Annotated in this window: 61 protein-coding genes, 1 tRNA gene, 2 rRNA genes and 1 pseudogene (2 of these 65 cut by a window edge); 39 read left to right on the top strand and 26 right to left on the bottom strand. The window is 61.6% G+C overall.

Annotated elements, in window-relative coordinates; genetic code table 11:
- The 3 genes from fmt to def (AQUI_RS0109295) form a co-directional block, all read right to left on the bottom strand.
- Positions 1 to 476: the 5' portion of a methionyl-tRNA formyltransferase gene (gene fmt, locus AQUI_RS0109305; protein ID WP_027257278.1), read on the bottom strand. 430 nt of this gene lie to the left of the window's left edge; 476 of the gene's 906 nt are visible here — the first part of the coding sequence; the start codon lies at positions 474 to 476; its stop codon lies beyond the left edge, outside the window.
- 112 nt (positions 477 to 588) lie between these two features.
- A complete protein-coding gene (gene def / locus AQUI_RS0109300) occupies positions 589 to 1086 on the bottom strand; it encodes a peptide deformylase (protein WP_027257277.1) in 498 nt (165 codons plus the stop codon).
- 14 nt (positions 1087 to 1100) lie between these two features.
- Positions 1101 to 1619 carry a peptide deformylase gene (gene def / locus AQUI_RS0109295; RefSeq protein ID WP_027257276.1) on the bottom strand — a complete coding sequence of 173 codons (519 nt, stop codon included), beginning with the start codon at positions 1617 to 1619 and terminating at the stop codon, positions 1101 to 1103.
- 110 nt (positions 1620 to 1729) lie between these two features.
- On the opposite strand from def (AQUI_RS0109295), the gene AQUI_RS0109290 reads away from it, so the two are divergent.
- Both AQUI_RS0109290 and AQUI_RS0109285 read left to right on the top strand, forming a co-directional pair.
- The gene (locus AQUI_RS0109290) at positions 1730 to 2902 is read left to right on the top strand and encodes a MalY/PatB family protein (RefSeq protein ID WP_027257275.1); all 1173 of its coding nucleotides are present in this window, start codon (positions 1730 to 1732) and stop codon (positions 2900 to 2902) included.
- A 2-nt stretch (positions 2903 to 2904) separates the two neighbouring features.
- Entirely contained in the window at positions 2905 to 3435 is a 531-nt protein-coding gene (locus tag AQUI_RS0109285) for a L,D-transpeptidase family protein (protein ID WP_027257274.1), read from the top strand.
- Between the two features lie 9 nt (positions 3436 to 3444).
- Here AQUI_RS0109285 and AQUI_RS0109280 read toward each other — a convergent pair whose 3' ends face one another.
- Complete coding sequence (locus AQUI_RS0109280) at positions 3445 to 3813, bottom strand: hypothetical protein (RefSeq protein WP_027257273.1); 369 nt, start codon at positions 3811 to 3813, stop codon at positions 3445 to 3447.
- Between the two features lie 214 nt (positions 3814 to 4027).
- Between AQUI_RS0109280 and AQUI_RS0109275 the strand changes: the two genes are divergently transcribed.
- The 4 genes from AQUI_RS0109275 (at position 4028) to AQUI_RS0109260 (ending at position 8238) form a co-directional block, all read left to right on the top strand.
- A complete protein-coding gene (locus AQUI_RS0109275) occupies positions 4028 to 5002 on the top strand; it encodes a glutathione S-transferase family protein (RefSeq protein WP_027257272.1) in 975 nt (324 codons plus the stop codon).
- A gap of 149 nt (positions 5003 to 5151) precedes the next feature.
- On the top strand, positions 5152 to 6114 hold the full coding sequence (locus tag AQUI_RS0109270) for a threonine-phosphate decarboxylase (protein ID WP_027257271.1): 963 nt from the start codon (positions 5152 to 5154) through the stop codon (positions 6112 to 6114).
- Positions 6111 to 7022: an adenosylcobinamide-phosphate synthase CbiB gene (gene cbiB / locus AQUI_RS0109265; RefSeq protein ID WP_027257270.1), complete on the top strand. Its 912-nt coding sequence runs from the start codon at positions 6111 to 6113 to the stop codon at positions 7020 to 7022. The genes AQUI_RS0109270 and cbiB overlap by 4 nt, the downstream gene beginning before the upstream one ends.
- Positions 7023 to 7068: 46 nt before the next feature.
- A complete protein-coding gene (locus AQUI_RS0109260) occupies positions 7069 to 8238 on the top strand; it encodes a lytic murein transglycosylase (protein WP_027257269.1) in 1170 nt (389 codons plus the stop codon).
- Here AQUI_RS0109260 and AQUI_RS0109255 read toward each other — a convergent pair.
- The 4 genes from AQUI_RS0109255 to AQUI_RS0109240 all read right to left on the bottom strand — a co-directional run bounded on the left by AQUI_RS0109255 (position 8235) and on the right by AQUI_RS0109240 (position 14009).
- Positions 8235 to 8579, bottom strand: coding sequence for a hypothetical protein (locus AQUI_RS0109255; RefSeq protein ID WP_245596896.1), 345 nt, complete (start codon positions 8577 to 8579; stop codon positions 8235 to 8237). The two genes, AQUI_RS0109260 and AQUI_RS0109255, sit on opposite strands and share 4 nt — an antisense overlap.
- 70 nt (positions 8580 to 8649) lie before the next feature.
- Positions 8650 to 9117, bottom strand: a complete 468-nt coding sequence (locus AQUI_RS0109250; protein WP_027257267.1) for a YbjN domain-containing protein — start codon at positions 9115 to 9117, stop codon at positions 8650 to 8652.
- 62 nt (positions 9118 to 9179) lie between these two features.
- On the bottom strand, positions 9180 to 12635 hold the full coding sequence (locus AQUI_RS0109245; protein ID WP_027257266.1) for a chromosome segregation SMC family protein: 3456 nt from the start codon (positions 12633 to 12635) through the stop codon (positions 9180 to 9182).
- 165 nt (positions 12636 to 12800) lie between these two features.
- The gene (locus AQUI_RS0109240; RefSeq protein WP_027257265.1) at positions 12801 to 14009 is read right to left on the bottom strand and encodes an aminotransferase-like domain-containing protein; all 1209 of its coding nucleotides are present in this window, start codon (positions 14007 to 14009) and stop codon (positions 12801 to 12803) included.
- A gap of 157 nt (positions 14010 to 14166) precedes the next feature.
- Between AQUI_RS0109240 and AQUI_RS0109235 the strand changes: the two genes are divergently transcribed.
- The gene (locus AQUI_RS0109235; RefSeq protein WP_027257264.1) at positions 14167 to 14937 is read left to right on the top strand and encodes a FadR/GntR family transcriptional regulator; all 771 of its coding nucleotides are present in this window, start codon (positions 14167 to 14169) and stop codon (positions 14935 to 14937) included.
- Positions 14934 to 15350, top strand: a complete 417-nt coding sequence (locus AQUI_RS0109230) for a VOC family protein (RefSeq protein ID WP_027257263.1) — start codon at positions 14934 to 14936, stop codon at positions 15348 to 15350. Before AQUI_RS0109235 ends, AQUI_RS0109230 begins: the two co-directional genes overlap by 4 nt.
- Before the next feature lie 114 nt (positions 15351 to 15464).
- Here the strand turns inward: AQUI_RS0109230 and AQUI_RS0109225 are convergent, their stop codons facing one another.
- The 6 genes from AQUI_RS0109225 to AQUI_RS0109200 all read right to left on the bottom strand — a co-directional run bounded on the left by AQUI_RS0109225 (position 15465) and on the right by AQUI_RS0109200 (position 19263).
- Positions 15465 to 16022 (bottom strand): F0F1 ATP synthase subunit B, encoded by a 558-nt coding sequence (locus AQUI_RS0109225; protein WP_027257262.1) that lies wholly within the window; start codon positions 16020 to 16022, stop codon positions 15465 to 15467.
- Positions 16023 to 16026: 4 nt separating this feature from the next.
- Positions 16027 to 16575, bottom strand: coding sequence for a F0F1 ATP synthase subunit B' (locus AQUI_RS0109220; RefSeq protein ID WP_027257261.1), 549 nt, complete (start codon positions 16573 to 16575; stop codon positions 16027 to 16029).
- A gap of 88 nt (positions 16576 to 16663) precedes the next feature.
- Positions 16664 to 16900 (bottom strand): F0F1 ATP synthase subunit C, encoded by a 237-nt coding sequence (locus AQUI_RS0109215; RefSeq protein ID WP_008553903.1) that lies wholly within the window; start codon positions 16898 to 16900, stop codon positions 16664 to 16666.
- 85 nt (positions 16901 to 16985) lie between these two features.
- Positions 16986 to 17786 (bottom strand): F0F1 ATP synthase subunit A, encoded by an 801-nt coding sequence (locus tag AQUI_RS0109210; RefSeq protein ID WP_027257260.1) that lies wholly within the window; start codon positions 17784 to 17786, stop codon positions 16986 to 16988.
- Positions 17787 to 17826: 40 nt separating this feature from the next.
- Positions 17827 to 18171 (bottom strand): AtpZ/AtpI family protein, encoded by a 345-nt coding sequence (locus tag AQUI_RS0109205; RefSeq protein ID WP_425411836.1) that lies wholly within the window; start codon positions 18169 to 18171, stop codon positions 17827 to 17829.
- Between the two features lie 195 nt (positions 18172 to 18366).
- On the bottom strand, positions 18367 to 19263 hold the full coding sequence (locus AQUI_RS0109200; protein ID WP_027257258.1) for a DMT family transporter: 897 nt from the start codon (positions 19261 to 19263) through the stop codon (positions 18367 to 18369).
- A gap of 88 nt (positions 19264 to 19351) precedes the next feature.
- Between AQUI_RS0109200 and AQUI_RS0109195 the strand changes: the two genes are divergently transcribed.
- Positions 19352 to 19696: an ArsR/SmtB family transcription factor gene (locus AQUI_RS0109195; RefSeq protein ID WP_027257257.1), complete on the top strand. Its 345-nt coding sequence runs from the start codon at positions 19352 to 19354 to the stop codon at positions 19694 to 19696.
- On the opposite strand, the gene AQUI_RS0109190 is transcribed toward AQUI_RS0109195, so the two are convergent.
- From AQUI_RS0109190 to AQUI_RS0109180, 3 genes are all read right to left on the bottom strand, one after another.
- Positions 19693 to 20103: a universal stress protein gene (locus AQUI_RS0109190; RefSeq protein ID WP_027257256.1), complete on the bottom strand. Its 411-nt coding sequence runs from the start codon at positions 20101 to 20103 to the stop codon at positions 19693 to 19695. The genes AQUI_RS0109195 and AQUI_RS0109190 overlap by 4 nt on opposite strands.
- A 115-nt stretch (positions 20104 to 20218) precedes the next feature.
- Positions 20219 to 21115: a DMT family transporter gene (locus AQUI_RS0109185; RefSeq protein WP_027257255.1), complete on the bottom strand. Its 897-nt coding sequence runs from the start codon at positions 21113 to 21115 to the stop codon at positions 20219 to 20221.
- Positions 21112 to 21990 (bottom strand): LysR family transcriptional regulator, encoded by an 879-nt coding sequence (locus tag AQUI_RS0109180; RefSeq protein ID WP_027257254.1) that lies wholly within the window; start codon positions 21988 to 21990, stop codon positions 21112 to 21114. Before AQUI_RS0109180 ends, AQUI_RS0109185 begins: the two co-directional genes overlap by 4 nt.
- Before the next feature lie 125 nt (positions 21991 to 22115).
- Here AQUI_RS0109180 and AQUI_RS0109175 point away from each other — a divergent pair, with 125 nt between their 5' ends.
- Together AQUI_RS0109175 and AQUI_RS0109170 are read left to right on the top strand one after the other, a co-directional pair.
- Positions 22116 to 22697, top strand: a complete 582-nt coding sequence (locus tag AQUI_RS0109175; protein WP_027257253.1) for an FMN-dependent NADH-azoreductase — start codon at positions 22116 to 22118, stop codon at positions 22695 to 22697.
- Between the two features lie 124 nt (positions 22698 to 22821).
- Positions 22822 to 23574 (top strand): aspartate/glutamate racemase family protein, encoded by a 753-nt coding sequence (locus AQUI_RS0109170; protein ID WP_027257252.1) that lies wholly within the window; start codon positions 22822 to 22824, stop codon positions 23572 to 23574.
- On the opposite strand, the gene AQUI_RS0109165 is transcribed toward AQUI_RS0109170, so the two are convergent.
- Complete coding sequence (locus AQUI_RS0109165; protein ID WP_027257251.1) at positions 23571 to 24098, bottom strand: prolyl-tRNA synthetase associated domain-containing protein; 528 nt, start codon at positions 24096 to 24098, stop codon at positions 23571 to 23573. The two genes, AQUI_RS0109170 and AQUI_RS0109165, sit on opposite strands and share 4 nt — an antisense overlap.
- A 107-nt stretch (positions 24099 to 24205) precedes the next feature.
- The gene (locus AQUI_RS0109160; RefSeq protein WP_027257250.1) at positions 24206 to 26113 is read right to left on the bottom strand and encodes an elongation factor G; all 1908 of its coding nucleotides are present in this window, start codon (positions 26111 to 26113) and stop codon (positions 24206 to 24208) included.
- Between the two features lie 274 nt (positions 26114 to 26387).
- Between AQUI_RS0109160 and AQUI_RS0109155 the strand changes: the two genes are divergently transcribed.
- The 9 genes from AQUI_RS0109155 (at position 26388) to rimM (ending at position 32733) form a co-directional block, all read left to right on the top strand.
- Positions 26388 to 26912: a hypothetical protein gene (locus AQUI_RS0109155; protein ID WP_027257249.1), complete on the top strand. Its 525-nt coding sequence runs from the start codon at positions 26388 to 26390 to the stop codon at positions 26910 to 26912.
- 212 nt (positions 26913 to 27124) lie between these two features.
- Complete coding sequence (gene ffh / locus AQUI_RS0109150) at positions 27125 to 28645, top strand: signal recognition particle protein (RefSeq protein ID WP_027257248.1); 1521 nt, start codon at positions 27125 to 27127, stop codon at positions 28643 to 28645.
- A 3-nt stretch (positions 28646 to 28648) separates the two neighbouring features.
- On the top strand, positions 28649 to 29200 hold the full coding sequence (locus tag AQUI_RS0109145) for a GNAT family N-acetyltransferase (protein ID WP_027257247.1): 552 nt from the start codon (positions 28649 to 28651) through the stop codon (positions 29198 to 29200).
- Between the two features lie 149 nt (positions 29201 to 29349).
- Positions 29350 to 29916, top strand: a complete 567-nt coding sequence (locus tag AQUI_RS0109140; RefSeq protein WP_051372002.1) for a GNAT family N-acetyltransferase — start codon at positions 29350 to 29352, stop codon at positions 29914 to 29916.
- A 61-nt stretch (positions 29917 to 29977) separates the two neighbouring features.
- Complete coding sequence (locus tag AQUI_RS0109135) at positions 29978 to 30580, top strand: GNAT family N-acetyltransferase (RefSeq protein WP_027257245.1); 603 nt, start codon at positions 29978 to 29980, stop codon at positions 30578 to 30580.
- 114 nt (positions 30581 to 30694) lie between these two features.
- The gene (locus AQUI_RS0109130) at positions 30695 to 31003 is read left to right on the top strand and encodes a chorismate mutase (RefSeq protein ID WP_027257244.1); all 309 of its coding nucleotides are present in this window, start codon (positions 30695 to 30697) and stop codon (positions 31001 to 31003) included.
- Positions 31004 to 31064: 61 nt separating this feature from the next.
- Positions 31065 to 31433, top strand: coding sequence for a 30S ribosomal protein S16 (gene rpsP / locus AQUI_RS0109125; RefSeq protein ID WP_027257243.1), 369 nt, complete (start codon positions 31065 to 31067; stop codon positions 31431 to 31433).
- A 4-nt stretch (positions 31434 to 31437) separates the two neighbouring features.
- Entirely contained in the window at positions 31438 to 32076 is a 639-nt protein-coding gene (gene bluB / locus AQUI_RS0109120) for a 5,6-dimethylbenzimidazole synthase (RefSeq protein WP_027257242.1), read from the top strand.
- A 153-nt stretch (positions 32077 to 32229) separates the two neighbouring features.
- Positions 32230 to 32733, top strand: coding sequence for a ribosome maturation factor RimM (gene rimM, locus AQUI_RS0109110; protein WP_027257241.1), 504 nt, complete (start codon positions 32230 to 32232; stop codon positions 32731 to 32733).
- Here the strand turns inward: rimM and AQUI_RS29215 are convergent.
- Positions 32725 to 33300 carry a BUD32 family EKC/KEOPS complex subunit gene (locus tag AQUI_RS29215; protein ID WP_156916799.1) on the bottom strand — a complete coding sequence of 192 codons (576 nt, stop codon included), beginning with the start codon at positions 33298 to 33300 and terminating at the stop codon, positions 32725 to 32727. The two genes, rimM and AQUI_RS29215, sit on opposite strands and share 9 nt — an antisense overlap.
- Positions 33301 to 33830: 530 nt before the next feature.
- Between AQUI_RS29215 and trmD the strand changes: the two genes are divergently transcribed.
- From trmD to AQUI_RS0109075, 6 genes are all read left to right on the top strand, one after another.
- Entirely contained in the window at positions 33831 to 34634 is an 804-nt protein-coding gene (trmD, locus tag AQUI_RS0109100) for a tRNA (guanosine(37)-N1)-methyltransferase TrmD (RefSeq protein ID WP_027257240.1), read from the top strand.
- 123 nt (positions 34635 to 34757) lie between these two features.
- On the top strand, positions 34758 to 35093 hold the full coding sequence (locus AQUI_RS0109095; RefSeq protein ID WP_027257239.1) for a YegP family protein: 336 nt from the start codon (positions 34758 to 34760) through the stop codon (positions 35091 to 35093).
- Positions 35094 to 35440: 347 nt separating this feature from the next.
- Positions 35441 to 35815, top strand: a complete 375-nt coding sequence (rplS, locus tag AQUI_RS0109090; RefSeq protein ID WP_027257238.1) for a 50S ribosomal protein L19 — start codon at positions 35441 to 35443, stop codon at positions 35813 to 35815.
- An 11-nt stretch (positions 35816 to 35826) separates the two neighbouring features.
- The gene (rpmE, locus tag AQUI_RS0109085) at positions 35827 to 36048 is read left to right on the top strand and encodes a 50S ribosomal protein L31 (protein WP_027257237.1); all 222 of its coding nucleotides are present in this window, start codon (positions 35827 to 35829) and stop codon (positions 36046 to 36048) included.
- 112 nt (positions 36049 to 36160) lie between these two features.
- Positions 36161 to 38212, top strand: coding sequence for a DEAD/DEAH box helicase (locus AQUI_RS0109080; protein ID WP_027257236.1), 2052 nt, complete (start codon positions 36161 to 36163; stop codon positions 38210 to 38212).
- A gap of 110 nt (positions 38213 to 38322) precedes the next feature.
- Complete coding sequence (locus AQUI_RS0109075) at positions 38323 to 39132, top strand: division plane positioning ATPase MipZ (RefSeq protein ID WP_027257235.1); 810 nt, start codon at positions 38323 to 38325, stop codon at positions 39130 to 39132.
- Between the two features lie 18 nt (positions 39133 to 39150).
- Here the strand turns inward: AQUI_RS0109075 and AQUI_RS0109070 are convergent, their stop codons facing one another.
- Entirely contained in the window at positions 39151 to 40383 is a 1233-nt protein-coding gene (locus AQUI_RS0109070) for an adenylate/guanylate cyclase domain-containing protein (protein ID WP_027257234.1), read from the bottom strand.
- A gap of 51 nt (positions 40384 to 40434) precedes the next feature.
- Positions 40435 to 40875 (bottom strand): MarR family winged helix-turn-helix transcriptional regulator, encoded by a 441-nt coding sequence (locus AQUI_RS0109065; RefSeq protein WP_027257233.1) that lies wholly within the window; start codon positions 40873 to 40875, stop codon positions 40435 to 40437.
- Positions 40876 to 40946: 71 nt separating this feature from the next.
- On the opposite strand from AQUI_RS0109065, the gene hmgA reads away from it, so the two are divergent.
- The 13 genes and pseudogenes from hmgA (at position 40947) to AQUI_RS32220 (ending at position 50222) form a co-directional block, all read left to right on the top strand.
- Complete coding sequence (gene hmgA, locus AQUI_RS0109060) at positions 40947 to 42302, top strand: homogentisate 1,2-dioxygenase (protein ID WP_027257232.1); 1356 nt, start codon at positions 40947 to 40949, stop codon at positions 42300 to 42302.
- Between the two features lie 81 nt (positions 42303 to 42383).
- Positions 42384 to 43640 (top strand): fumarylacetoacetase, encoded by a 1257-nt coding sequence (gene fahA, locus AQUI_RS0109055; protein WP_027257231.1) that lies wholly within the window; start codon positions 42384 to 42386, stop codon positions 43638 to 43640.
- Between the two features lie 82 nt (positions 43641 to 43722).
- Positions 43723 to 44673 carry an MBL fold metallo-hydrolase gene (locus tag AQUI_RS0109050; protein ID WP_027257230.1) on the top strand — a complete coding sequence of 317 codons (951 nt, stop codon included), beginning with the start codon at positions 43723 to 43725 and terminating at the stop codon, positions 44671 to 44673.
- Between the two features lie 151 nt (positions 44674 to 44824).
- Positions 44825 to 46435 (top strand): FAD-dependent oxidoreductase, encoded by a 1611-nt coding sequence (locus AQUI_RS0109045; protein WP_027257229.1) that lies wholly within the window; start codon positions 44825 to 44827, stop codon positions 46433 to 46435.
- A 5-nt stretch (positions 46436 to 46440) separates the two neighbouring features.
- Positions 46441 to 46656: a DUF2783 domain-containing protein gene (locus tag AQUI_RS0109040; RefSeq protein ID WP_035920267.1), complete on the top strand. Its 216-nt coding sequence runs from the start codon at positions 46441 to 46443 to the stop codon at positions 46654 to 46656.
- Positions 46653 to 47195 (top strand): VOC family protein, encoded by a 543-nt coding sequence (locus AQUI_RS0109035; protein ID WP_027257227.1) that lies wholly within the window; start codon positions 46653 to 46655, stop codon positions 47193 to 47195. The genes AQUI_RS0109040 and AQUI_RS0109035 overlap by 4 nt, the downstream gene beginning before the upstream one ends.
- A 58-nt stretch (positions 47196 to 47253) precedes the next feature.
- A complete protein-coding gene (gene maiA, locus AQUI_RS0109030; RefSeq protein WP_027257226.1) occupies positions 47254 to 47880 on the top strand; it encodes a maleylacetoacetate isomerase in 627 nt (208 codons plus the stop codon).
- 146 nt (positions 47881 to 48026) lie between these two features.
- Positions 48027 to 48630: pseudogene (locus AQUI_RS29860) on the top strand (transposase); the annotation flags it as partial.
- Positions 48631 to 48658: 28 nt separating this feature from the next.
- Positions 48659 to 49057 carry an IS6 family transposase gene (locus tag AQUI_RS32230; RefSeq protein ID WP_051371857.1) on the top strand — a complete coding sequence of 133 codons (399 nt, stop codon included), beginning with the start codon at positions 48659 to 48661 and terminating at the stop codon, positions 49055 to 49057.
- A 50-nt stretch (positions 49058 to 49107) separates the two neighbouring features.
- Positions 49108 to 49326 carry a hypothetical protein gene (locus tag AQUI_RS32225; protein WP_281171999.1) on the top strand — a complete coding sequence of 73 codons (219 nt, stop codon included), beginning with the start codon at positions 49108 to 49110 and terminating at the stop codon, positions 49324 to 49326.
- The gene (locus tag AQUI_RS0109015; RefSeq protein ID WP_245596895.1) at positions 49277 to 49438 is read left to right on the top strand and encodes a DUF2933 domain-containing protein; all 162 of its coding nucleotides are present in this window, start codon (positions 49277 to 49279) and stop codon (positions 49436 to 49438) included. Before AQUI_RS32225 ends, AQUI_RS0109015 begins: the two co-directional genes overlap by 50 nt.
- Entirely contained in the window at positions 49435 to 50094 is a 660-nt protein-coding gene (locus tag AQUI_RS0109010; protein ID WP_027257224.1) for a methyltransferase family protein, read from the top strand. The genes AQUI_RS0109015 and AQUI_RS0109010 overlap by 4 nt, the downstream gene beginning before the upstream one ends.
- Complete coding sequence (locus AQUI_RS32220; protein ID WP_281171998.1) at positions 50091 to 50222, top strand: hypothetical protein; 132 nt, start codon at positions 50091 to 50093, stop codon at positions 50220 to 50222. The genes AQUI_RS0109010 and AQUI_RS32220 overlap by 4 nt, the downstream gene beginning before the upstream one ends.
- 119 nt (positions 50223 to 50341) lie before the next feature.
- Here the strand turns inward: AQUI_RS32220 and AQUI_RS27520 are convergent, their stop codons facing one another.
- From AQUI_RS27520 to AQUI_RS0108975, 4 genes are all read right to left on the bottom strand, one after another.
- Positions 50342 to 51076, bottom strand: a complete 735-nt coding sequence (locus AQUI_RS27520; RefSeq protein ID WP_051371856.1) for a ferric reductase-like transmembrane domain-containing protein — start codon at positions 51074 to 51076, stop codon at positions 50342 to 50344.
- Between the two features lie 838 nt (positions 51077 to 51914).
- Positions 51915 to 51991: transfer RNA gene (locus AQUI_RS0108985), tRNA-Met, on the bottom strand.
- Between the two features lie 46 nt (positions 51992 to 52037).
- Positions 52038 to 52152, bottom strand: a 5S ribosomal RNA gene (rrf, locus tag AQUI_RS0108980).
- 127 nt (positions 52153 to 52279) lie between these two features.
- Positions 52280 to 53776, bottom strand: a 23S ribosomal RNA gene (locus AQUI_RS0108975); it runs 1334 nt beyond the window's last position.

Here is a 53776-nt window from a genome sequence, read left to right as displayed (position 1 = left end):
TCTTCTGCTCCGATTTCAGTAGCCTCCCGCAGCAAAACCGGGCCCGTGTCCAACCCTGCCTCCATCTGCATAATGCAGATGCCGGTTTCCGCATCACCCGCCATGATCGCGCGGTGGATCGGCGCTGCCCCGCGCCAGCGCGGCAAAAGACTGGCGTGGATGTTCAGGCAGCCATGCGCAGGCGCATCCAGAATGGCCTGCGGCAGGATCAGACCATAGGCCACAACCACCGCCACATCCGCATTCACAGCCGCAAAGGCATCCTGTTCTTCTGCCCCTTTGAGGGAGACTGGATGACGCACTTCCAGTCCCAAGGCCGCGGCGCGGGCGTGGACGGGTGCGGGTCGGTCCTTCTTGCCGCGGCCTGCAGGCCGGGGAGGCTGGCAATAAACGGCCGCAATTTCGTGTCCTGCATCGACCAGCGCGTCCAGCACCGGCACCGAGAAATCAGGCGTTCCCATAAAGATGATGCGCATCAAAGCCTCCGTAGGATAGGCAATCTGCCCACCTTCCCCTTCCCCGGACGCCTAACAGCCTGCCGCCGGGCGCGAACCGGGCTCCAAGCGGCCCGGCAAATGAAATCCGGCCTCAGCCGTTCAGCTTCTTCGCCTTACGGATCAGCATGTCGCGCTTCACCTTGCTCAGGCGGTCGAAATACATCCTGCCGTTCAGATGATCGATCTGATGCTGCACCGAGGTCGCCTCAATCCCGATGAAATCCTTCCGGTCGACCATTCCTTGCTCGTTGATGAACCGGACGGTCACAGCACGCGGGCGTTTAATCTTGGCCGAAACGCCCGGCAGGTTCGGGCTGGCCTCATCGTGTTCACGCAGCTCGATCGAGGAATGCAGGATTTCCGGGTTGGCCAGCTTCACTGCGCGGCCGCGTTCGGTGGAGCCGTCCACCACTGCCAGCCGCAGCATCACACCGATCTGATTAGCGGCAAGACCAACGCCCGGCATCGCATCCATGGTATCGACCATATCGTTCCAGATTTCACGGATCTCGTCGGTGATCCCGGTGACATCTTCAGCCCTTGAGCGCAGGCGTTTGTCAGGCCAGGGCAGACAGGTTCGGACGGTCATATGTGGAATATCCCTCAGGCGCGGGCGCGTTCGCGCTTCAGCTTCTGCATCTTGCGGGTGATCATCTGGCGCTTCAGCGGCTTCAGGTGATCGATGAACAGCTTGCCGTTCAAGTGGTCGATCTCATGCTGCACGCAAGTGGCCCAAAGCCCGTCAAACGTTTCGCGCTGCGCATTGCCGTCGCGGTCCATCCATTCGACTTCCACGGCCCTGGGACGGGTAACTTCGGCATACTGGTCCGGGATCGACAGACAGCCTTCCTCATAAACGTTGGTGTCGTCGGAGGAAGACAGGATTTGCGGATTGAACATCACCAGCGGACGCGCATCACCGTCTTCTTCCTTGACGCAGTCCAGCACGATAAGCCGCTGCAGGATGCCGATCTGCGGTGCCGCCAGGCCGATGCCCGGCGCGGCATACATGGTTTCCAGCATGTCATCCGCCAGCACGCGCAAGTCATCGCTCAGGTCCGGCACAGGCACGCAGACCTTTTTCAGGCGGGGGTCGGGATGGATCAGGATCGGTCGTTTCATGCGCTTCATGTATGCGATTGCAGGCCCCATCGCAACGCCCCCTTGCGCGCGCCGCTGCAGCGATTAGCTTCGCAGTTAAAGTTAAGGGCAACGACACGGGAATCCACCACATGAATTTTGACAAACTCACCGACCGCCGCGGCACTCACAGCTCGAAGTGGGACAAGATGGAGAAGCTGTTCGGCGTCTCCCCCGAGGACGGTCTGGCGATGTGGACGGCGGACTCCGACTATGAGACCGCGCCTTGTGTCATCGAGGCAGTCAAACAGGCCGCAGAGCACGGCGTGTTCGGTTATTCCTGGCAGCACCCGGAATATCTGCAGGCAGTTCAATGGTGGATGAAGACCCGGCACAACTGGGACATCGAAACCGATTGGGTGCTGACGTCGCAGGGCTTGGGCAACGCAATTGCGCTTAGCATTGATGTCTGGAGCCAGCCGGGCGACGGCGTCGTCATCTTCTCGCCCGTTTATCATGAGTTTGCGCACAAGGTGAACAAGGCCGGGCGCAAGGTCACCGAGTGCCCGCTGGCGCGCGACGGCGACACTTACAATCTGGACCTCGACGATGCGCAATCGCGCCTGAATGGAACCGAGAAGCTGCTGCTTTGGTGCTCGCCGCAAAACCCTTCGGGCCGGGTCTGGACACCGGAAGAGCTGCGCGAAGTGGCGGACTTCGCCAAACGCAACGGCCTGATCCTGGTCTCCGACGAAATCCACCACGATCTGGTCTATCCCGGCAGCACCTTTGTTCCGATGGACGTGGCGGCCCCCGACGCACGCGCCTGCACTGTCACTCTGACCGCGCCATCCAAGACCTTCAACATTGCCGGTCAAAGGACCGGCAACATGATCATTCCGGACCCGGAGCTGCGCGCCGCAATGCGTCACCGGCAGGACACGCTGGATTATGATCCCAGTGCGCTTGGTGTTGCGATGATCACTGCCGCCTACTCGCCCGAGGGTGCGGAATGGGTCGACGCCCAGGTCGCCCACCTGGAGGGCAACAGGAAATTGTTTGATGAGACCGTGAACGCGTTGCCGGGGCTAAAATCTCTGCCGTTGCAATCGACCTATCTGGCCTGGGTGGATTTCTCCGACACCGGCATGAGCCGCGAGGAATTCATCAAACGGCTGCGCGAAGGCGCCAAAATCGCCACCTCGCCCGGTGATGGCTTTGGTGCCGGCGGCGAATTCATGGAACGGTTCAACCTGGCCACCCAGCGCTCCCGTGTCGAAGAAGCCTGCCGCCGCCTGTCCGCAGCCTTCTCGGATCTTCAGTAGGCATGAAGCGCCTGCTGCGCCTTCTGGCGCTGGTTGTTCTGACCGGCGCCGCCTGGGCCGCCTGGCAGGCCTTTGCCCCGCGGCCCGCGCCGCCGCCGCAGGCTGCGGCGGTGGAGCGGATCGACCGCATCCTGATCGAGAAATCCGCCCGCCGCCTGACCGCCAGCCACGGCGGCGAAACGATACTGGAGTTTCCCATCGCGCTAGGGTTCGAACCCGCAGGCGACAAGTTTCAGGAAGGTGACGGCAAAACGCCCGAAGGCACCTTTCTGATCGACCGGCGCAACCCCAACAGTGCCTATCATCTGTCGCTGGGAATCAATTATCCGCAGCCCGAAGACAGGGTGCAGGCCAACGCGGCCGGGGTCAGCCCCGGCGGCGACATCTTCATTCATGGACAGCCGAATTCGGTGGGCAATCTGATCACCCTGCCCGGCGACTGGACCGCCGGCTGCATCGCTGTCACCAATGAACAGATGGAAACGCTGTGGCGCCTGGCAGAAATCGGGACGGAGGTTGAAATCCGTCCCTGAGTCAGCGGCTCAAATCTTGCCCTGCGACTGGTCGAAGGGGATCAGCCCGGCCGGTGCGTCCGGGGATTTGTAGAAATCCAGCGGTGCCCTGTCCGCAGCGGGGGTGGAGCGCTTGAACTCATAGCGCATCTCGCCGCCTTCTTCTTCGCTGGCAACGATCAGGCATTGCGACAGGTGCCGCGCTCCCTCGTAAAGATCGACCAGCCCGCGCAGCATCGGCGCAGTCTCTGCCTCAACCGAAAAACCCGTCTTCCACATCCGCAGAACCGGGACCAGCTCATTGTCCGCCATTACCCGCAAACGGCTTTTCTTGCGCATCCCCTGAAGGCGGGCGGTGTCCAGCGCTTCCTGTACGGCTTTGGGCACATAGGTATTCATCGTTCCGGCCTTCCAAATGCTTGGGTTTCCTCGGGTCCTTCTTTCAACGGTGCGTCACAAATATATAAAATCAAGTGAACATTTTTGGAAATTTGACGGGCGCGCAATTTTGTTGCTCTTGTGCAGTGGCGCAGAGGCCTTGCGCGCTGCGCTGTATAGGCACCCGGCCTGAGCAAGCCTATGTTTCCTGCGCACAGCAGCAGGAGCAGACCCGATGGGCCTTTTGATCGACGGAGAATGGCACGACAAGTGGTATGATACCAAATCCACTGGCGGCGCGTTCAAACGCAGCGAATCACAGTTCCGCAACTGGATCACCGCTGATGGCAGCGCCGGTCCTTCGGGCGAGGGCGGTTTCCCTGCAGAAAGCGGTCGCTATCACCTTTATGTCTCGCTCGCCTGCCCTTGGGCCCACCGCACGCTGATCTTCCGCAAGCTGAAGGGACTGGAGGAGCACATATCCGTTTCCGTTGTGCATCCCGATATGCTGGGCGAAGGCTGGACTTTTGATACGGACGATCACGGCGCTACCGGCGACACCCTGTTCGGCAGCTCCCATATGCATCAGGTCTACACTCGCGCCGATGCAAGCTATACCGGCCGGGTAACAGTACCGGTGCTGTGGGACAAGGTGCAGAACACCATCGTCTCCAATGAAAGCGCCGAAATCATCCGCATGTTCAACTCGGCCTTCGACGATATCACCGGCAACTGCGATGACCACTGGCCGGAGGAACTGCGCGAGCCGATCGAGGCAGTAAACGCCCGCATCTACAGCACCATCAACAACGGCGTCTACAAATGCGGCTTTGCCACCTCGCAAGAGGCCTATGACACCGCAGTCGAGCCGCTGTTTGAAAGCCTGGACTGGCTGGAAGATCTGCTGTCCCAGCACCGCTACCTGCTGGGAGATCGCGTAACCGAGGCCGATTGGCGGCTGTTCACCACGCTGCTTCGGTTCGATCCAGTCTATCACGTGCATTTCAAATGCAACCGCAAGCGGCTGGCGGACTACTCGAACCTTTGGGCCTACACACGCGAGCTGTATCAATGGCCGGGCGTGGCTGAAACCGTAGGAATGCAGCATATCGTGCGCCACTATTACTACAGCCACGACACCATCAACCCGCACCGGATCATTCCGGTCAACCCGGATATCGACTGGCTGGAACCGCACCGGCGCGGCTGATCTGACGCCAGCCGGCCCCTGGCAGAACAATTCCTTCCGAGGCTCCTAAAATTAGGGAGTTCACGCCTCGCCCCAGTTGCTTTATGAACTGCTGTGTCTGATTTGGCATCCGAACCGTTCGGAGCAACATTCAACCGGTGGCTACCGCGATGCTTGAACTCCCGCTTGATAATGCAGCCCCATCCAGGGACCACGGCGGCAACCTTAGCGCTGCCATGGCAGAGTTCGGCGGTATCCGCAGCGATTGGATGGACCTCTCCACCGGTATCAACCCGCACCCCTATCCGCTGCCGGAACTCACCGCCGGAGACTGGAGCGCACTGCCGGACGCCGATGCGCTGGCCGATCTCGAACGCGCCGCGCGGTCTTTCTGGAACATCCCGGATGAGGCTGCGGTTCTCGCCGCCCCTGGTGCTTCAGCCCTGATCGCAGCCCTGCCAGCACTGGCCGCGCCGCGCTGGGTGCAGATCAGCAAACCGACCTACAACGAGCACGCCGCCGCCTTTGAAGCCCGCGGCTGGAAGATTCGTGTAGATGGCCCGGCTGAGGCCCGTGTCGCGGTGCATCCGAACAACCCCGATGGCCGCCTCTGGTGTGAAGAACAACTCACTGCACCGCTCACTATTATCGACGAAAGCTTTTGCGATGTCTGCCCAACCGAGAGCTTGGTTCGCATGGCCGCCCGGCCTGGCGTTATTGTCCTGAAAAGCTTTGGCAAATTCTGGGGCCTCGCCGGCCTGCGGCTGGGTTTTGCAATCGGCGATCCCAAACTGATCGCCACCCTGTCCTCGTGGCAAGGCCCATGGGCCGTCTCTGGCCCGGCCCTGCGCACGGGCGCTCTGGCTCTGCAGGACCACGGCTGGGCCGAAGCCACCCGCACCCGGCTGAAGGCGGATGCGGCGCAGCTGGATGAAATGGTGTTTGCCAAGGGCGCCAGCTTGGTGGGCGGCACCGACCTATTCCGTCTCTACAATGTGAACGATGCCGCGGCCTGGCAGAACAAGCTTGCCCGTTCCCGCATCTGGAGCCGGATCTTCCCCTACTCCAAAACCTATTTGCGCCTCGGCCTGCCGCCCGCTGACGGCTGGGACCGGCTGGAGGCGGCGCTATGACGACCGCGGCAATGCTGGCGGTTGCCCTCGTTCTGGATGCCGTTTTCGGCGAGCCCAAATGGCTGTGGTCCCGTTTCACCCACCCGGCGGTGCTGATGGGCAAGGCAGTCGGCTTCTTCGACCACACGCTCAACACCGGCCAAAACCGCCGCGGCAAAGGCGTGCTGGCCGCGTTGGCACTAGTACTTTGCGGCTTCATCGCAGGCAAACTGCTGTCGCTGCCCGGCACGCTGGTGGAAATCCTGGTGGCGGCCATGCTGATCGCCCAGCGTTCGCTGACCGAACATGTTGCAGCCGTCGCCAAGGGCCTGCGCAGCAGCCTGCAGGAAGGCCGCGAGGCGGTGGCGATGATCGTCAGCCGCGACACCGCGGCCATGACGGCGCCGCAAGTAGCCCGCTCCGCCATCGAAAGCGGATCTGAAAACCTGTCCGACGGGGTCATCGCCCCTGCTTTCTGGTTCCTGATTGCCGGGCTGCCGGGCCTGATTGTTTATAAGATGATCAACACCGCCGACAGCATGATCGGCTACCGTACCGACCGGTACGAGGATTTCGGCTGGGCCGCCGCCCGCCTGGACGACCTGTTGAACCTGATCCCGGCGCGGCTGACCGGGTTGCTGATCGCCCTGTCCAGCGGCCGGCTGCACCACTGGGGTGCAATTTCTGCAGACGCTCGCAAGCACAGATCGCCCAATGCCGGCTGGCCCGAAGCCGCCATGGCGCGGGCGCTGAACACCGCGCTGGCCGGCCCGCGATCCTATGAAGGCCAGATGCGCGACTTTCCCTGGGTTCATGCAATTGGTGCCAAAAGCGCCAATGCCGAAACCATCACCCGCTCCGTGACCCTGCTCTGGCAGACCTGGGCACTTGCTCTGGTTCTGACGGTTGCCATTGCCTCGGTTTTCTAGCACATAAGACCCTGCGGGAGCGGTCAGACTAAGGAGCGCCAGAACCATGCGCCTATTGCCCTTCGTCCTTGCAGCAAGCCTGTTGCCTGCGGTGGCAACTGCCCAGTGCGGCGGCGGCTTTCAGAATTTCGTTAAGCTGATGAAAGACGAGGCAGTGCAGGCCGGGTATGACACCGTCACTGTCAACGCCTTCTTCTCGGGCACCCGCAAGGATGCGGGCGTGCTCAAGGCGGACCGTGCCCAGGGCGTATTTCAGAAGCCTTTCATCGAGTTTACCCGCCACCTGATCTCGCAAAGCCGGATCAAGCGCGGCCGCCAGATGGCGAAAAAACATGATGCCATCTTCCAGCGGATTGAGAACACCTATGGCATCGACCGCGGTGTGTTGCTTGCCTTCTGGGCGTTCGAAACCGACTATGGCGGCTATCAGGGCGATTTCAACACCCGCGATGCGCTGGTCACCCTGGCGCATGACTGCCGCCGCCCGGAGCTTTTCCGGCCGCAGGTCTTCTCGGCACTGGAGCTGTTCAGCCAGGGCAATTTCGATCCCAAACGCACAACAGGCGCCTGGGCCGGAGAGATCGGCATGGTGCAGATGCTGCCCGGAGATATTCTGGAACATGGTGTCGATGCTGACGGCGACGGCCAGGTCAGCCTGAAAACTTCGGCCGCCGACGCGCTGATGTCGGGCGCGCGAATGCTGTCCCATTTGGGTTGGAAGCCGGGCCAGCCCTGGTTGCAAGAGGTCATCATCCCTCAGGATCTGGATCTGACACTGACGGGCACCGGACGCAAGAAATCCGTAGCCCAGTGGCGCGGTCTCGGCGTCTCTGCAAGGGACGGCAAACTACCCGATCCCTCTTTGCGCGCTTCGCTTCTGCTGCCGCAGGGCCACAAGGGGCCGGCTTTCCTGGCTTATCCCAACTTTGACGTCTACTTTGAGTGGAACCAGAGCTTTACCTATGTCCTTACTGCGGCTTACTTTGCCAACCGGTTGGAAGGCGCAGAGGTCTATAGCGCAGGCCAACCCGAAAACGGGCTGAATGGCACTCAGATGAAACAGCTGCAGCAGATACTACAGGCCCGCGGCCATAACGTTGGGGATATCGACGGCATTCTTGGAGCCCGCACCCGGATTGCAGTGCAAAAGGAGCAAGCCCGTCTTGGCCTGCCCGCCGATGCCTGGCCGACGCCGGCGCTGCTGCAGAAGCTCTAACGGACCGGGAACCGCTCGCCCCTTTCGGTGATCAGGATGACCCGGCTTCCATTACGCACATACAGATCACAGCGGCCGAATCCGTTGGCGAACTCCACGCAGATGCTGCCGTCTGCAGCAATCCGGTAAGTGCCCCAAGCGGTGCCCCCGCCGTTCTCTACCGAGTAGGTGTAAGCATAGGCGCCATCGCTGCCATACAGCGACTCTCCGCCATCATAGAAGCGAAAGGACCGGCCCGGCAGCGCCTCCAGTTCATCCTGCGCCAAGGCCGTGTCGCCGGGCCGCAGCGGCCAACCCTCAGCGAGTGCGCTGCTTGCCAACTGGCATAAAAACAGGGGCATGATCCATCTCATGCCCCTACCTTAGCTGTTCACTTGTTAAGCTGGTGTCACGATCCGGTGACAGTTGGATTTACCAGTCGATGAAAGCTTCAAAATCCTGCATGGCGCGGTTCCAGATCCCCACGGCCTGGGCAAAATCATCCGGGCTCATGCCTTTGTTGCCCAGGAACACATCCATTTCGATCCGGGCCGAGCCCTCTTCCGAGACATAGCCGCGGGCAAAGCGGTTTTCATTGTTCCACTCGTTGATCTTGGACAGGCGCACGCCGCCATCTGTCTGATAGCCCGAGAAGAACTGGATGGCTTCGCAGTCTTTGTTGCCGTCACAACCGTAATAGTAGACCGAGAAATCGTTGCCGTAGTATTCGACCTTCAGGTTCGGATCTCCAACGCTGTCGGTGGTCACTTCGACCTTTGCACCCTCATCCTTGAAGAAATTGGCCACGCTGTCGCCGGTTTTGGCCACCACGTTCTGGGCAGCCGCGGCTACCGGCATCATCAGCACCGCGGATGCGGCAATTGCTTTGAGCATATCCATTTATCACTCCACCAAAATTAATTCTGACCGGCAGGCGCCGCCAATCCCCGCAGCCTGCTGCCTCAGGCCACCATCGCCTCTGCCTTCTTGAGGTCAACTGAAACCAGCTGACTGACGCCTTTTTCCTGCATGGTGACGCCAAACAGCCGGTCCATTCGCGCCATCGTCACCGCGTGGTGGGTGATGATGAGGAAGCGGGTGTCAGTCTGGCGGCACATCTCATCCAGCAGATCGCAGAAGCGGGTGACGTTGGCGTCATCCAGCGGCGCGTCGACCTCGTCCAGCACACAGATCGGCGCCGGGTTCGACAGGAACACTGCAAAGATCAACGCCATCGCCGTCAGCGTCTGCTCGCCGCCAGAGAGCAGCGACAGCGTCGACAGCTTCTTGCCCGGCGGCTGGCACATGATCTCCAGCCCCGCATCCAGCGGATCGTCGCTTTCGACCATCACCAGATTGGCCTCGCCGCCGCCGAACAGATGGGTAAACAGCATGGCAAAGCTATTGTTCACCTGCTCAAACGCGGTCAGCAGCCGCTCGCGGCCCTCGCGGTTTAGGCTGGCAATGCCGTCGCGCAGGGTCTTCACCGCGCCTTCCAGGTCCAGCTTTTCCGCCACCAGCGTGTCATGCTCGTTCTGCACGCCGCGGGCGTCCTCCTCGGCGCGCAGGTTCACCGCACCCAAGGCATCGCGCTGACGTTTGTAGCGGTCCACGTCGTGTTCCAGATCGTCCGAAACAGGCATTTCATCCGGTGACACGCCCAGCTTCTCCAACAAGGCCTGCGGGGTGATCTGCTGCGCTTCGATGATGCGGCCTGCGGCCTGAGTCACCGCCTCCTTGGCCGCATCGCTGCGCGCCTCCGAGCGCGCCCGCGCCTCGCGCGCCTCAGAGGCCAGCCGCTCGCATTCGCGCTCCTTGTGAACCGCCTCGCGCAGTTCGGCTTCGGCTGCAATCAGCGCCTCGGTGGCAGCGGATTTGCGCGCTTCGGCTTCGGAGATTGCCTCGTTCAGCTCCTCCCGCTTCTCAGCGATTTCCGCCGGAACCGCGTTGGCTTCTTCCAACTCCTCTTGCGAGGCCTCGCGGCGCTCTGCCAGCTCCTCGATCCGCGCCTCGGCGCTTTCCAGGCGGTGGCGCCAGCCGGACAACTCCTTGGTCACCTCCTGCGCGCGCTTGGTGCGGGCCTCACCCTCGCGGCGCAGCTCGTCGTGGCCGGAGCGGTGCGTCAGCATGGTGATCCGTGCTGCTTCAACCGACTGCTTGATGTCCTCGACTGCTGTACGGGCCTGATCCAGATCACCCAGATCCCCCAGCGCTTTCTCCGCTTCTTTCAGCTGTAGACCCGCGCTCAGTGCATCTTCCTCATGACGCGACACCGCGATGCCCAGCGTTTCCAGCTTGGCCTCAGACAGATTGCGGTCTGCTTCGGCCCGGCTCAACGCGCGGGCCGCATCGGCCACCCGCTGATCCGCTACCCGCCGCGCCTGCCGGGCATTCTGGTCGGCCAGCGTCACCTCTTCCAGTTTGCGCAACAGCATCTCATGCGCGGCACGGGCGCCGTCGGCCTTGGCACTGACGCGCTCCATCTGCTGTTTCAGCGCTTCCAGCTTGTTCAACTGCTCCAACCGCAGGGCCGCAGCGCTCGGTGCATCCTCGGCCCAGGCACGGTAGCCGTCCCAACGCCACAGGTCGCCCTCAACCGTCACCAGCCTCTGGCCCGGTTGCAGCTGCGCCTGCAGGCCTGCTGCTGCGTCACCATCCACCAGCCCAATCTGCGCCACCCGGCGCGACAGGGCATCGGGGCCAGAAACAAACAACGCCAGTGGCTGCACGCCGTCGGGCAAGGGCGCGTCACGGTCATAGCCGGACAGAGCCACCCAGCCGGTCGGCCCGTCAGCCTTTGCCAAGGGCGCGCGCAAGTCGTCGGCCAGCGCCGCGCCCAGGGCCTTCTCATAGCCAGGCGAGACAGTCAGCTCATCCAGTACCTGACCGCCTTCGGCAGTGTCGCGCTCCACCAGCTTGGCCAGTGCGGTCACCTCGGCGCGCAACGCACCCAGCTCGCCCTCAGCCTCGGAGCGCTGCGAACGCGCCTCTGCCTCGCGGCTCTGGGTTTCGGTGCGCGCCTCGTCCGCTGCTTCCAGCGCCTCCTCCGCCATTTCAGAGGCTTCGCGGGCCTCTTCCTCAGCCGTTACCGCAGCTTCGAATTTCTCCGCAGCCAGTTCCAAAGCGTCCTGCGCTTCGGCCTGAGCACTGCGGGCTTTCTCCGCTTCGCCCTCGGAACGGCCAAGCGCACGCTGGCCATCCTCGACCGCGCGGCGCGCCGACTGATGCCGGGCGGCCAGACGGGCCACATCCTCGGTCACCTGCGCCAGATGATCCTCGCGCGCCTGCAAGACCGATCCCGCATCGCGCGCCAGCTCCGCGGCTTCGGCCATCTTGCCGTCATGCCCGTCACCGGCCTTGGACAGCTCGCGCTGCTCCCATTCCAGCCGCTCGATGGTTTCGCCGGCGTCCTTGTTCAACCCCGCCTCGCGCTCGATGTCGTTGCTCAGCTGCACAACACGGCTGCTGAGCCGCTCAATGGTCTGGCGCGCCTGCGCCTCCTGGTCGCCCAGCGAGTCGCGCTGCACCACCAGCCGCTGCAGGATGGCGGCTGCGATGGCCTCCTCCTCGCGCAGAGGAGGCAGCTTTTCCTCAAACGTGCCGCGCTGAGTGGCCGCGGCACGCACCAGCGCCTCGGCCTTGGCGGCCTGCTCGACCCGCACCCGCAGCTCATCCTCTGAGGCCAGCCGCGCCCCATCCGCCTCGCGCCATCGGCGGTACAGCAGCATGCCCTCTGACAGCCGCAGCTTCTCCCCGATCTCGCGGTAGCGCTGCGCCTGCCGCGCCTGCTTTGCCAGCTGCGCCAGTTGCGCGGCCAGCTGCTCGATCACGTCATCGACACGCAGCAGGTTGGCCTCGGTGTTCTTCAGCTTCAGCTCCGCCTCGTGGCGCCGCTGGTACAGGCCCGAGATCCCTGCCGCTTCTTCCAGAATCCGCCGCCGCGCCTTGGGCTTGGCGTTGATCAGCTCGGCGATCTGGCCCTGCCGCACCAGCGCCGGCGAATGCGCGCCGGTGGAAGCATCGGCAAACAGCATCTGCACATCGCGCGCCCGCACGTCCTTGCCGTTGGACTTGTAGGCGCTCCCCACATCGCGGGTGATGCGGCGCACGATCTCCAGACCGTCGGCCTCATTGAAGCCCGAGGGCGCCAGCCGTTCGGAGTTGTCGATGTTGAGGCTCACCTCGGCAAAGTTGCGCGCCGGCCGCGAGGACGTGCCGGCAAAGATCACATCCTCCATGCCGCCGCCGCGCATCGCCTTGGCGCGGGTCTCGCCCATCACCCAGCGCAAAGCCTCGAGAAGATTGGATTTGCCGCAACCGTTTGGACCCACAACCCCTGTCAGCCCATCGGCAATGACCAGTTCGGTAGGATCAACAAAGCTTTTGAAGCCGTTCAGCCTGAGCTTGGAAAACCGCAAAGCTGCCCCTTCGTGATTCCGTATCGAGAAAGTTCAGCGGTTCCTATCTCGTGAGTCAACGCTCCGCACCCCCAAATCGGGGTAAATTCAGCCCAATTCACACCATATCTTGTGGATAACCCGCAGGATCCGGCGGTCTTTTGCCAAGCAGGGTGTGATCTGGCGTCAGGCGGACCGCAAAAGCCGTCCCAGCCTGGCAATCCCTTCCTCAATGGCCGTGTGGTTGGAATTGGAGAAGCTCAACCGGATCGTGTTCTGACCGCTGCCATCTGCAAAAAACGCCTGGCCGGGGACAAAGGCCACCCGCTCCGTTTCCAGCGAGCGGGCCAGCAGCTGCGCTCCGTCCTTGTCCGCCGGCAGGGTGATCCAGACAAACATACCGCCCTCGGGCCGGGTCCAGTCCATGCCGTCCGGCATGTGCTCCGCCAGGGCCGCCAGCATGACATCACGGCGGCGCTGATAGACCGCATGCAGCTGCTCTACATGTTCGTCGAAACAGGTCTCCGCAACGCCATGCACGGCCATCTGGTTGATGGTCGAGGTGTGCAGATCTGCCGCCTGTTTCAGCAGCACCATCTGTGCGATCACCGGCTTGGCAGCCACCGCCCAGCCGATCCGCAGCCCAGGCGACAAAGTTTTGCTAAACGATCCGCAATAAACCGTCCGGCAGTCCTCGATCGAGCCCTTCTCTTCCTGTTCCAGCGCCAGTACCGGCGGCACGGGGTGCCCGTCGTAGCGCAGCGACTGATAGGCCGCGTCCTCGATAATGGCGCAGTCCAGCGTGTCCGCCAGTTCCAGCAGCCGCAGCCGCCCGGCGCGGTCCAGGGTCTCGCCGGTCGGGTTGGCAAAATCCGGTGAGAGATAGGCAAATTTCACCGCGCTGCCCGCCTCAGCCGCGGCTTCGGCATAGCTTTCGGGCAAGCGGTTTGTCTTCAGCGATAGCCGGTCATAGCGCGGCTCATAAGCGTTGAAGGCCGCCAGCGCGCCCAGATAGGTCGGCCACCCGACCAGGGCAGTGTCGCCCGGTGACAGGAACAGCTTCCCCAGATAGTCCAGCGCCTGCTGCGAGCCGGAAGTGATCAGCACGTTCTCTGGCTCACAGGCGATGCCAATCTTCGCCATCTCCGCCACGATCCACTGGCGCAGCGGCAGGTAGCCCTCGCTCACCGAATACTGCAGTGCCTGAGCCTGCCGCTCAGGCGTCAGCGCATTCTTGAAGGCTTCGGCAAATTCATCGGCCGGGAACAGCGCCGGATCCGGGATGCCGCCGGCAAAGGAGATGATATCCGGCTGATCCAGCAGCTTCAGAAGCTCACGGATTTCCGACGCCTTCATCCGGCTATTGCGGGTGGCAAAGATCTGATCCAGTTGCATGCTTCACTCCTCGTTGAACATCTAGGGTCACGGTAGGAGTCTCCAAATTAAAGTCAACAATGCTGACCTATTGTTGCAACCTTCGTGATGCGGTCCGCTCTTGCGGCCACCCGCCCCGCGTGGTCATATAAATTGACCAATCCGCCAGAGCGACAAGATGCCCTTCCAGAAAGTCCAGCCCGAGAAACTCTCCGCCTCCGTCGTAAAACAGATCGAACAGCTGATTCTACGCGGCATCCTTTCGCCCGGTGAAAGGCTGCCTGCCGAACGGGAGCTGGCGGAGCGGCTGGGCGTCTCCCGCCCCTCTTTGCGCGATGCCATCGGCGAACTGCAGGACCGCGGCCTGCTGGCGTCCAAGGCCGGCTCCGGCGTGTTTGTGGCGGATGTCCTGGGCTCCGCCTTCTCCCCTGCCCTGATCCAGCTGTTCGCCACCCATGACGAGGCGGTGTTCGACTACCTGTCTTTCCGCCGGGACATGGAGGGGCTGGCCGCGGAGCGCGCCGCCCGGTTCGGGTCGAACTATGACCTGCAGGTGATCCAAGCGATCTTCGACAAGATGGAGGCGGCCGGCAATCCCGCCGTGTCCGAGGAGGCGGCCCAGCTCGACGCCCAGTTCCACTCCGCCATCATGGACGCCAGCCACAACGTGATCATGCTGCACATGATGCGCTCGATGTTCGATCTGCTGCGCGAGGGCGTCTTCTACAACCGCCGGATCATGTTCCAGCAGCACACCACCTATGAGGCGCTTCTGGAACAGCACCGCGCCATCAACGCCGCCCTGCAGGCCCGCGACCCGCAGGCTGCCCGGTCGGCGGTCGAGGCGCATCTGGACTACGTGAAACAGGCCCTCACCGACCACCAGCGCGCAGAGCGCAACGCCGAAGTGGCAAGGCAGCGGCTGGAGCATGAGACGGGTAAAGCATGATTGCATACGTCACAGTAGGCGCAGATGACATCGCCCGTGCAGAGCGGTTTTATTCCTCATTTCTACCTGCCCTTGGTTATGAGCTAAAGGAGGGGCCTGAAGGCCTGAGTTACGCACTGCCCGTTGACCCGGACCAGTCTCCGGTGCTTCCAGACTTTTACGTCAAACCAACCTTCGACGGGCGTCCGGCCTCTGGTGGCAACGGGTCTATGGTTGCTTTTGAAGCGCAAAATCAAGAGCAGGTTCGCAACCTGCACGCTAGCGCCCTTAGCGCAGGCGGTTCGAACGAAGGCCAGCCCGGCTTTCGAGCCGCCTATGGGCCGCATTTCTTTGTTGGCTATCTTCGCGACCCGCAAGGCAACAAGATCGCGCTTTTCACCAGCAATCTAAATGAATCTGGACGCGATGGATAACAGAGACACAAAGGCCTGAACGGAGTACCGTGCCCGGTAGGTTCAATACCCCTAAGGCACAAAAAACCCGGCCACTTGGACCGGGTTCTTTTAACTCGTTAGTGTCAACCTGAGCTAGTGCAGCTTGGCGTCCACATCCGCAATGGCAGCATCGATCAGCTTGTTGGCCTCGGCGGCGGTCATCTGCTTGGAGATCACCTGATCCGCAGCGGCAACAGCGATGGTTATCGCCTGATCGCGCACTTCCTTCACAGCCGAAGCTTCCGCCGAAGCGATCTGCTCCTGGGCAGCCGCCAGACGGCGGGTGATGGAGGTTTGTAGATCCGCTTTTGCCTGTTCCGCTGCACGGGCAGCTTCGTCACGGGCGGCAGCGACGATCTGATCTGCCTGGGCCTGAACTTCCTGCTGCTTGCGCTCATAAGACGCCAGGATGGTCTGGGCCTCTTCACGCAGGGCACGGGCTTCGTCCAGTTCCTTCTGGATGCCATCTGCACGGTTGTCCAACTGCCCAGCCAGCAGCGACGGCACCTTGGCAAACAGCAGGATGCCGATGAACAGCACAAAGCCGAGGCCAACAACCAGGTTGGTGTTGGACAGGTCCATGCCGCCGCCGGCAGCAAGGGCAGGCGAAGCTGCGCCAAAGGTCAAGGCAAGGGCGAGAATATTGCGCATATCCTTATCCTTTCGTCCGCTCGGCAACTGCCGCGGCAATTGCGTCTGCGTCTGCCGAACCGCCAAGCGCGGTCACCAGCGCCTCTGCGGTATCGGTTGCAACGGCCTTTACGCTTTCCAGCGCACCGGCCTTGATTTCGGCGATAGCCTTTTCAGATTCGGCGGCCTTGGCAGAGATCTGTTCGTCTGCTTTGGCAATGGCCTCGTCCAGCCCAGCCTGAATTTCCGCGCGGGTCTCGGCAGCAATGCGCTGCGCTTCCGCACGGGCATCCGCCAGAGCTTTGTTATATGCGTTTTCGGCCTCGACAGCCTTGGCCTTCAGGTCTTCAGCCGCGGCGAGGTCGTTGGTGATGGTACCCTGACGCTCGGCCAGAACTGCCGCAATGCGGGGCAGCGCGACGCGCGACAGGATGAGGTAGATCACGACCAGGGCGACTGCGAGCCAGAAGATCTGGTTCCCGAAGGTCGAGAAGTCCAGCTGCGGCATGCCCGGAGCAGACCCGTGCGCTGCGTCTGCGGCGCCGTGTGCTGCGTCTTGCGTATTTGATGCCATGTCGTCCTCCTTGGGAACTTGCCGTACACCGGGCAGTGCAGGTTTAAAGCCGCACTGCCCGGCCGTAAGGAAATAGGTTCCTAAGGTCTTAGACGGCGAACATCAGCAGCAGAGCGACCAGGAACGAGAAGATGCCCAGTGCTTCTGCAAATGCGATGCCGATGAACAGGGTCGCGGTCTGACCAGCTGCTGCCGACGGGTTGCGCAGTGCGCCTGCCAGGAAGTTGCCGGCAACGTGGCCCACACCGATTGCGGCTGCGCCGGAACCGATTGCTGCCAGGCCTGCGCCCACGAACTGACCGAGTTGTGCGATATCGCCTTCCATGAGTATTCTCCTTACGATGGAATGTGGTGATTTAGGGTCTGGGTGAACCGCCAGGCTCACCCGGTAAACTTTCCGGATCCTGGCCTTAGTGGCTCGGGTGCAGTGCATCCTTCAGGTACACGCAGGTCAGGATGGTAAAGACATAGGCTTGGATGAAGGCCACCAGAACTTCGAGTGCGTAGACCGCGGTGATGGCAAAGATCGGCAGGAAGCTGAACATGCCCAGCGCTGCGGCAAAGCCTGCGAACACCTTCAGAACCGCGTGGCCGGCCATCACGTTGCCTGCCAGACGGATGCTGTGGCTGACGGGGCGCACGAAGTAGGAAATCAGCTCAATGACGGCCAGGATCGGGCGCAGTGCCAGCGGTGCGCTTGACACCCAGAACAGGCCCAGGAAGCCAGCGCCGTTCTTGACGAAACCGACGATGGTCACGGTGAAGAACACCAGCGCCGCCAGAACCGCGGTTACCGCGATGTGCGAGGTGGTGGTGAACGAGCCGGGGATCAGGCCCAGGAAGTTGGCCATCACGATGAACATGAACAAGGTCATGATGTAGGGGAAGAACTTGACGCCATCCTTGCCGGCCACGTCCTCAACCATCTTGTAAATGAAGCCATAAGCGAGCTCCGCAACCGATTGGGCGCGGCCAGGCACGATGGCGCGGCGCGAGGAGCCCATGACCAGCAGCGCAAACACCGCGGCAACAGCCAGCGCCATCCACAGGGTCACGTTGGTCGGAGTGTACCAGGAGATGTGATCGCCAAACAGTGCTGCCACGTTGAACTGATCCATCGGGTGGATTGCCAGCTTTGACTCCGCCGGGGCGAAAATCAGGCCGGATACCAGTACCAGCGCCAGCGCTGCGTAAAAGAAAATTTTGCCCATCGGTCCGCTTCTCCTGTCGCCGGCATTTGATCCCGTCGGATCAGTCCCGGTCTTGCGCGTTTTTCTTGGCCTCATCGGCCAGTTTCTGTTCCTGGATCTCTTGCGCGGTGCGAAGCATCGTCTTCACTCCGGCCGCAAGGCCCAGCATTATAAACAGCACCATGAAGATGGGCAGGGTTCCAAACAGAAGGTCCAGCCCGTATCCGATGCCAAAGCCGATCCCTAGACCGGCCACCAATTCAATCACCATCCGCCAGGCCTGATTGGCCATGGAATAGTGCTCATCCGCACGCGGCTTGGGCTGTTGTGCCTTACGCGCCGCCGCGAGCTTCTCCTCCAGCTGCGCCATGCGCTGCTTTTGGTCGTCGTCGGTCACGGGCGCCATCCTCACGCGAATTTCTATGCAGGGTGCTAAGGCCACGGGACTTAGGAGTCAATTACAAGGATTGAAGATTTAAAGTGCGTTCAAGACTTTGTTTTTAATGAATATTTTACAACGAACCGCGCATCGCGCTGCTCTGTCGCAGCCGCCGTTAGCGCCAAACTGCGCAGGAATCCATATTCAACCAAAAGGTTGATTTTAGCGAATGGGCGGTTTTGCCATTCGCCAGCGCACAATCCGTCCGTCGATCAGCAACAATCCCAGCAGGATCGCTGCCATACCCCACAGATGCTCTGCCAGCAGCTGCTCCTTCAAGACGAAGGTCCCCAGGAACAGCGCCGAAACCGGCGCGATCAGCGTCGGCAGGGTGATGTTGGTTGGCCCCACCTTGGGCAGCACCCAGTAAAAGACAATGAACGCGGCTGAGGTCAGCACAAAACCGATGATGAACAAGGAGGCCCAGGTCTCCATCCGCGTCACATGCGGCAGGCCTTCGCTCCAGATGGCCAGCGGTGCAATCGCAGCGGTGGCGCCGGTCAACGCAATCGCCACCAGCACCACCGGCTCCATGTTCCGGAAACTGCGCGCGAAATTGACCGAGAACGCATAGCACAAGGGCGCGCAAAGGGTGATCAGAACCGCCCAGATCTCTGACGACTGGCCGCTTTCCAGCAGGGGCAGTGACAGCAGCACGATACCAAGGAACCCGCAGACCACCCCTAACGACTTCAGCCCGGTTGCGCGCTCGCCGCCGGACCAGAAATGCGAGACAACCACCGCCAGCGCCGGGGTAGTGGCATTTACGATGCCTGCTACACCGCTGGCGATATGCTGTTGGCCCAGCGCATAGAATGCAAATGGACCGGCATAGCTAAGCACACCAAAGCCGAACAATGCCAGCCAGCGCCCGGGATCCGTCGGCACCCGTTTGCGCGCCGCCAGCACATAGATCCAGCAGCCCAGCGCACCAAACCCGACCCGGCCCATCGACACCGACAGCGGTCCCAGTTCGCGCAGCAGGATGGCGTTGAACATGAACGACATGCCCCAGCCGATGCCGAGAACGAAAATCACCAGCCAGTATTTCAGTGCCATGCCATCTTCCCCGTGCGCTTGAAAGGCGCCACCATGACGGTTCAGGACAGATTGTCAAACTGCCGGACGGTGGATAGGAGTATCAGGCATGAGCGACCCTCTCGACACTGTCTTTGCGGCCTTGGCCGACCCGACCCGCCGGGCAATTCTCACCATGCTGTTGGAGGACGACATGGCGGTGACCGACGTGGCGGAACCGTTCGAGATGTCACTGGCGGCGATTTCAAAACACCTGGCGATCCTGACCCGCGCAGGGTTAATCGCGCAGGAAAAGCACGGCCGGGTCAAATGGTGCAAGCTGCAACCGGATGCCCTGCGCGCGGCCTCGGTCTGGATGCAAGGCTTCGGTCAGTTCGAACCGGTCAACCTGGATGCCTTTGAACGCTTCCTGGAGGCCGAGCACCTGTCCGAGGACGCGCAGCCGGACGGCTAGCGCACCACAAACACCGACGCTTCGGAATGCAGCACCAGATGGCTGGCATGTGACGAAAACACATAGTCCAGGATCCCGGGCATATGGGTGCCCATCACAACCAGGTCTACTTCCAGCTCTTTTGCGGTCCGGGGCAGGAGGGAGTCGATCTCTGACCCGACATCCACGGAATAGACCGGCAGCCCTTCAACCCTGCCCCCGGTCTGCGTCGCCATCCTGCTTGCCAGATCCGCCAGCTCTTCACCAGACGGCCCTACCGTATGCCCGCGCTTGACCTGCTGATCCGTCACATGCACCAGCGTCACGCGCGAGCCGTGATTTTTGGCAAAATCCGCCGCCACATCCAGAGCTTTTTTGACCGTTGCGGGCATGTGCAGGTCAACGGGCACCATGATATGCTTGAACATTGTTTCCTCCTCTGTCCGAAGAGTCCCTCAGGACCAGTGTAGCGGAAAACAAGGGAATTGCGTTGACCTGCCGCAAGCGTCGGGCAAGGGCCGCCGGAGGGCACGCCCGCTGCAATCAGGCCGGAACCCGCTCCCGGGCCCCTTCCAGCAGCATAACCAGCGCCACCACCGACATCGCCACCCCGATCAGCACTAGACCCGGCGGTGCGCCGCGGCCCAGCGCGATCTCCCACAGGATCACCCAGCTGGGGGTGAGGTAGGTATAGGCCATCACCTTGGCCGAAGGCAGCCGCATCGCCGCATACTGCAGCAGCACAAAGGTGGCAGAGCTGGCACAGACCGCTAGGTAGAACAGGCCGATCCAGACGATGCCGGGCAGCGCGGCCCAATCGGTGGCCAGAATGTCCTGCCAGCCGAACACCGCCAGCAGCGCGCCGCCTGCCAGCAGCATGCCGAAAGTAAAGACCACCGCCGGTTCGCCCCGGTTCAGCTTGCGCACCATCGGCGTATAGATGGCATGCAAGACGCATCCCCAGAAATAAATGATCTCTCCCGGACCGATCTCAAACGCCGCCAGGGCACCCAGGTCGCCGCGCACGATCACCCAGACCGCGCCTGCCGCGCCAATCGCCAGCGCAAGGGCCATCCAGCCGGTGGTGATCTGCCGCAGCAGCAGCCAGCCGAACACGGCGCTCATCACCGGCACCAGCGTGAACACCGCCGCCGCACTGACCGGCGCCGCCGTCTGCAGCCCGTAGAACATCAGCACGAAGTAACCGCCAAACAGCCCGCCCAGCACCGCAAACCGCCAAGGCGCGCGGAAATGCACCCGCTGCAGCCCGGTGGTGGCCAGCGCCGCTACACCAATGACCACAGCGGCGATGCCGAACCGCGCCGCATTCAGTGCGGCCGGCGCAATCTCGTTGGCCACCATTACCCCCAGCGAGAACGACCCCGCCACCAGCGCCGAAAACAGCAGCATCGCCAGATGCCCGCGCAGTGCCTCGCTCACAACTGCCAGTCCTTTACCTGTTCCTTGAGGAACGTCAGGAACGCCTGCACTTTGGTGGTGCGGTGCAGATCCACATGGGTCACCAGCCACAGCGCGCCCTGCCAGTCTTCCCGGGGTGACATCATCTCCACCAGATCCGGCTGCCGCCGCGCCTCCCAGGCCGGCATGAAACCAATTCCCGCACCGCTGCGCACCGCGTCCTTCAAGGTAAAACCATCGGTACAGCGGAAAGCGATTGCCTCAGCCGGCGCATTGGCCCGCAGCCAGCGTGAAAACGGCGCCCGGCTGTTCTCGTCGTCCTGGCCGACAAACCGGTGGTTCGCCAGATCCTCGACCCCCTGCAGCAGCCCGTATTTTTCGGCATAGGCCTTGGAGGCATAAAGCCCGATCTGCTGCGTCATGAAGGGCTGCACCACATTATCGGGCTGATCCGGCGCATTGCCTGCCCGCACCGCCACATGCGCTTCGCCGTATTCCAGCCGGAACAGCCGGTCGCCCGTCAGATAGCGGATGATCAGCCCTGGATGCATGTCCTGGAACAGTTTCAGCGCCGGCACCATCATCGGCGTGAAAGACGCCAGCGAGGTCACCACCAGCTCGCCCGAGACATCATCGCCCTGCCCCTTCAGCCGTCCGACAAGCTGGTTGAACTGGTCGTCGGTCGCCTGTGCCACCTGCAACAGGTCCTGCCCGGATTCCGTCGGCGTATAGCCGCGGGCATGGCGCTGAAACAGCTTGACACCCAGCCGCGCCTCGATCGCATCAATATGCCGGATCACCGTGGCATGATGCACGCCCAGCACCTCGGCAGCACCACTGACCGTGCCCATGCGGGCCACTTGATAGGCGGTGCGGACTTCGTCCCAATTATCCATGGCAGCCTCCTTGCCGGCGGAATAGCATATTTGCAAAAACGCACAATCAATGTGGCCAAAGCGGCATTGCGTTCGAAAATGCAATAACCCAAATTCCTGTCAGCAACAAGCACAGGAATACCGTAATGACCCGTACCATCCTCCATATCGACTCCTCCGCCCGCACCGACGGCTCCGTTTCCCGCGATCTCTCCGCGCAGATCACCAGCCGCCTTGGCGCCTCCCATGTGATCCGCCGCGATCTGGCTGCACCGCTGCCGCTGCTGGACGGCGCCTGGGTCGGGGCCAACTTCACCCCGGCAGACCAGCGCAGCGACGAACAGAAGCAGCTGCTCGCTCTTTCCGACTCGCTGGTGGAGGAACTCAAGCAGGCCGATACCATCGTGATCGGCACGCCAATCTACAACTTTTCGGTCCCTTCCACGCTCAAGGCCTGGATCGATCTAGTGGCCCGCGTGGGTGTCACCTTCCGCTATGAGGAAACCGGCCCCGTCGGCCTCTTGGAAGGCAAGCGCGCCATCATCGCGGTGGCTTCCGGCGGCACCCAGGCGGGTTCTGACATCGATTTTGCCACCACCTACCTGCGCCACGTGCTGGGATTCATCGGTATCACCGAGGTTGAAATCGTGGCCGCTGACGCCCTGATGGTCGACGCTGACAGCGCCCTGGCCAAGGCAAAGAATCAGATCGACGCGCTGGCGGCCTGACCCCCTGCTCCGCCCAGCGCATCTGCCGTCAACCGCACCCCGGCTGGCGGCATTTTAACGTTTGGCAGCCTGCCCGGATCTGTGCAAGTTGGCCGCAGCACATTCGCAAGGCACAAGCATTTCCATGAAGAAGATCGGCATCCTCGGCGGCGTCGGCTGGGCCTCCACTCTCGATTACTACCGCGCCATCTGCGAAGGCGCCGGAGCGTTCTTTGCAGCCCGCGGCGCAGGTTCTCCGCTGCCGGTGCCGCCGATCACCATTGAATCCGTAGTGCAGGCGCAGACCAGATCCTTGCGCGGCCGCCCCGGCGATGAAGCCAGCTGGGCCGCTTTTGATGCTGTCTTCCGCGAGGCGATGCTGACGCTGGAACGCGCGGGCTGCGATTTCGCCCTGATCGCCTCCAACACGCCGCACGCCCGGCTGCATGCGATCCGCGACGGAGTGATGATGCCGATCCTCAGCATCTTCGACGCAACAGCAGAAGCCACAGCGCAAACAGGTGCCACCCGGGCGCTGGTGCTGGGTACCACCGTCACCATGCAGGACCGCAATTACGCCAATGTGCTCGCCGCACACGGAGTCAGCGCCAACGATCCCCTGCCGCAGGCCGAGATAGCCGAAATGCAGGCCATGATTGACGAGGATTTCTATGGCGGCGCTTCCGCCACCGCGCAGGCGCGCCTACTGCGCTTCAGCGCCAAACACGTCAAGCCCGGCGACGCCATTCTGCTGGCCTGCACCGAGCTGCCGCTGGCCTTTCCCGATCATCTGGATGATGTCAGCTTCAAGGCCGGTGGCTTCCTGTTCGTGAACCCCTCAGCCGCCCATGCCGCCGCCGCGCTGGACCTGGCGCTGGAAGACGAACGGCCCGGTTAGACCCAGCGCACCTCGACGCCGGTTTTCTCAAAAAACGCCATCACATCCGCCCCCGCCATCGCCACCGTGCGGTCATTGACCAGCGGATGCATATAGATCACGTCTGCGTCTTGCGCCTGCGCGTCCAAATAAAAGGTCACGCCCTTTTCCGCGCCGGTGATCATTGCCAGCGGGCTGACCGCGCCGGGGCGGATGCCGAGATTATCCAGCAGCCGGTCAGCCGAGCCGAACGACAGGTTGCCGGCCCCGATCTCCGTGCCCAAGCTTTTCAGGTCGATCTCGCGGTCCTGCTGCAGCGTCACCAGATAGTTCCGCTTCTTCTTGTCGCGCAGATACAGGTTCTTCAGCCGCAGCGCGTTCTCACCCGGCACCATGAACTGCTCCTCGACGCCCTTGGCATCCTCCACCGTGCGCAGCGGCACATGGGTATGCAGCTGATAGGCAATGTCCCAGTCGTCCAGCTGCCTCAGCAGCGCATCCGAGGAAATGGGCAGACTGTCCTGATAAGCCGATGACGCATCCATGATTTTTCTCCGCAAGCCATTCCGGGTTGCTGCGCAGATCACGCAAAACGGCACCGGGGCGCAAGAGCTGTTCCGCCGCCTGTGCCCCGTTTTGCGCCAGTTCGCTGCTATGCCTCGGCGAAATCCGCCCGCCGCGCCTCTTCATAGTGGTCGAAATCGGTGCTGAACCAACCGGTGCCGCGGGTAGCGCTGGCCAAGGTACTGCACAGATCATCCTGCGCCGACATTGGCAGCAGCGTCTCGAACACATCCCAGCCGGCCACGCCAACCTCAGCCTCGAACCCCAGGATCTGACCTTTCATGCCGCTCACCACCGGCACCAGTCCGCCGGTGAACACCGAGGGCACATGGATATTCACCCGCATGATTGGCTGCAGCAGCACCGCGCCGGCCTCAGACATAGCCTCCCTGACTGCGTTCTTGCCCGCAGTGCGGAAGGCATAGTCGGAACTGTCCACTGAATGGTGCTTGCCGTCCTTCAGCGTCACGCAGACATCCACCACCGGATGGCCGTTCAGCCCCTGCGCCAGCGCCTCGCGCGCACCGGCCTCGACCGAGGGGATATAGTTTTTGGGCACAGCACCGCCCTTCACCGTCTCCTCGAACACAAATCCGCTGCCCCGTGGCAGGGGCTTCACCTCGATCACCACATCGGCGAACTGCCCGGCGCCGCCGGACTGCTTGCGATGGCGGTGATGGACCTGCACCGCTTTCTTGATGGTCTCGCGCAGCGCCGGCGGCACCGGCCCTTCCTCCACCTCGACCCCGAATTCCTCTTTCAAGGCCTGCTTGATGCGGCGCATATGCAGCGGCCCCTGCAGATTCAGCAGCACATGGCCGCTGGCCTCATCCTGCCCCACCACCAGCGCCGGGTCGATTTCCGCCAGACGCTCCAGCGCGCCGGACAGGCGGGCATCGTCCCGTTCATTTACCGGGGTGATCAACCGGCGGAAGGTCGAGGGCCGCGGCTGCGCCCAATCCGGCAGCGGAGCTGCTCCATCGCGGCCATAAGCAAAACCCAGGTTGAGGTGATCGGATTTCACCGCCTGCCCCATATCGCCCGGTGTCAGGCTGGAATTTGCCGCGGACCCGACGCCCGTCAGCGACCCAAGCGCTGCGCCGCCGACAGATACACCGTTGCCGACACTGCCGTCCAACGCCCGCACCATCACGGTCTTGCCCAGGTGCTTGACCAGATCCGCCATGCAACCCACCGCCACCACACCGCCGTCCTGCGACAGCCGCTCCAGTGCCACACCAACATCCGGCGCTTCGTGGCGCAGCGACTTCATCAGCCGCATGATCCCATTCTTATGCTCGGCAGAGCCCATCAGCGCCGGGATCAGGTCATTGTGCTGCAGCACCTTGGTGGCCACCTCATAGGCCTCTTCAGCCATCACCTTCTGATCCTCGATCAATTCCTCCAGCAGCGTGTCGTCAAAATCTGCCAGCGCTTCCAGAAGCTCGGTGCGGGCCTCCTGCTCGCGCGCGTACATGGCCACCGGCAGCTCGATCAGCGCCGAAGTCTTGCCCTCCTGATACTGCCAGGCGCGCTCCGAGATCAGATCCACAGCACCCACAACCTGGCCATCCTCGCGGATCGGCACCTGCCGCAAGATGATGTTGTGGCTGCAATAGGCCTGAAGTTCGGCAACGATTTCCGCCACGCGATCCGCCGCCTGGTCCATACGGTTGACAAAAATAAAGGCGGGGATCCCCGCCTCCTCCAGCTTGCGCAAATACGGCGCGCTCAGCACCGCAGCCCCGGCATCTGCCGGAACGCAGAGGACGGCAGCATCGCTGGCCGCCAGCGCCGGCCCCGCCTGTGCCAGATTGTCGGCCCCGCCTGCAATGTCGATCGCGGCCCAGTCCTCACCCATAAATGAAAAAGGCTGCAAAGCGGCGACGCCTGCAACCTCTTGCCGCTTGCCCGCAGCGCTGTCCAGATTGGCCAGCGCCGTGGCCAGCGTTGATTTGCCGGACTGCGACGGTCCCAGAATAGTGAAAACGCGCATGTTCTCAGATCCTCCCATAGCTGATGCGAATGCCCGCCTAGGACCGCGGACGCCAAGGGCGTGCAGCCTGCCTGTGCTGAAGATCTGCCTCGGTGCTCCTCTGAGCGGCCCGCGCCGGTGAGTGAACAGCAAGGGACCGCTTCCGATGTTGGCCAAGCGCCCCGCCCCGAGTCAAGCACGCAGAGGGCGTAGCGGCGGCGGCCTGTGCACGGATTTGATGCAATCCTCGCCAATTTCCCCTGAATGGCTGCATTCCGCTAGGTAAGCTGGCCTCATGAAAATCACCCTCAACACGCCTGAACAGCTGATCCTGTCCGATACACCCTGGCTGATCGGCATCATGCTTGCCTTTTTCATTCTGGTCTTTGCCGGCGCCGGCGTCGGCATGCTCAGCCAGGGCGGCGACCTGGTCTGGCCCGGCCTGATCTTCACCTTGGCGGGCGGCGGCATGGGGATGCTGGCCTTCTGCCTGTTCGTGCGCCGGGTGCAGGTGATCCTCGACCGCCCCGGCGGCAGCGTCGTAATCCGCCGCCAGTCGGTGTTCGGCTACAGCCAGATGGAGCACCGCCTCGCCGACCTCTCCCACGCAGAAGTGGAAAGCACCACCAGCCGCAGCGAGGGCCGCACCCGCACGCTCAGCCGCCCGGTGCTGGTGCTGGATGGCGGCATGAGTGCCGGCCGCCATCCGTTGGTTACAGCCTACACCAACGGCATCGGCCCGCAGCGGCTGGCCGATGCGATCAACACATGGCTGCCTGCTGCCCCTGCAACTGTTGACTCTGACGGTCAATCGGCGTAACGCCTTCCCAAACATCCGGAAGCACTGAGTCTTCCGGTCCCTGCCCGTGCCAGGGATCGCCCTCCACCAGCGTGTTACGCCCGTGGGGGCAAACCCGTTTGGTTTGCCCTCGCGACAGACACTAAGGACCTTGGCGGCATTTGCGCATGGATCGCATGTCCCCTACATACGGGGGCACCACAACTGGAAACCGGCACAGGAGGCCGCAAGGCATGTTTGAAAATCTATCCGAACGCCTTTCCGGCGTCTTTGATCGGCTCACCAAACAGGGCGCCCTCAACGAAGAGGACGTCAAATCCGCCCTGCGCGAAGTCCGGGTGGCGCTGCTGGAGGCCGACGTCTCGCTGCCAGTTGCCCGCGACTTCGTCAAGAAAGTGCAGGAGCAGGCCACCGGCCAGTCCGTCACCAAATCGGTGACTCCGGGCCAGCAGGTGGTCAAGATCGTCCATGACGCGCTAGTCGACGTGCTGCGCGGCGAGGAAGACCCCGGTAAGCTGAAGGTCGACAACCCGCCTGCGCCGATGCTGATGGTCGGCCTGCAGGGCTCCGGCAAGACCACCACCACCGGCAAGCTGGCAAAACGGCTGAAGGAGAAAGAGGGCAAGAAGGTTCTGATGGCCTCGCTCGACGTCTACCGCCCGGCGGCGATGGACCAGCTGGCCGTCCTCGGCACCCAGATCGGCGTCGATACCCTGCCGATCGTGCCCGGCCAGAAACCCGTCGACATCGCCAAGCGCGCCAAGCAGCAGGCGACGCTGGGCGGCTATGACGTCTACATGCTGGATACCGCCGGCCGCCTGCACATCGACGAAACCCTGATGCAGGAGGTCGAAGACGTCCGCAACGTGGTCTCCCCGCGCGAGACCCTGCTGGTCGTTGATGGCCTGACCGGCCAGGTCGCCGTCGAGGTCGCGGAGGAATTCGACGCCAAGATCGGCATCTCCGGCGTGGTGCTCACCCGGATGGACGGCGACGGCCGCGGCGGTGCCGCGCTGTCGATGCGCGCCGTCACCGGCAAGCCGATCCGCTTTGTCGGCCTGGGCGAGAAAATGGACGCGCTGGAAACCTTCGAGGCCGACCGCATCGCCGGCCGCATCCTCGGCATGGGCGACATCGTGGCGCTGGTCGAAAAGGCCCAGGAAACCATCGAGGCCGAGCAGGCCGAACGCATGATGAAGCGCATGATGAAGGGTCAGTTCAACATGAACGACCTGAAGATGCAGCTTGAGCAAATGCTCCAGATGGGCGGCATGGAGGGCATGATGCAGATGATGCCCGGCATGGGCAAAATGGCCAAGCAGGTGCAGGACGCCGGCATGGACGACAAGGTGCTGAAACGCCAGATCGCCATGATCCAGTCGATGACCAAGAAAGAGCGCGCCAACCCCGCGCTGCTGCAGGCGTCGCGCAAGAAACGCATTGCGGCCGGCTCCGGCATGGAGGTCTCCGACCTCAACAAGCTTCTGAAGATGCACCGGCAGATGGCCGATGTGATGAAGAAGATGGGCAAGATGGGCAAAGGCAAGATGCTGAAACAGGCCATGAAGGGCATGTTCGGCAAGGGCGGCATGCCGGACATGGGCGGCATGGATCCCTCGCAAATGGACCCCAAGGCGCTGGAAGCCGCGGCCAAGGCAATGGGCGGCAAGGGCGGCATGCCCGGCGGCCTGCCCGGTCTTGGCGGCGGCATGGGCCTGCCTGCAGGCCTCAGCGGCTTCGGCAAGAAGAAGTAATCTATGCAGCTCCCCGTCATCCCTCAGCTAGAAACCGAACGCCTGGTCCTGCGCGGACCGGAGGCGGCGGATTTCGGTCCGGTGGCAGCGTTCTTCGCCGATGAAGCACGCTCCTGGGGGTTTGGCGGCCCGCTGGACCGCAACGAAGCCTGGCGCTGGTTCACCATGTCAGTGGGCCACTGGGCGATGCGCGGTTTCGGCTTCTGGACCATCACCTGCAAGGAAACCGGCGAGGCGCTTGGCATCACCGGCATCTGGCAGCCCGAAGGCTGGCCGGAACCGGAACTGGGCTGGGTGGCGTTCCCGGCCGGCGAAGGCCGCGGCATCATGGCAGAGGCCGCACTGGCCGCCCGCACCCACGCCTATGAGGTGATGGGCCTGCCGGCACTCAGTTCCAACATCTTCCCGGGCAACACCCGTTCGGTGGCGCTGGCCGAACGGCTGGGCGCGGTGTTCGAGGCGGAATTCGACAACCCCAAACACGGGCGCGAGCTGGTCTACCGCCACCCTGCCCCTGCCTCGCCCTGCGACGACGGGATGGAGGCCTACGCATGAGCTTCCCTCAAATTGGCCTGAAAACGGCGAGGCCGGCCGCCGCTGCCGCGCCCCGTTTAACTGAAAATTACGCAGTCTCCCCGATACTCCATCATTGGATGGGTGAATTTCATGCCGGGCGGTCCGCCGCCCGGACAAAGGGGTATAAAATGACTGACGTACAAACGCCGTACCCGCGGCTTGTTTCAAAACGGCTGATGCTGATTTCTCCGGCAGATCCGGAATTCAATGCCAACGCGGCCTTCCTGGATCCTGGCGCGCCGCGCTTTATCGATGCGGCGGCGGATACTGACTCGCTCTGGTGGTCGATTGCCACCATCATCGGCCATTGGCACCTGCACGGCTACGGCCTGTTTGCGGTGGTAGAGCGCAGCTCCGGGCTGACTGTGGGCCTCGTCGGCCCCTGGTTCCCCAAGGGCTGGCCGGAGCCGGAACTGTCCTGGCATCTGATGGAACCGGGCCGCGGCAAGGGCTACGCCAGCGAAGCGGCGCAATGCGTGCTCGACTGGCTGTTCGCCGAGGCCGGCTGGGACTCGATCGTCTCTTATGTGCCCGAGGAAAACGACGCCTCCATCGCGCTGGCCCGCCGTGTCGGTGCGCGGCCGGAAAAGCCGGTCTCCTTTCGCCTGCAGCCCGCGCCCAACATCCGCGCCTGGCGCCACATGCCGCCGCCGCGCGTGAGCGGCCCGCAGGCCGCACGGGGCCTGCTGCACTGATGCGCCGTCACTGGGTCATATCCCGGCCATGCCGCGCCCTTCCGCCGGAAGGAGCGCGCTGATGCCGTTCGATATCCCGGTGATTGAAACCCGCCGTCTGGTGCTGCGCGGCCCCGAACCGCAGGATTACCCCGATTTTAAGGCCACCTTCAGCTCCTACCGCGCGCGCTTCATGGGCGGGCCGCTGAACACCTACGAGGCCTGGATGCTCTATGCCGCCGAGATCGGCCACTGGCAGGTGCGCGGTTTCGGCATGTGGATGATTCACGACAAGGCCACCGATGAGACCTACGGCATGGCCGGCGGATGGCAGCCCGCAGGCTGGCCCGAGCGCGAGATCGCCTGGATCATCTGGCCCGGTGCCGCCGGCAAAGGCTATGCGCTGGAGGCAGCACAAGCCGCACGCGGACATTTTTATTCAAACCTGGGCTGGGAAACCGCAGTCAGCTATATCGACCCCAAGAATCTCGACTCGATCCGGCTTGCGGAACGGCTCGGCGCTGCCAAGGACCACAGCGCCGCCACCATCGACGGAAATGATGCGGTCTACCGCCACCCCGCGCCGGACGCCCTGAAGGATAGCCAGATTGCACATGGCATCGACATGGAAATCGCCCACTACGCCGATCCGCTCTTCAAACCGGAGGGCTGGGCCATTGACTGATCTGCACCCGGAAATCCTGACGCCGCGCCGCTGCGGCACACAAGGCGCACACCCCGGGTGCGCGCCTGCTGCCGTCCTGGCCGGCCCCGAGTTTGCTGCAATGCGGAGAACCCGATGACAACAGACACCCAAGATCCCGTGGCCCGCGCAGCCCAACTGCTGAAGGGCCACCGCGAAAGCATCGACCGTCTGGATGCGATCCTCGTCTATACTCTGGGCGAGCGGTTCAAGCACACCCAGGCGGTGGGCCGACTCAAGGCTGAACACGACCTTCCCCCGTCCGATCCAGCCCGCGAAGCGGCACAGATCGCACGGCTCGAAGACTTGGCGGAACAGGCCGACCTGGACCCTGAATTTGCCAAGGCTTTCCTGAACTTCATCATCGGGGAAGTCATCCGCCACCACAAGAAACACCAAAAATAACAACAGACAACAGGAACAACCGGGGCAAACCCCGGACAACGCCATCAAAGGAGATGTACCCATGGCTATGAAAATTCGTTTGGCCCGCGGCGGCTCAAAAAAACGCCCCTTCTACCGCATTGTTGCTGCTGACAGCCGCATGCCGCGCGACGGCCGTTTCATCGAGAAGCTGGGCACCTACAACCCGCTGCTGCCGAAAGACAGCGAAGAGCGCGTGAAAATGGACATGGAACGCGTGCAGCACTGGCTCGACCATGGCGCACAGCCGACCGACCGTATCGCCCGCATGCTGGAAGCGGCCGGCGTCCGCGCCAAGACCGAGCGCAGCAACCCCAAGAAAGGCACCCCGGGCAAGAAAGCCCAGGAGCGTGCAGAAGAGAAAGCTGCAAAGGCTGCCGAAGCCTCCGAAGCAGCTGCAGACGCGGAATAATTCCGTGGAGCTGAGGGGCGCTTTTCCCGAAGAGTTCCGCAGCCAGCTTGATCTGCTGATGCGGCTCCGGCGCGACGTGCGCCGGTTCCGCAGCGATCCGGTGGAAGAGGCAGTGCTGATGCGCTGCCTCTCTGCCATTCCGCTTGCCCCGTCTGTGGGCCTCAGCGAACCCTGGCGCATCCTGCGGGTGGACAGCAGCACCGCCCGCGCCGCTGCGCTGAAGAATTTTGAGGCTGCCAATGCGCAAGCGCTGGAGGGATATTCCGGCGAACGCGCCGAGCGTTATGCCGGGCTGAAACTGTCCGGAATGCGCGATGCCCCGGTGCAATTGGCGGTCTATTGCGATGACGAAACCGCGCAGGGCCACGGCCTGGGCGCCGCAACCATGCCGGAGATGCGCCGCTATTCGGTGGTCACCGCTATCACATTGTTCTGGCTTGCTCTTCGGGCCGAAGGACTGGGCTTGGGATGGGTATCGGTGCTCGACCCCGAACAGCTGAACCGCGATCTGAACGCCCCCGAGGGCTGGCAGCTGATCGGGTATTTCTGCATCGGCTACCCGGAACGGTTCTCGGACACGCCGGAGCTGGAAGAAACCGGCTGGGAAAACCGGATGGCCAGCCTGCCGCTTGAAACCCGCTGAGACCCATGATGGGGCGGTTGATCCGGCTTGTGTTTTTTGTTGCAGTGGCCTTTACCGCAGGCATCTTTTTTGAACGCAACCACCAAAGCGAACTCTGCGACCAATCTGGCGGCCAGTGGCTGCGCGCAGGGTTCTGTGCAAAGGAATGACACCATGAGCGACCTGATCTGCGTAGGAGCAGTGGCCGGCGCCTTCGGGGTGCGCGGCGAGGTGCGGCTCAAGAGCTTCTGCGCCATCCCCGAGGAAATCGAGGACTATTCGCCGCTTACCAGCGAAGACGGCAGCCAGAGCTATACGCTGACCCTGACCCGCCCGGTCAAGAACGGTTTTGCGGCGCTGCTGAGCGGGATTGAAACCAAGGAGCAGGCGGACGCGGTCCAAGGCCTGCGCCTGTTTGCCCGCCGCGACCAGCTGCCCAGCCTGCCGGATGACGAATACTATCATGCCGACCTGATGGGACTGGAGGTCTACGACACCGGCGGCACCCTGCTGGGCACGGTGAAATCCGTCCAGAACCATGGCGCGGCGGACTTGCTGGAAATTCACGGTCCGGGGCTGAAGTCCACAGTGCTGCTGCCCTTTACCCTGGCCGCGGTGCCGACTGTGGATCTTGAAAAAGGCCGCATTGTTGCCGACCCGCCGGACGGGCTATTCTGAGACCTGTTCTTCGTCTTCGAGCAGCCGGGTGAACACCCGGTTTGCCGCTTGTGACTGTTCCAGCATCTTGCGTTCATCTGACGGTGTCCAGGTAGCGATACGCTGCCAATAGTGAAGCAAGCGCATCGCATAGAAGAACTGGAAAATCGGATCGCTGGTCAAATCCGCGCCGTATCCCTCTTGAAAAGCTGCCCAGTCCGCTTGCGCGACTATACCAAAACCCGCGGAGCGGCCAGCCCCAGCCAAGTGGTCGGGACAGTTTGCCAGCCAGAGATTGGCTATATCACGCTGGGAGTAGAATTCATTGTGGTTGGAGAAATCGATGAAGGAGACAGTTTCATCCGACAAGAGAATATTGCGGAAATGCAAGTCGCCATGTTCAACAGCTCCAGCAAAAGCTAGGCCGCGCGCGCCGGCCCGCCCGGTGCAAATAAGCACAGAGACCAAGAAACCGGCTTGGTTTGGGAGGATGCTGCTCTCCCGCGCGCACTGCTTGCGCATGGCCTGAAACCTTATCCAAAAAAGGCTTTGGCCAGAACTTCCGCTCTCCAGCGCTGGAAAGTTCATGCAAAGCGGCCACCGCCTTCCCGATGCGCCGCAATGCGCTGGATCTGCTTACAATCCCATAATCCGCCGCTTTCAACTCCCGGAACGCCGTATCGCCCTGGGCAAATTCCATCAGAACGGCAGAATGTTGCTTATCCTACCACAGCACAGCCGGAACCGAGACACCCGCGATTGTATTCAAACCTTTGGACGCATCCTTATGACGTTCCAGGAATCTCCTGGACTGGTCCGGTCAATTTTCCCCAAAGTCCGCCCGCAGAACACATATTCGGCCATCCGCGGCTGTGATCTCCAGGACGCACCTTCGGTGCTCCATCCGGCTGTTAATGCGCATATTTCGGAACCTTGCACCCTCGGCAGGGAACCCCGCTTCGTTTGCGATCCGGGGCCACAGTGTGATCGCACGTTGCTGCACCTCATTGCCCATGCTGGACAAATCAAGCCTGACCGGGCTGTAAGGCAGTTTCTTATTCATGCTGGTCACAAAGCTTTCTATTGCGTGTAATTCTGGCTGTTCTAAACAGCATACTATGACTTCACCAAACAAATCCCACGGCCGCAAGGCTATCCGCCCGACACTGAAACCGCGTGAGCTGATGACGCCTACGCCGGATCTTGCAGGCGTGTGGAAGGCCAAGATCATCACCCTGTTTCCCGGGGCCTTCCCCGGAGTGCTGGGCGAAAGCCTGACCGGCAAGGCGCTACAGGAGGGGTTGTGGCAGCTGGAGACCGTAGATCTGCGCGAGTTCGGCGCCGGCAAGCATCGAAATGTCGATGACACCCCGGCGGGCGGCGGCGCCGGCATGGTGCTGCGCGCAGATGTGCTGGGCAACGCTATTGAGCACACGATGGCCGGTACCAAGGGCAACTGGCCGCTAATCTACCTGTCGCCGCGGGGGCGCCGGATGGACCAGCAGATGATGCAGAACTTTGCCCAATGCGATGGCATGACCCTTTTGTGCGGGCGCTTTGAAGGCGTTGATGAACGGGTGCTGGAACATTACGGCATCCAAGAAGTCTCTCTGGGCGATTTCGTGATGACCGGCGGCGAACTGGCCGCCCAGGCGCTGATCGATGCTACCGTGCGGCTGATCCCCGGCGTGCTCGGCAATCAGGCCTCGACCGAGGAGGAAAGTTTTTCCTCCGGCCTGCTGGAGCATCCGCAATACACCCGCCCCGCCGAATGGAACGGCCGGGAAATCCCGGAGGTGCTGATGTCAGGCCATCACGGCAAGATTGCCGGCTGGCGGCAACGGATGAGCGAAGACATCACCAAGGCCCGCCGCCCCGACCTGTGGGAAGCTTACAGCCGCAACAAGGACAGCGGGCGCTGATGGAAGCGCTTTCCGCACCTTTACGTCCGGACCTGCAGCGCGCCGGTCGCGCCAAAACATTGCCGGATGACCCAAGCCGTGCTTTAGTCGCCTCATATTCATCAGGAATTAGGAGTGAACAGGGTGGCTGGGAAATTTGAACTTTACACGGACAATGCAGGTGAATTCCGGTTCCGTCTGAAAGCAGGCAACGGCGAGAACATTCTGGCCAGCGAAGGCTACAAGCAAAAGTCCAGCGCTGAAAACGGCATCGCGTCGGTTCGTAAGAACGCAGTTGACGACGCACGCTACGAACGCAAGGAAACCGCGGCCGGCAAGCACATGTTCAACCTGAAAGCCACCAATGGCCAGGTAATCGGCACCTCTCAGAGCTACGCCAGCGCCTCGGGCCGTGACAATGGCATCGAGTCGGTGAAAAAAAACGCCCCGGACGCTGCCCTGGATAACCAGACCAGTTGAGCGCAAAAGACAGCTAAGGGTCTGAACCCAAATCTATTGCAAAAAGATTTGCCAGGGGTTTCCTGAAAACTCTTGGTGCCGGCGCAGCTGAGCACTTGTTTTGCTGGGCTTGCGGACGTATACAGCGCCGGTCTGGATTCGCGATTGCGGCTCCGGACTGCTGGCTGTTGGATCACTTACCTGAAATCCTTCTTCGGCTTTCGCCCGGGACCTGCCTGCCAGCAGCAAGAAACAGACTGCGTGATCTCTGGCGGGCTGCCTGTGGCGGGTCCCGGTGAAGACCAAGAGCTCTCATGCCGGCACAAACCTCTGCGGAAAGAACCGCAGGCCAATTTAGGAGAGTTGCGATGAACCTGATCGCACAGCTGGAGGCGGAACAGATCGCCGCCCTGGGGAAAGAGATCCCCGATTTCAAAGCCGGTGACACCATCCGCGTCGGCTACAAAGTGACCGAAGGCTCGCGTTCGCGGGTTCAGATGTACGAAGGCGTCTGCATCAGCCGTAAAAACGGCTCGGGCATTGCCGGTTCGTTCACGGTCCGCAAGATTTCGTTCGGTGAGGGCGTGGAGCGTGTGTTCCCGCTGTTTTCGACCAACATCGACAGCATCACCGTCGTGCGCCGCGGCCGTGTCCGCCGCGCCAAGCTGTACTATTTGCGCGCACGCCGCGGCAAGTCGGCCCGTATCGCAGAAGATGCACACTACAAGCCCAAGAAAGCCTGAGGAGCGGTATCATGAAAAAAGACACTCATCCCGAATACCACTTCATCGACGTCAAAATGACCGACGGTACCATCATCAAGATGCGCTCCACCTGGGGTTCTGAGGGTGATCAGCTGGCACTGGATATCGACCCGACCGTGCACCCGGCCTGGACCGGCGGCACCTCGCGCCTGATGGACGCCGGCGGCCGTGTTTCGAAGTTCAAGAAGAAATACGAAGGCCTGGGCTTCTAAGCCACCTGCCGTATTTTGCCAAACTCCCGAAGGCTGCCCCGGACGGGCAGCCTTCTTTCTTTTCTCCTGACGCTGAGGCGGTATGCGCCTTGCGGGAAAGACAGCCCCCCTCGTGAAACAAGCCCTGGCCAACGCACTGCAAGAGCGCGGATATGAAACCCTGACCCAAGTGCAGGAGGCTGTAACCCAGCCAGAGCTTGAAGAAAGCGATCTGCTGGTTTCGGCGCAGACCGGATCGGGAAAGACAGTCGGTTTCGGACTGGCCCTGGCGCCGACCCTGCTGGGTGAGGCTGAGGCATTTGACGAGGCTGCTGCACCGCTGGCACTGGTGATTGCACCGACCCGCGAGCTGGCGCTTCAGGTGAAGCACGAACTAAGCTGGCTCTACCGTGGCGCTGGTGCGGTGATCGCGTCCTGCGTCGGTGGCATGGACATGCGGGACGAGCGCCGGACGCTGGCGCGCGGCGCGCATATTGTGGCAGCCACTCCGGGGCGGCTGCGCGACCATATCATGCGCGGCTCCATCGACCTCAGCAACCTGCGCGGCGTGGTGCTGGACGAAGCCGACGAAATGCTGGACCTGGGCTTCCGCGAGGATCTGGAATTCATCCTGGGTGAAGCGCCCGAGGACCGCCGCACCCTGCTGTTCTCAGCCACTGTGCCAGCGGGCATTGCCAGCCTCGCCAAGACATTCCAGAAAGACGCGCTGCGGATCCAGACCGCAGGCGAAACCAAACAGCACAGCGATATCGAATACCGGCTGATGAGCGTGGCGCAGCAGGATGCGGAAAACGCCATCATCAACGTGCTGCGTTATTATGAGGCGCCCAGCTCCATCGTTTTCGCCAACACCCGTGCCGCAGTGAACCGGCTGGCGGCGCGGCTTACCAACCGCGGCCTGCCGGTGGTGACACTGTCTGGTGAACTCTCCCAGGCTGAACGCAGCCAAGCGCTGCAGGCAATGCGAGACGGCCGCGCCCGGGTCTGCGTGGCCACTGACGTGGCGGCACGCGGCATCGATCTGCCGGGGCTGGAGCTGGTGGTTCATGCCGAGCTGCCCTCGAACCACGAAACCCTGCTGCACCGTTCGGGCCGGACCGGCCGCGCGGGCCGCAAAGGCGTCAGCGCGCTGATCGCGCCGCCCAAGGCGCGCAGCAAGGCGCTGCGGCTGCTGAAGTGGGCCAAACTGACGGCAGAACACTGTGAAGCGCCCTCCGCCGACGACATTCTAGCACGTGATGAAGAGCGGATGCTAGCTGATCCTGTCTGGCAAGAAGCGGTTTCGGAGCAAGAGCAGGCAGGGGTTCAAACCCTGCTGGAGCATTTCTCAGCCGAGCAAATCGCTGCCACCTATCTGCGCCTTTTCCGCAGCCGTCACTCGGCGCCGGAAGAGTTGCGTCCGGCCGGCGCGGAGGAACCGCGTAAGGAACGCAAAGAACGCAAGGATTTCGGCCCGTCGGTGTGGTTCTCGCTGTCAGGCGGGCGCGCCACTGGCGCCGATCCGCGCAAAGTGCTGCCGATGCTGTGCAAGGCCGGCAATATTGACCGCGACGTCATTGGAGCGATCCGGATACAGGAAAATGAAACCTTTGCTGAAATCAGCCAAGATGCGGTTGATGGCTTTCTGAAAGCACTGGGCGGCAAGACCGAGCTGGAGCCGGGCGCCGTGCTGACCCAGCTGTCCGAAGCCCCGGACCTGGGCCCAGCGCCACGCCGCGGTCCTGGCGGACCGAAGGGTGGCTTCAAGGGCGACCGTGACCGGGAGTCCAAGCCGCACCGTGGCAAACCGGATGGCCCGAAACCCTATCGCGGCAAATCCGAAGACAGCCGGGACAGCCGCCCGCCGCGCAAGGACTGGCAGGAAAAACGCTCCGCTGACAAGGCGCCCTTCGAGCGCGAGCCGCGCCGCAGCCGCCCGCCGGAAAGCAGCCCTAAGCCTGATCCGGCTGTAGTCGCCAAGCCGCGCGGCGCCTCTGATCCGTCCAAGCGGATGACCAAGCCCGGTGCACCGGCAGCCAAACCGTACAAAGCCAAAGGCCCCAAACCGCCTGCCGGCAAGCCGAACAGCAAGAAAAACAAGGCCCGCGCCTCTTTTGCCAAACCTGGGAAAGGCGGCGACACCCGCCCCAACCGCAAGCCGGCGGGACCTTCAAAACACAGGTGATACACTAAGTTTACCAGCCCGCGCAGACCGCTTTTCTTGACCGAATCCAGAGCCTATACAGGGGCGCAAAGACAAAAACGTGCCAAAGGCACGAGCGAAGGGACCTGTACATGGCGCATATCATTGTCGTCGGCAACGAGAAGGGCGGCGCGGGCAAATCCACTGTGTCCATGCATGTTGCCACCACCCTGGCCCGGCTGGGCCATAAGGTGGCGGCGCTGGATCTGGACCTGCGGCAACGCTCGATGGGGCGGTACCTGGAAAACCGCAAGGATTTCTGCACCAAGGCAGGGCTGGATCTGCCGATGGTGGAGATGCACGAACTGCCGGAGATTGACCCCGATAGCCTGCAACCGGGCGAGAACATCTATGACCACCGGCTGTCGGCTGCGGTTTCGGCGCTGGAGCCGGGCCATGATTTCATCCTGATCGACTGCCCCGGCTCGCATACGCGTCTCAGCCAGGTGGCGCATTCGCTGGCTGACACGCTCATCACGCCCTTGAATGACAGCTTTGTCGATTTCGACCTGCTCGCGCATGTGGATCAGAAGGGTGAATCGATCACCGGGCCGTCCGTCTACTCGGAAATGGTCTGGAACGCCCGCCAGTTGCGCGCGCAGGCCGGGCTGAAGCCGATCGACTGGATCGTGATCCGCAACCGGGTCGGCACCCAGCGCATGGTCAACAAGGAAAAGATGGAGCGCGCCATCAATATGCTGTCCAAGCGGATCGGCTTCCGTGTGGCGCCGGGCTTTTCCGAGCGGGTGATCTTCCGCGAGCTGTTCCCGCGCGGGCTGACGCTGCTGGACCTCAAAGACATCGGCGTCAAGCAGCTGAATATTTCCAACATTGCCGCCCGGCAAGAACTGCGCGACATGATGAAGGAAGTGAACCTGCCGGGGGTCGAGATCAGTATCTGATCCGCCCCCGGCGGCTGCTTAGCCATCGCAGCCGCAATTGCCGCGGTAAATGGTGTAAAGCTCAATCGGCTCTGCCACGCCGCGCAGCATGTAGCGGCCCAGGGACACCAGGTCATGATTGGTGCCCCTGGCCGCGGTTTTCACATCCTCGGACATAATGATGCTCTGACCGACAGAGCGGTGCATTCCTGCAATCCGGGCTGTCTGGTTCACCGCTTGGCCGATCACAGTAAAATCCAGCCGGTTCTCTGCCCCGATATTGCCATACAGGATATCACCCGCGTGCAGCGCCAGGGTAAAACCCGCGGTGGGTAGACCCTGTTCTTCGCGTTCGGAGTTGAAGGCGCGCACTTTGCCGCACAGTTCGTTAGCAGCCGCCAGGGCTGCGTGCGCGTCCTCCTCGATACTGCCAAGGTTGAACATGGTCAGCATGCCGTCGCCCATGAACTTCAGGATGTTGCCGCCATGCGCCTGGATGGTTTCCACCGCCAGACCGAAATAGCCGTTCAGCATCTCGATCAGTTCCGTGCCCGGCAGCCGTTCCGCCAGCTGGGTAAACCCCTTGAGATCAAACAGGCAGAGCACAGCATCGATCTGCTGCGAGGAGCCGCGTTGAATTTCGCCTGACAAAACCCGACGGCCCGCATCTCGGCCCAGATAGACCTGCAAAAGATCACTGGCCATCTGCCGGTTGGAAGAGGATTTCAGCGCCAGCCCCAGATGCGGCAGCGTGGTACGGATCAGATCCAGCTCGCGGCTGCTGAATCCGCCGGGCCGGTCCGATGCCCAGGAAACCAGCATGCCCTCCTGTGGATGGCGCGGATCATTCGGACCTGCTTCCGGCGGCGCAAACCGCACGCCTTTGGCAAAGTAATCGGTCGCCCCGCGCTCCCGCAATTCAGGCAGCAGCGGAAATTCTGCCGGAGCGCTGTCTTCGATCCTTTCCCGGAATTCTTCCAGATTGTGCTCCAGAATGTGGAAGAACGGGCTGCGCAGCCATTCCTCGCGCGGGGACTCGCGGTATTCGTAATGCTCGTGGCTGATGCCATCGGTGCGGGTCCAATTGAAACCGAGACCGCCAAATTTCGGGTGGAAGGCACGTTGTGCCAGATGGAACCGCCACAGCGGCACTCCGGCATCGACCAGACGCTGACAATATCCCTGCAAAAGATCCTGCTGCTGCGCGCCTTGAAGCCCCTGCTCCATCAGCCAGGCGATCAACGGTCCGGAATTGACATCAATCTGTATCATGTGTTCACCTTCAATACCGTCGCTCTATTTGGGTATTCCAGCCGCCGTTGTCTATGGGTTTATCCCTGCTAAATTGCGCAGCATATACCGCAAAATTGCAACCTCGCCGGTGGTGAACCGGGCGCAGATGCCGGTGTCGAACTGCAACGCATGTTCGCGGAGATCCATATAGGCGGCCTCTCCGGCGGCAGTCAGCGCCAAATGTTCCGCCCGGCGGTCGCTTTCATCACGGGTGCGGGTCACGAACCGCTTCTCCGCCAGCTTGGCCACGGCGCGGCTGATTTTGGTCTTGTGGATCTTGGCCCGCGTGCCGATTTCTTTGGCGGTCATCTGGCCGTAATTGCCCAGATGGAACAGCACCCGCCATTCGGTGCGCAGCATTCCGTAACGGTTCTTGTAGTGTTTCTGGAACCCCAGCGAGCTTTCCTCTGCCGCGCGGTTCAGCAGATACGGCAGGAAATCCTGCAAAGCGAATTCATCTTTTTCGTCCATTTTGCGCCCCTTTCCCTTGTTAGTTACAAAAACAACTAATATTCCGCAAGCAGCAACAGGAGAAACGCGCGATGAATCGGCCCGCCGATCCCCATGAAATGATCCAGGCCCCCTCTCTTCAGGGGCCGCACGAGGGCTACATGCCCGGCTTTGCCAATGACTTTGAAAGTGAGGCGCTGCCCGGTGCGCTGCCGCAAGGCATGAACAGCCCGCAAAAGTGCAACTATGGCCTTTACGGCGAACAGCTGAGCGGCACCGCCTTTACCGCCGATCCGCCGGAGCGGACCTGGTGCTACCGCATCCGCCCGTCGGTCAAGCACTCGCACCGCTACGGGAAGATCGACCTGCCGCATTGGAGATCCGCCCCCTGCGTTGATCCCGACGTGATCTCGCTGGGCCAATACCGCTGGGACCCGGTGCCGCATTCGGACGAGAGCCTCACCTGGCTCACCGGCATGCGCACCATGACCACCGCAGGCGACGTGAACACCCAGGTCGGGATGGCCAGCCACATCTATCTGGTCACCGAGTCGATGGTGGACAGCTATTTCTTCTCTGCCGATTCCGAACTGCTGGTAGTGCCGCAGGAGGGCCGCCTGAGGTTTGCAACCGAGCTGGGCATCATCGACCTGGCACCGCAGGAGATTGCCATCATCCCGCGCGGTCTGGTGTACCGGGTCGAGGTGCTGGAAGGGCCCTGCCGCGGATTTGTCTGTGAAAACTACGGCCAGAAGTTCGAACTGCCGGGCCGCGGCCCGATCGGCGCCAACTGCATGGCCAACCCGCGCGACTTCAAGGCACCGGTGGCGGCGTTTGAGGATCTGGAAACCCCGTCGACCGTGACCATCAAGTGGTGCGGCCAGTTCCATGAGACCAAGATCGGCCACTCGCCGCTGGATGTGGTCGCCTGGCACGGCAACTACGCGCCCTACAAATACGACCTCACCACCTATTGCCCGGTGGGGGCGATCCTGTTCGACCACCCGGACCCGTCGATCTTTACCGTGCTAACCGCACCGTCGGGTGTGCCGGGCACCGCCAACATCGACTTTGTGCTGTTCCGCGAGCGCTGGATGGTGGCCGAAAACACCTTCCGTCCACCGTGGTACCACAAGAACATCATGTCGGAGCTGATGGGCAATATCTACGGCCAGTATGACGCCAAGCCGCAGGGTTTTGTGCCGGGCGGCATGAGTCTTCACAACATGATGCTGCCGCATGGGCCAGACAAGAACGCCTTTGAGGGCGCATCGAACTCCAACCTCGGCCCGGAGAAACTGGAGAACACCATGTCTTTCATGTTCGAGACCCGCTTCCCGCAGCATCTGACCGCATTTGCAGCCAAGGATGCGCCACTGCAGGATGACTACATTGACTGCTGGAGCGACATCGAGAAGAAATTCGACGGCACGCCCGGCCTGAAATGAAAATGGTCAGGGGGCGCTGCCCCCTCTGGGCCTGACCGGCAAAAAAGAAAAGGATCTTCGGATCCGGAAACTGGAGACACAATGCCTCTGCTGAATTCCTGGGTGGCCTCGGCCAATGATGCGACCCACCCGTTCCCGCTGAACAACCTGCCCTATGGCGTGTTTTCCGTTGATGGCGACGATCCGCGCTGCGGTGTGGCCATCGGCGATATGATCCTGGATATGCAGGCCGCTGAAGAGGCCGGGCTGGTCCAGCTGAGCGATGCACCGCTGTTCGACGTGCCTTACTGGAACGACCTGATGGAAGAAGGCCCGGCCGTTTGGGCCGCACTGCGCGAACGTCTGACTGCGCTGCTTTCCGACGGCGCAGCCGAACAGGAAAAGGTCGAAGCCCTGCTGGTTCCCGCCGCGGACGCCGAGCTGCACATGCCCTTTGCCGTCAGCGAATACACCGACTTTTACGCTGGCAAGAACCACGCCTTCAACGTCGGCACCATGTTCCGCGGCCCGGAAAACGCGCTGCCGCCGAACTGGCTGCATATCCCGATCGGCTATAACGGGCGGGCGTCTTCCGTGGTGGTCTCCGGCACGGATGTGCGCCGCCCCTGGGGCCAGCTGAAAGGCCCGAATGACGACAAGCCGCGGTGGGCGCCCTGCGCAAGGTTCGATATTGAGCTGGAAATGGGCGCGATTGTCGGCACCCCTTCCGATGGCCCGATCACCGTGCAGGAAGCGGACGACAATATCTTCGGCTATGTGCTGCTGAACGACTGGTCGGCGCGCGACATCCAGGCCTGGGAATACCAGCCGCTGGGGCCGTTTCAGGCCAAGGCGACTGCCAACTCGATCAGCCCCTGGATCGTGACCAAAGCGGCGCTGGAGCCGTTCCGCTGCGACACGCCGGAACGTGAGGTCGAGCTGCTGGACCACCTGAAAGACTGCGGGCCGATGCTGTATGACATCGACCTGGAGGTCACCATGGCGCCGGAAGGCAAAGAGGCGACCACCATCGTGCGGACCAACTACAAGGAAATGTACTACTCCGCCGCGCAGCAGCTGGCGCATCACACCACCTCGGGCTGCCCGATGAATGCAGGCGACCTCTTGGGGTCCGGCACCATTTCCGGCCCAACCAAGGAAAGCCGTGGATCGCTTCTTGAGCTCAGCTGGGGCGGCAAAGAGCCGCTGACGCTGGACACCGGTGAGGAGCGCTCCTTCATCGCGGACGGCGACACGCTGACCTTGAAGGGCGCGGCCAAAGGCAAGGGTTACTCCATCGGGTTCGGCGACTGCACCGGCACCGTCCTGCCCGCACTTGACGACCCGTTCAAAAGATAAGCTCCGCTTTTCTTCTGGCTAAAAATATCCCCGCCGGAGGCTCCCACAGCAGCCTCTGGCGCACCGCTGAAAGGACAGACATATGGCCAAGGCATTCGCGTCCCAAGGGGACCTGACCGAAAAGAAGATCACTTTTGATGAGATCGGCGAGGGGCTGTATGCCTTTACCGCCGAGGGCGATCCGAACTCAGGCGTCATCATCGGCGATGACTCCGTAATGATCGTCGAGGCACAGGCAACCCCGCGGCTGGCAAACAAGGTAATCGAATGTGTGCGCTCGGTGACCGACAAGCCGATCACCCATGTGGCGCTGACCCACTACCATGCCGTCCGCGTGCTGGGCGCCTCTGCCTTTGGCGCGCAGCAGATCATCATGGGCGATGCAGCCCGCGCCATGGTGGTGGAGCGCGGCCAAGAGGACTGGGACAGCGAGTTCCAGCGGTTCCCGCGCCTGTTCGAAGGCCACGAGAGCATTCCGGGCCTGACCTGGCCGACCACGACTTTTTCCGAAGATATGACGATCTATCTCGGCAACCGCCGGGTGGACCTCATGCACCTGGGCCGTGCCCATACCGCCGGCGACATCGTCATTCATGTGCCGGATCAGAACGTGATGTTTACCGGCGACATCGTGGAATACCACTCGGCCTGCTATTGCGGCGACGGGCATTTCAGCGACTGGGGCGATACGCTCGACAACATTGCAGCCTTTGATGTGGACGCCATTGCACCGGGCCGCGGCGATGCGCTGGTGGGCAAGGAAATGGTCAACGCGGCCATCGAAAACACCCGTGACTTCGTCGAGAGCACTTACCGCCCCGCCGCCAAGGTGGCGGCCCGCAACGGTACTCTGAAGGAGGCTTGGGACGCCGTGCGCGCAGCGTGCGATCCGAAGTTTGCAGACTACGCGATCTACGAGCACTGCCTGCCGTTCAATGTTGCCCGCGCCTATGACGAGGCCCGTGGCATCGACACCCCGCGCATCTGGACCGCTCAGCGCGATCTGGAGATGTGGGAGGCCCTGCAGGGCTGAACCCCGGCCAGAATTTGCAACCGGGGCGCTTTGATCCAGATCGTATCGCCCCGGCAGAACCTGTGAGACGCTAGACCATCCTCCCGGCGTGCCCATGCCGGGAAACGGTGAAGCTGTGCCTGACGGCACCAGAAATTTGGGAGGAGACCTGATGAACAAGATCTTTGAAGTCCCTTTGTACCCTTATGAGCGCCACGCGGACGAAGACGCCGCAACACCCGTGCGCCGCAAGGTGGTGGTGATCGGGGCCGGCCCCATCGGCCTGGCCGCCGCCATCGACCTGGCGCAGCAGGGCACCGAAGTGGTGGTGCTGGACGACAACGACAAGGTGAGCTTCGGCTCCCGCGCGATCTGCTTTGCTAAGCGGCCGCTGGAAATCCTCGACCGGCTCGGCTGCGGCCAGCCGATGGTGGACAAGGGCGTCCAATGGGACACCGGCAAGGTGTTCTTTGACGACCGTCAGGTTTACGACTTCAACCTGCTGCCGGAAGAAGGCCACAAGCGCCCTGCTTTCATCAATCTGCAGCAGTATTACTTCGAGGAATACCTGGTGAACCGGGTCCGCGAGCTGCAGCAGCAGGGCGCGCCGATCGAAATCCGCGGCCGCAACAAGGTGTCGGCCATCGGTACCCATCCCGGCCATGTGGTGCTGGATATCGACACGCCAGAAGGTTCGTACAACCTGGAAGCCGACTGGCTGATTGCTTGTGATGGCGCCGGCTCCCCCACCCGGCAGATGCTGGGGCTGGATTTCGTGGGCCGGGTGTTCGAGGACAATTTCCTGATTGCTGACGTGATCATGGAGGCGGATTTCCCGACCGAACGCTGGTTCTGGTTCGACCCGCCTTTCAACAAGGGCCAGTCGGCACTGCTGCACAAGCAGCCGGACGGTGTGTGGCGGATTGATCTGCAGCTCGGCTGGGACATCGACAAGGAACGCGAGAAACGCCCCGAAAACGTGATCCCGCGGCTGCAGGAAATGCTGGGCAAGGATGTGAAGTTCGAGCTGGAATGGGTCTCGATCTACACCTTCCAGTGCCGCCGCATGGAGCAGTTCCGCCATGGCCGGGTGCTGTTTGCCGGCGACGCCGCGCATCAGGTGTCCCCCTTCGGCGCCCGCGGCGCCAACTCCGGCCTGCAGGACACAGACAACCTGTGCTGGAAGCTGCAGCTGGTGATGGACGGCAAGGCACCGGAGAGCCTGCTCGACAGCTATGACATCGAGCGCATTCACGGCGCGGATGAGAACATCCTGAACTCTTCCCGCTCCACCGATTTCATAACGCCGAAGTCAGAGATGAGCCGGGTGCTGCGCGATGCGGTTCTGGACCTGTCCGAACAGTATGAATTCGCACGCCCCTTGGTGAACTCTGGCCGCCTGTCGGTGCCCTGCACCTATGACGGCTCGCCGCTGAACTCCGCAGATGCACTGAACGGGCCCGAACGCACCCGCCCAGGCTCCCCCTGCCCTGACGTCCCGCTGGGCGACGGGTTCCTGCTGGACCAGCTTGGAGACAAGTTCGTGCTGCTGACCATCGACGCCGATGCCCCCGACGTGATCGAGGAGGAAGGCATCGAAGTAGCCCGGCTGGCGCTGTCGGTCAAGGACGACAAGACACTGGCACTGAAGGACCGCTATCTTGGCAGTGCAGAAAGCGGTGTCTACCTGATCCGCCCGGACCAGCATGTTGCTGCCCGCCGCCCCAGCTTTGACGAAAACCAGTTCCGGCACGCCATCCGCCGGGCCATCGGCAAGGAGTGATCAAGATGACCGAAGACCAACTGATCCTGACCGCCAACCTCGAGCGCGCCGACGATTTCTATGCCGATCTGCTGGCCGCGCATGAGGACCTGAGCAAGGCCGAGAGCGATGCGCTGAATGCGCGTCTGGTGCTTGTGCTGGCAAATCACATTGGAAAACGCGCGATCCTGAAACAGGCGCTGGCTGCTGCCGCGCTGAAAACCGGGGAGGACTCCGATTGAAAATCGAAAAGATCCACCACGTCGCCTACCGCTGCAAGGACGCCAAGCAGACGGTGGAGTGGTATAACAAGATGCTGAACATGGACTTTGTCCTGGCAATTGCCGAGGACCATGTTCCGTCGACGCATGAACCCGATCCCTACATGCATATCTTCATGGATGCAGGCAACGGCAACGTCCTGGCCTTCTTCGAGCTGCCAACCAAGCCGGAGATGGACCGCGACCGCAACACGCCGGTCTGGGTGCAGCACATCGCCTTCAAGGTGAAGGACCGCGAGACCCTGATCCAGTTCAAGGAGCATCTTGAGGCCAACGGCGTCGAAGTTCTGGGCGTCACTGACCACTCGATCTTCCACTCGATCTACTTCTTCGATCCGAACGGCCACCGGGTGGAGCTGGCCTGTCCGGATCCTGAGGAAGAGGCGTTTCTGCAGAAGCTGGACTCGGTGAAATGGGAGATGCTGGAAGAATGGTCCAAGACCAAGAAGGCCCCCAAGCATGCCGAGTGGCTGCACGCCAAGGAATTGAACAAGGCCTGATTGGCACAGGCCGACGAGGCAGCCCGGCGGGCTGCCTTCTCAGCACCGGAGGACGCCGATGGGCAGCACGATTCTTTATGACTACTGGCGCTCATCGGCGAGCTACCGGCTGCGCATCGCGCTGAACCTGGCAGGGATCGAATACACCTCGATCCCGGTTGATCTGGTCAAGGGCGAGCACAGAAGCCCGGAGCACCTGGCCCGCAACCCCCAGGGCTTTGTGCCGGTGCTTGAGATCGACGGCCTGCGTCTGACCCAGTCGCTTGCAATCCTCGATTACCTGGATGAAACCCGGAGCCTCGGATTGCTGCCCAAAGACCCTGGCCTGCGCGCCAGGGCACGGGCGCTGGCTTATTCTGTTGCGGTTGATGTGCACCCAGTCTGCAATTTGCAGGTGGCCAAACATGCAACCCGGCTCAGCAGCCGCGAGGCGGACATGCCCAAAGCATGGATGCAGCATTTTATCCATCCCGGCCTGGAAGCCTTCGAGACGCTGCTGGCCGGCTTTGATCAAGCCCCGTTCTGCACCGGCGAAACACCAGGGCTTGCCGATATCTGCCTTGTGCCACAGCTCTACAATGCCCGCCGCTGGGAAGCAGAATTCAAAGATATGCCCCGGATCTGTGCGGTGGAGGCAGCCTGCGCGGCGCACCCGGCTTTTACCTCGGCGCACCCGGATCAGTGAGCTACTCCCCGAAATTCGGACACTGACGTAAGCTGCAATTTACTGTGTGCTGATCCAGGGGCTCATGATGTGATCCCCGAAAACATCCTCGAAGCTTGTTAGAGTCTTCCGCGAAGAACCCCAGGCTGGGAGAGGAGCGGAATCGCATGAAGGCATCGAAGTTCACGGACGCGCAGAAGGCGTTCATCATCAAACAGGCAGAGGGCGGCACGACTGTCGCGGAAGCCTGCCGGAAGGCCGGCGTCAGCACGGGGGCCTTCTTCAACTGGAAGAAAAATAAGCCGGTCTGATGCCGTCCGAAATGAAGCGGCTGAGGGAGCTCGAGCAGGAGAATGCGCGACTGAAAAAGATCGTTGCAGACCTCGCTCTGGACAAGGAGATGCTGCAGGACGTCATTAAACGAAAGCTTTGAGGCCTGCCCGGAAAAGGACGCTGGTCGACAGGATGCGGGCGGATTGGCAGGTGTCGATCCGCCGGGCCTGCGAGGTGATCCGGTTCGATCCCAGAACCTGTCGCTACAAATCCCTCCGGCCCGGGCAGGCCGCTTTGGAACAGCGGATCCGAGAAATTTGCCAGACCCGTGTGCGCTTCGGTTATCGGCGCGTGCATGTGCTTCTGCGCCGTGAGGGGTGGGAAATAAATGCGAAGAAGATTTATCGCATTTACAGGAAGATGGGCATGCAATTGCGGAACAAGACGCCCAAGCGGCGGGTGAAGGCCAAGCTGCGAGACGACCGGGCCGAGGCCGTACCCGCTGTCGTTCCGGGACGTGCGGGACATGCTGGCCGAGCGTGGCGTTACTGTCGATGCTTCGACGATCCATCGCTGGGTGCGAAAGTTCAGACCCGAGATTCAGAAGCGGGCCCAAGCCCGGCATCGCTCCTCGCGCGGGCCGCAGTGGCATGCTGATGAGACCTACATTCGCGTTGGCGGACGCTGGCGCTACCTGTGGAGGGCCGTGGACCAGTTCGACCAGCTGATCGACTTCCGCCCGACGGCGCGGCGGGATGCTAAGGCAGCAGGGGCGTTTCTGCACCAGGCGCGAGACACTGTGCGGCAGTATCAGCCGCTTACGATCATCACCGACAGGGCGCACAGCTATGCCAAGGTGATCGGCGGGATCAACGACCGCCTCGGGCCAGTAGATATGATCCGGCACATTGACCCAAGTATTTAAACAATCGGATCGAGAGCGATCATGCTGTGCTGAAGCAGCGATTGCGGCCCATGCGCGGTTTCCAGACGCTGGCCGGAGCGAAGGCCGCGCTCGCCGGCATCGCAACTTTCCGCGCCATTCGAAAAGGCCAATTCGAAAACTGTGAGACCGGCGTGATCAACGAGATCGTCTTTGTCGCAATCCGAACCGCATCAGCCCTTCTGGAAGTCACGTTTCGGTGTGAGCTTGATTATCGCGCTGGCAATCGCGGCCCTGCTCTTGGGCTTTGAACATCGCGTTCACATCTTTGCTGGAAACGGTTTTCTGGTGCTGTTGCTCTTGGGCTGCGGCGTCATGCACCTGTTCATGCATGGCGGTCACGGAGGCGATGACAAGTCATGACCGATGCATCCGCCTATGGGCTTTGGGTTTTTGCCCTTCTAAACGCGGCCATTTTCATCATGTTCGCCTTCAGCTTCTTTAAACCGCAGACGCCATGGGATTGGCGGAGCTTCGGAGCCTTCAGCCCGTTTCTCGTGGCGCGTTTCTCGGAAATGTATGGCTTTCCGCTCACCATCTATCTGCTGTCTGGCTGGCTGCAGACGACATATCCTGGCGTCGACTGGTTTTCGCATGATGCAGGTCACCTGCCGGAAATGCTGTTCGGCTGGCAGGCCAACCCGCATTTCGGCCCTTTCCATATGATCAGTTTCGTACTGATCGGGCTGGGCTTCTGGATGATCTCCGCCGCATGGAGGGTGCTCTATCAGGCTCAACGCAGCGGGACACTAGCGACCAGCGGTCCCTACGCGAAAGTTCGCCATCCGCAATATGTGGGCTTCGTTCTGGTCCTGACGGGCTTTCTCTTTCAATGGCCCACCCTGCTGACTCTCGCGATGTATCCGGTGTTGATCTGGATGTATGTGCGGCTGGCCCGCGCGGAAGAACGGGAAACCCGGGCCACGTTCGACACCTATGCAGCCCGCGTTCCCACCTTTTTCCGCACTTCGCGCAGTCGCGCGGCGCAACGCAATAACCAAATGGGAGAGAGACCATGAGTGACAAGACCCCTATCACAGAACCACAAAGCGACGGAATGGCCTCATGGTTTCCCACCGCCTATACGATCCTTTTTGCATTGATCGTCATCGTCGCCGCACTGACCTGGATCATTCCAGCAGGGTAGTACGACCGCGCCATGAATGACGAGGTCGGGCGCGAGATCGCTGTGACAGGGACTTACCAGACCGTCGATTCCAACCCGCAGGGATTTGTCGAAGTCATGCTGGCACCTGTCGCTGGATCCTAAGATGCCGCCGACTCGCGTCGGCGCACTTTGTACAAGGTTGCAGACGATGCGACGAACTGAAAGGTCAGTACAGCCCCGACCAAACCGACAAAAGGCCATTGGAACCAGTTCGGCTCGGGAATGGCTCGATGAAAATCGAGAAAGTGGAGGTACAGAAAATAGCCGGTATGTACGACCGACAACCACCACAGCACGTAAGTTCCCCGCTGGACGAATTTCCAAACCGAATTTCCCAGCCAACGAAGACTGCGGTCGTTCGATGTAGCAGCCAGGATCAGCCCGTAAAGCAACGCAAGGACACCGATCAGATTGGCAATCGCAAACCCGTGCTGCACCATCACGTATTTTTGCAGTCCCGGATGAAATTCAAAGCCGACAAGGCGCATGAGATCCAAGTTTACCCAACCGATCAAGATGATTGTGGCGTGTAAAAATGCCAGCAAGACCGCATATATACCCAATTCGCGCCGGAATGGTAGCAGCGTTGCAGTGCTGCGCCAGATACGTGACAAAGGACCAAGCGACATCGCCGCTGCCACCAGAATGATCGACATATCGCCAACAGCCCTGTTCCAGCGGTGCATTGGGGACCATTCGATCCGGCTGTACAAGAACAGCCATGTGCCGGCCACACCAATTGCTATCACAAGAAGGTGACGCGCCCACCAGGATGCAAGCAGGTGATATTTCGGGTTTGATCGGACGGCTTTCTTGCGAGACGATGACTTCATTCAGATACTTCTCCTACCCAGCGAGACAAGTAGATGCGCTAGAATACAAAAACTGCGGTGATCCCGACAAGGGCGTATAACATGAATTAGTCTCGATGTGATCTGACACCGCCCCCTTCTCAGCACGCTGAACTGGGGGCAGCGCATCTCTTGAAGGAGATGATGGCTGGCCGTTTTGATGGTGGTGCAAACCCAACCGCAAAACGAGGCAATCACAATGCTGAACTCTACCGATAAGATCATCAAACACAAAAGGGAGTTTGACGGCGAAGCCATCAAGTGCTGGCTTCGTGACGTGCCGCGCAAACATGGTTCAGAGCCGGTCCTGGACCATTAGGTGCGCCCGCCAATCAAGCGGCCCCGCCGCGAGGTTTGCACAAAGCTTATGTGCAAACTCCAGCGGCGCAGGCTCCGGCTGGTCCAAAATCCGGATAACTCCCTCCTGGAAATATTTTGCCCGCAGGGCGAACACCGCAGGTCAGGCCGCAAGAGCGTCTGCCTCAGCTCCCCGCCCCCGAGCAAACCGGCCCAAACGGCAAGTTGGAGGCGGTCATCGCGGACAATCCGGAGCCCCCTGCCCTGCGGCTGCACCCGAGCCTTTCGGTGCGGTACCGGGAGCTTATCGAAGATCTTGCTGGCGCCCTGAACGCTCCAGAAGTGCGTCGGGAGGCGACGGCGTCGCTGCGGGCTCTGATTTCAGAGGTGCGGATGGTTCCGGACGGTGCTGCGCCGGGCGGCCATCAGCTTGAACTTGTTGGGGAATTGGCTGGTCTGATGGCTTTGGGGATCCCTGAATCGAAGAAGCCCCCGCTTTTTGCGGAGGCTTGGTCGGAAACGGTGGTTGCGGGAGCAGGATTTGAACCTGCGACCTTCAGGTTATGAGCCTGACGAGCTACCTGGCTGCTCCATCCCGCGTCAGGGTTTATTTGAGATCGTATTGAGAGATATTGGATTTTACTAGGTTTGGCGGTGACCTACTCTCCCAGGGCTTGAGCCCAAGTACCATCGGCGCTGCAGTGCTTAACTTCCGGGTTCGGGAAGGGACCGGGTGTTTCACTTGCGCTTTTGCCACCAAACCGAGAAAAATCCAACTCCGGCGCTGTTGCGAAGCAATGGCGCCGGTCACAATCAACGTGTCCAAGTGTTAGTATTAAGGGATGTTTGCTTGTTTGGTGTTTTCCGTAACACTGTCTGTTACTGGATCAAATCAAGCCTATCGGGCGATTAGTACCGGTCAACTGAATGCATTGCTGCACTTACATCTCCGGCCTATCGGCGTGGTGGTCTTCCACGGCCCTCAGGGATACCTTGTTTTGAGGGGGGCTTCCCGCTTAGATGCCTTCAGCGGTTATCCTGTCCGAACATAGCTACCCTGCACTGCTGCTGGCGCAACAACAGGTCCACCAGTGGTTCGTTCACCCCGGTCCTCTCGTACTAGGGGCAACTCCTCTCAAGTATCCTACACCCACGGCAGATAGGGACCGAACTGTCTCACGACGTTCTAAACCCAGCTCACGTACCTCTTTAAACGGCGAACAGCCGTACCCTTGGGACCTGCTCCAGCCCCAGGATGAGATGAGCCGACATCGAGGTGCCAAACACTGCCGTCGATATGGACTCTTGGGCAGTATCAGCCTGTTATCCCCGGCGTACCTTTTATCCGTTGAGCGATGGCCCTTCCACTCGGGACCACCGGATCACTATGGCCGACTTTCGTCTCTGCTCGACTTGTCAGTCTCGCAGTCAGGCTGGCTTCTGCCATTGCACTCAACGAGCGATTTCCGACCGCTCTGAGCCAACCTTCGCGCGCCTCCGTTACTCTTTAGGAGGCGACCGCCCCAGTCAAACTACCCGCCACGCAGGGTCCCGGATCCGGATAACGGACCGCGGTTAGACATCAAGAGTGCGAAGGGTGGTATCTCAAGGGAGGCTCCACCGCGACTTGCGTCACGGTTTCGATGCCTACCACCTATCCTGCACATCACAATCCTGATGCCAGTGCGAAGCTGTAGTAAAGGTGCACGGGGTCTTTCCGTCTAACCGCGGGAAGCCTGCATCTTGACAGGCAATTCAATTTCGCTGAGTCGATGTTGGAGACAGCGGGGAAGTCGTTACGCCATTCGTGCAGGTCGGAACTTACCCGACAAGGAATTTCGCTACCTTAGGACCGTTATAGTTACGGCCGCCGTTTACCTGGGCTTCAATTCGGAGCTCTCACCCCTCCTTTTAACCTTCAGGCACCGGGCAGGCGTCAGACCCTATACGTCGCCTTACGGCTTCGCAGAGCCCTGTGTTTTTAATAAACAGTCGCCACCCCCTGGTTTGTGCCCCCGGATTCCACTTGCGTAGGACCCGGGCCTCCTTCTCGCGAACTTACGGAGGTATTTTGCCGAGTTCCTTCAACATCGTTCTCTCAAGCGCCTTGGTATTCTCTACCAGTCCACCTGTGTCGGTTTAGGGTACGGTCTGATGGAGGGCTATTTCCAGGGACTGATCAGCAGCCCATTCAATCCGATAAGGATGAACTACCTTCACAATCCGTCACATCCTCCTGGCCCACGAATATTAACGTGGTTCCCATCGCCTACGCCTTTCGGCCTCGGCTTAGGGGCCGGCTTACCCTGCTCAGATTAGCTTTAAGCAGGAACCCTTGGACTTTCGGCGAGAGTGTCTCTCACACTCTTTGTCGCTACTCATGTC

The sequence above is a fragment of the Leisingera aquimarina DSM 24565 genome, from assembly GCF_000473165.1.
In the GTDB taxonomy this organism is placed as follows: Bacteria; Pseudomonadota; Alphaproteobacteria; order Rhodobacterales; family Rhodobacteraceae; genus Leisingera; species Leisingera aquimarina.
The sequence above is the reverse complement of the archived record's forward strand: the minus strand, read 5'-3'. Positions and strand labels throughout refer to the sequence as shown.

Coding starts and splice junctions, on each gene's coding strand:
- def (WP_027257277.1), bottom strand. CDS start 1,086: ATGACCGTCCGAACCTGTCTGCCCTGGCCTGACAAACGCCTGCGCTCA.
- def (WP_027257276.1), bottom strand. CDS start 1,619: ATGAAACGACCGATCCTGATCCATCCCGACCCCCGCCTGAAAAAGGTC.
- AQUI_RS0109290 (WP_027257275.1), top strand. CDS start 1,730: ATGAATTTTGACAAACTCACCGACCGCCGCGGCACTCACAGCTCGAAG.
- AQUI_RS0109285 (WP_027257274.1), top strand. CDS start 2,905: ATGAAGCGCCTGCTGCGCCTTCTGGCGCTGGTTGTTCTGACCGGCGCC.
- AQUI_RS0109280 (WP_027257273.1), bottom strand. CDS start 3,813: ATGAATACCTATGTGCCCAAAGCCGTACAGGAAGCGCTGGACACCGCC.
- AQUI_RS0109275 (WP_027257272.1), top strand. CDS start 4,028: ATGGGCCTTTTGATCGACGGAGAATGGCACGACAAGTGGTATGATACC.
- AQUI_RS0109270 (WP_027257271.1), top strand. CDS start 5,152: ATGCTTGAACTCCCGCTTGATAATGCAGCCCCATCCAGGGACCACGGC.
- cbiB (WP_027257270.1), top strand. CDS start 6,111: ATGACGACCGCGGCAATGCTGGCGGTTGCCCTCGTTCTGGATGCCGTT.
- AQUI_RS0109260 (WP_027257269.1), top strand. CDS start 7,069: ATGCGCCTATTGCCCTTCGTCCTTGCAGCAAGCCTGTTGCCTGCGGTG.
- AQUI_RS0109255 (WP_245596896.1), bottom strand. CDS start 8,579: ATGCCCCTGTTTTTATGCCAGTTGGCAAGCAGCGCACTCGCTGAGGGT.
- AQUI_RS0109250 (WP_027257267.1), bottom strand. CDS start 9,117: ATGGATATGCTCAAAGCAATTGCCGCATCCGCGGTGCTGATGATGCCG.
- AQUI_RS0109240 (WP_027257265.1), bottom strand. CDS start 14,009: ATGCAACTGGATCAGATCTTTGCCACCCGCAATAGCCGGATGAAGGCG.
- AQUI_RS0109235 (WP_027257264.1), top strand. CDS start 14,167: ATGCCCTTCCAGAAAGTCCAGCCCGAGAAACTCTCCGCCTCCGTCGTA.
- AQUI_RS0109230 (WP_027257263.1), top strand. CDS start 14,934: ATGATTGCATACGTCACAGTAGGCGCAGATGACATCGCCCGTGCAGAG.
- AQUI_RS0109225 (WP_027257262.1), bottom strand. CDS start 16,022: ATGCGCAATATTCTCGCCCTTGCCTTGACCTTTGGCGCAGCTTCGCCT.
- AQUI_RS0109220 (WP_027257261.1), bottom strand. CDS start 16,575: ATGGCATCAAATACGCAAGACGCAGCACACGGCGCCGCAGACGCAGCG.
- AQUI_RS0109215 (WP_008553903.1), bottom strand. CDS start 16,900: ATGGAAGGCGATATCGCACAACTCGGTCAGTTCGTGGGCGCAGGCCTG.
- AQUI_RS0109210 (WP_027257260.1), bottom strand. CDS start 17,786: ATGGGCAAAATTTTCTTTTACGCAGCGCTGGCGCTGGTACTGGTATCC.
- AQUI_RS0109205 (WP_425411836.1), bottom strand. CDS start 18,171: ATGGCGCCCGTGACCGACGACGACCAAAAGCAGCGCATGGCGCAGCTG.
- AQUI_RS0109200 (WP_027257258.1), bottom strand. CDS start 19,263: ATGGCACTGAAATACTGGCTGGTGATTTTCGTTCTCGGCATCGGCTGG.
- AQUI_RS0109195 (WP_027257257.1), top strand. CDS start 19,352: ATGAGCGACCCTCTCGACACTGTCTTTGCGGCCTTGGCCGACCCGACC.
- AQUI_RS0109190 (WP_027257256.1), bottom strand. CDS start 20,103: ATGTTCAAGCATATCATGGTGCCCGTTGACCTGCACATGCCCGCAACG.
- AQUI_RS0109180 (WP_027257254.1), bottom strand. CDS start 21,990: ATGGATAATTGGGACGAAGTCCGCACCGCCTATCAAGTGGCCCGCATG.
- AQUI_RS0109175 (WP_027257253.1), top strand. CDS start 22,116: ATGACCCGTACCATCCTCCATATCGACTCCTCCGCCCGCACCGACGGC.
- AQUI_RS0109170 (WP_027257252.1), top strand. CDS start 22,822: ATGAAGAAGATCGGCATCCTCGGCGGCGTCGGCTGGGCCTCCACTCTC.
- AQUI_RS0109165 (WP_027257251.1), bottom strand. CDS start 24,098: ATGGATGCGTCATCGGCTTATCAGGACAGTCTGCCCATTTCCTCGGAT.
- AQUI_RS0109160 (WP_027257250.1), bottom strand. CDS start 26,113: ATGCGCGTTTTCACTATTCTGGGACCGTCGCAGTCCGGCAAATCAACG.
- AQUI_RS0109155 (WP_027257249.1), top strand. CDS start 26,388: ATGAAAATCACCCTCAACACGCCTGAACAGCTGATCCTGTCCGATACA.
- ffh (WP_027257248.1), top strand. CDS start 27,125: ATGTTTGAAAATCTATCCGAACGCCTTTCCGGCGTCTTTGATCGGCTC.
- AQUI_RS0109145 (WP_027257247.1), top strand. CDS start 28,649: ATGCAGCTCCCCGTCATCCCTCAGCTAGAAACCGAACGCCTGGTCCTG.
- AQUI_RS0109140 (WP_051372002.1), top strand. CDS start 29,350: ATGACTGACGTACAAACGCCGTACCCGCGGCTTGTTTCAAAACGGCTG.
- AQUI_RS0109135 (WP_027257245.1), top strand. CDS start 29,978: ATGCCGTTCGATATCCCGGTGATTGAAACCCGCCGTCTGGTGCTGCGC.
- AQUI_RS0109130 (WP_027257244.1), top strand. CDS start 30,695: ATGACAACAGACACCCAAGATCCCGTGGCCCGCGCAGCCCAACTGCTG.
- rpsP (WP_027257243.1), top strand. CDS start 31,065: ATGGCTATGAAAATTCGTTTGGCCCGCGGCGGCTCAAAAAAACGCCCC.
- rimM (WP_027257241.1), top strand. CDS start 32,230: ATGAGCGACCTGATCTGCGTAGGAGCAGTGGCCGGCGCCTTCGGGGTG.
- AQUI_RS29215 (WP_156916799.1), bottom strand. CDS start 33,300: ATGAACTTTCCAGCGCTGGAGAGCGGAAGTTCTGGCCAAAGCCTTTTT.
- trmD (WP_027257240.1), top strand. CDS start 33,831: ATGACTTCACCAAACAAATCCCACGGCCGCAAGGCTATCCGCCCGACA.
- rplS (WP_027257238.1), top strand. CDS start 35,441: ATGAACCTGATCGCACAGCTGGAGGCGGAACAGATCGCCGCCCTGGGG.
- rpmE (WP_027257237.1), top strand. CDS start 35,827: ATGAAAAAAGACACTCATCCCGAATACCACTTCATCGACGTCAAAATG.
- AQUI_RS0109075 (WP_027257235.1), top strand. CDS start 38,323: ATGGCGCATATCATTGTCGTCGGCAACGAGAAGGGCGGCGCGGGCAAA.
- AQUI_RS0109070 (WP_027257234.1), bottom strand. CDS start 40,383: ATGATACAGATTGATGTCAATTCCGGACCGTTGATCGCCTGGCTGATG.
- AQUI_RS0109065 (WP_027257233.1), bottom strand. CDS start 40,875: ATGGACGAAAAAGATGAATTCGCTTTGCAGGATTTCCTGCCGTATCTG.
- hmgA (WP_027257232.1), top strand. CDS start 40,947: ATGAATCGGCCCGCCGATCCCCATGAAATGATCCAGGCCCCCTCTCTT.
- fahA (WP_027257231.1), top strand. CDS start 42,384: ATGCCTCTGCTGAATTCCTGGGTGGCCTCGGCCAATGATGCGACCCAC.
- AQUI_RS0109050 (WP_027257230.1), top strand. CDS start 43,723: ATGGCCAAGGCATTCGCGTCCCAAGGGGACCTGACCGAAAAGAAGATC.
- AQUI_RS0109045 (WP_027257229.1), top strand. CDS start 44,825: ATGAACAAGATCTTTGAAGTCCCTTTGTACCCTTATGAGCGCCACGCG.
- AQUI_RS0109040 (WP_035920267.1), top strand. CDS start 46,441: ATGACCGAAGACCAACTGATCCTGACCGCCAACCTCGAGCGCGCCGAC.
- maiA (WP_027257226.1), top strand. CDS start 47,254: ATGGGCAGCACGATTCTTTATGACTACTGGCGCTCATCGGCGAGCTAC.
- AQUI_RS32230 (WP_051371857.1), top strand. CDS start 48,659: ATGCTGGCCGAGCGTGGCGTTACTGTCGATGCTTCGACGATCCATCGC.
- AQUI_RS32225 (WP_281171999.1), top strand. CDS start 49,108: ATGCGCGGTTTCCAGACGCTGGCCGGAGCGAAGGCCGCGCTCGCCGGC.
- AQUI_RS0109010 (WP_027257224.1), top strand. CDS start 49,435: ATGACCGATGCATCCGCCTATGGGCTTTGGGTTTTTGCCCTTCTAAAC.
- AQUI_RS32220 (WP_281171998.1), top strand. CDS start 50,091: ATGAGTGACAAGACCCCTATCACAGAACCACAAAGCGACGGAATGGCC.
- AQUI_RS27520 (WP_051371856.1), bottom strand. CDS start 51,076: ATGAAGTCATCGTCTCGCAAGAAAGCCGTCCGATCAAACCCGAAATAT.